General features: G+C 69.9%; 47 protein-coding genes and 1 pseudogene (1 of these 48 running past the window's edge). 27 read left to right on the top strand and 21 right to left on the bottom strand.

Features of this window, described 5'->3' with window-relative positions; genetic code table 11:
* The 3 genes from ACFYNP_RS15780 to ACFYNP_RS15770 all read left to right on the top strand — a co-directional run.
* On the top strand, nt 1-803 hold the 3' portion of the coding sequence (locus ACFYNP_RS15780; RefSeq protein WP_388409258.1) for a cytochrome P450. 544 nt of this gene lie to the left of the window's left edge; 803 of the gene's 1,347 nt are visible here — the last part of the coding sequence; its start codon lies off the left edge, out of view; its stop codon occupies nt 801-803.
* 352 nt (nt 804-1,155) lie between these two features.
* Entirely contained in the window at nt 1,156-2,424 is a 1,269-nt protein-coding gene (locus ACFYNP_RS15775; protein ID WP_388785864.1) for a tryptophan dimethylallyltransferase family protein, read from the top strand.
* Nucleotides 2,397-3,770, top strand: a complete 1,374-nt coding sequence (locus ACFYNP_RS15770) for a tryptophanase (protein WP_388409253.1) — start codon at nt 2,397-2,399, stop codon at nt 3,768-3,770. The genes ACFYNP_RS15775 and ACFYNP_RS15770 overlap by 28 nt, the downstream gene beginning before the upstream one ends.
* A 170-nt stretch (nt 3,771-3,940) precedes the next feature.
* Here ACFYNP_RS15770 and ACFYNP_RS15765 read toward each other — a convergent pair whose 3' ends face one another.
* Nucleotides 3,941-4,864 carry a glutaminase gene (locus tag ACFYNP_RS15765; RefSeq protein ID WP_388786271.1) on the bottom strand — a complete coding sequence of 308 codons (924 nt, stop codon included), beginning with the start codon at nt 4,862-4,864 and terminating at the stop codon, nt 3,941-3,943.
* A gap of 111 nt (nt 4,865-4,975) precedes the next feature.
* Nucleotides 4,976-6,433, bottom strand: a complete 1,458-nt coding sequence (gene proP, locus ACFYNP_RS15760) for a glycine betaine/L-proline transporter ProP (protein WP_376208644.1) — start codon at nt 6,431-6,433, stop codon at nt 4,976-4,978.
* A 548-nt stretch (nt 6,434-6,981) separates the two neighbouring features.
* Here proP and ACFYNP_RS15755 point away from each other — a divergent pair.
* On the top strand, nt 6,982-7,884 hold the full coding sequence (locus tag ACFYNP_RS15755; protein ID WP_388785863.1) for an aminoglycoside phosphotransferase family protein: 903 nt from the start codon (nt 6,982-6,984) through the stop codon (nt 7,882-7,884).
* A 70-nt stretch (nt 7,885-7,954) separates the two neighbouring features.
* Here the strand turns inward: ACFYNP_RS15755 and ACFYNP_RS15750 are convergent, their stop codons facing one another.
* Nucleotides 7,955-9,277, bottom strand: coding sequence for an aldehyde dehydrogenase family protein (locus tag ACFYNP_RS15750; protein ID WP_388785862.1), 1,323 nt, complete (start codon nt 9,275-9,277; stop codon nt 7,955-7,957).
* A gap of 333 nt (nt 9,278-9,610) precedes the next feature.
* On the opposite strand from ACFYNP_RS15750, the gene ACFYNP_RS15745 reads away from it, so the two are divergent.
* Nucleotides 9,611-9,874, top strand: coding sequence for a DUF5133 domain-containing protein (locus ACFYNP_RS15745; protein WP_388409246.1), 264 nt, complete (start codon nt 9,611-9,613; stop codon nt 9,872-9,874).
* Nucleotides 9,875-10,052: 178 nt separating this feature from the next.
* On the opposite strand, the gene ACFYNP_RS15740 is transcribed toward ACFYNP_RS15745, so the two are convergent.
* On the bottom strand, nt 10,053-11,072 hold the full coding sequence (locus ACFYNP_RS15740; protein WP_388786269.1) for an Lrp/AsnC family transcriptional regulator: 1,020 nt from the start codon (nt 11,070-11,072) through the stop codon (nt 10,053-10,055).
* 148 nt (nt 11,073-11,220) lie between these two features.
* Between ACFYNP_RS15740 and ACFYNP_RS15735 the strand changes: the two genes are divergently transcribed.
* Nucleotides 11,221-12,801, top strand: a complete 1,581-nt coding sequence (locus ACFYNP_RS15735) for an MFS transporter (protein ID WP_388785860.1) — start codon at nt 11,221-11,223, stop codon at nt 12,799-12,801.
* Between the two features lie 109 nt (nt 12,802-12,910).
* Here ACFYNP_RS15735 and ACFYNP_RS15730 read toward each other — a convergent pair whose 3' ends face one another.
* Nucleotides 12,911-13,225 (bottom strand): hypothetical protein, encoded by a 315-nt coding sequence (locus ACFYNP_RS15730; protein WP_388409238.1) that lies wholly within the window; start codon nt 13,223-13,225, stop codon nt 12,911-12,913.
* 141 nt (nt 13,226-13,366) lie between these two features.
* Between ACFYNP_RS15730 and ACFYNP_RS15725 the strand changes: the two genes are divergently transcribed.
* The 3 genes from ACFYNP_RS15725 (at nt 13,367) to ACFYNP_RS15715 (ending at nt 16,753) form a co-directional block, all read left to right on the top strand.
* A complete protein-coding gene (locus ACFYNP_RS15725) occupies nt 13,367-13,561 on the top strand; it encodes a CsbD family protein (protein ID WP_388409235.1) in 195 nt (64 codons plus the stop codon).
* Nucleotides 13,562-13,813: 252 nt separating this feature from the next.
* Nucleotides 13,814-14,170: a VOC family protein gene (locus ACFYNP_RS15720; protein ID WP_388409232.1), complete on the top strand. Its 357-nt coding sequence runs from the start codon at nt 13,814-13,816 to the stop codon at nt 14,168-14,170.
* Between the two features lie 198 nt (nt 14,171-14,368).
* The gene (locus ACFYNP_RS15715; RefSeq protein ID WP_388785858.1) at nt 14,369-16,753 is read left to right on the top strand and encodes an ATP-binding cassette domain-containing protein; all 2,385 of its coding nucleotides are present in this window, start codon (nt 14,369-14,371) and stop codon (nt 16,751-16,753) included.
* 141 nt (nt 16,754-16,894) lie between these two features.
* On the opposite strand, the gene ACFYNP_RS15710 is transcribed toward ACFYNP_RS15715, so the two are convergent.
* Both ACFYNP_RS15710 and ACFYNP_RS15705 read right to left on the bottom strand, forming a co-directional pair.
* Nucleotides 16,895-17,059 (bottom strand): hypothetical protein, encoded by a 165-nt coding sequence (locus ACFYNP_RS15710; RefSeq protein WP_388409227.1) that lies wholly within the window; start codon nt 17,057-17,059, stop codon nt 16,895-16,897.
* A gap of 54 nt (nt 17,060-17,113) precedes the next feature.
* Nucleotides 17,114-18,082 (bottom strand): SDR family NAD(P)-dependent oxidoreductase, encoded by a 969-nt coding sequence (locus ACFYNP_RS15705; RefSeq protein WP_388785856.1) that lies wholly within the window; start codon nt 18,080-18,082, stop codon nt 17,114-17,116.
* A 323-nt stretch (nt 18,083-18,405) separates the two neighbouring features.
* Between ACFYNP_RS15705 and ACFYNP_RS15700 the strand changes: the two genes are divergently transcribed.
* Nucleotides 18,406-19,656, top strand: coding sequence for a serine hydrolase domain-containing protein (locus ACFYNP_RS15700; protein WP_388785854.1), 1,251 nt, complete (start codon nt 18,406-18,408; stop codon nt 19,654-19,656).
* Between the two features lie 23 nt (nt 19,657-19,679).
* On the opposite strand, the gene ACFYNP_RS15695 is transcribed toward ACFYNP_RS15700, so the two are convergent.
* The 3 genes from ACFYNP_RS15695 to ACFYNP_RS15685 form a co-directional block, all read right to left on the bottom strand.
* Complete coding sequence (locus tag ACFYNP_RS15695; RefSeq protein ID WP_388785853.1) at nt 19,680-20,129, bottom strand: DUF4440 domain-containing protein; 450 nt, start codon at nt 20,127-20,129, stop codon at nt 19,680-19,682.
* 88 nt (nt 20,130-20,217) lie between these two features.
* Entirely contained in the window at nt 20,218-21,183 is a 966-nt protein-coding gene (locus tag ACFYNP_RS15690) for an SMP-30/gluconolactonase/LRE family protein (RefSeq protein WP_388785851.1), read from the bottom strand.
* A 168-nt stretch (nt 21,184-21,351) separates the two neighbouring features.
* On the bottom strand, nt 21,352-21,621 hold the full coding sequence (locus ACFYNP_RS15685) for a GlsB/YeaQ/YmgE family stress response membrane protein (protein ID WP_388785849.1): 270 nt from the start codon (nt 21,619-21,621) through the stop codon (nt 21,352-21,354).
* A 272-nt stretch (nt 21,622-21,893) separates the two neighbouring features.
* Here ACFYNP_RS15685 and ACFYNP_RS15680 point away from each other — a divergent pair, with 272 nt between their 5' ends.
* A complete protein-coding gene (locus tag ACFYNP_RS15680; RefSeq protein WP_388409211.1) occupies nt 21,894-22,409 on the top strand; it encodes a DNA starvation/stationary phase protection protein in 516 nt (171 codons plus the stop codon).
* Between the two features lie 73 nt (nt 22,410-22,482).
* On the opposite strand, the gene ACFYNP_RS15675 is transcribed toward ACFYNP_RS15680, so the two are convergent.
* Complete coding sequence (locus ACFYNP_RS15675; protein ID WP_388785848.1) at nt 22,483-23,328, bottom strand: polysaccharide lyase family 7 protein; 846 nt, start codon at nt 23,326-23,328, stop codon at nt 22,483-22,485.
* Nucleotides 23,329-23,627: 299 nt separating this feature from the next.
* On the opposite strand from ACFYNP_RS15675, the gene ACFYNP_RS15670 reads away from it, so the two are divergent.
* Nucleotides 23,628-24,311, top strand: coding sequence for a VanZ family protein (locus ACFYNP_RS15670; RefSeq protein ID WP_388785847.1), 684 nt, complete (start codon nt 23,628-23,630; stop codon nt 24,309-24,311).
* Between the two features lie 297 nt (nt 24,312-24,608).
* On the opposite strand, the gene ACFYNP_RS15665 is transcribed toward ACFYNP_RS15670, so the two are convergent.
* From ACFYNP_RS15665 to ACFYNP_RS15655, 3 genes are all read right to left on the bottom strand, one after another.
* Nucleotides 24,609-24,923, bottom strand: a complete 315-nt coding sequence (locus ACFYNP_RS15665; RefSeq protein ID WP_388409202.1) for a hypothetical protein — start codon at nt 24,921-24,923, stop codon at nt 24,609-24,611.
* Between the two features lie 71 nt (nt 24,924-24,994).
* Nucleotides 24,995-27,115 carry a SpoIIE family protein phosphatase gene (locus ACFYNP_RS15660; RefSeq protein WP_388785845.1) on the bottom strand — a complete coding sequence of 707 codons (2,121 nt, stop codon included), beginning with the start codon at nt 27,113-27,115 and terminating at the stop codon, nt 24,995-24,997.
* 158 nt (nt 27,116-27,273) lie between these two features.
* Nucleotides 27,274-27,600 carry a helix-turn-helix transcriptional regulator gene (locus tag ACFYNP_RS15655; protein WP_388785844.1) on the bottom strand — a complete coding sequence of 109 codons (327 nt, stop codon included), beginning with the start codon at nt 27,598-27,600 and terminating at the stop codon, nt 27,274-27,276.
* Nucleotides 27,601-27,898: 298 nt separating this feature from the next.
* On the opposite strand from ACFYNP_RS15655, the gene ACFYNP_RS15650 reads away from it, so the two are divergent.
* From ACFYNP_RS15650 to ACFYNP_RS15635, 4 genes are all read left to right on the top strand, one after another.
* Nucleotides 27,899-28,798 (top strand): RNA polymerase sigma-70 factor, encoded by a 900-nt coding sequence (locus tag ACFYNP_RS15650; RefSeq protein WP_388785842.1) that lies wholly within the window; start codon nt 27,899-27,901, stop codon nt 28,796-28,798.
* Nucleotides 28,786-29,250 (top strand): SRPBCC family protein, encoded by a 465-nt coding sequence (locus ACFYNP_RS15645; RefSeq protein WP_388785840.1) that lies wholly within the window; start codon nt 28,786-28,788, stop codon nt 29,248-29,250. The genes ACFYNP_RS15650 and ACFYNP_RS15645 overlap by 13 nt, the downstream gene beginning before the upstream one ends.
* A gap of 163 nt (nt 29,251-29,413) precedes the next feature.
* Entirely contained in the window at nt 29,414-30,109 is a 696-nt protein-coding gene (locus ACFYNP_RS15640) for a TetR/AcrR family transcriptional regulator (protein WP_388785839.1), read from the top strand.
* Between the two features lie 85 nt (nt 30,110-30,194).
* Entirely contained in the window at nt 30,195-31,385 is a 1,191-nt protein-coding gene (locus tag ACFYNP_RS15635; protein ID WP_388785837.1) for an FAD-dependent oxidoreductase, read from the top strand.
* A gap of 90 nt (nt 31,386-31,475) precedes the next feature.
* On the opposite strand, the gene ACFYNP_RS15630 is transcribed toward ACFYNP_RS15635, so the two are convergent.
* Entirely contained in the window at nt 31,476-33,329 is a 1,854-nt protein-coding gene (locus ACFYNP_RS15630; RefSeq protein ID WP_388785835.1) for a M1 family aminopeptidase, read from the bottom strand.
* Nucleotides 33,330-33,627: 298 nt separating this feature from the next.
* Between ACFYNP_RS15630 and ACFYNP_RS15625 the strand changes: the two genes are divergently transcribed.
* The 3 genes from ACFYNP_RS15625 (at nt 33,628) to ACFYNP_RS15615 (ending at nt 36,035) form a co-directional block, all read left to right on the top strand.
* On the top strand, nt 33,628-34,572 hold the full coding sequence (locus ACFYNP_RS15625) for an ABC transporter ATP-binding protein (protein WP_388785833.1): 945 nt from the start codon (nt 33,628-33,630) through the stop codon (nt 34,570-34,572).
* A complete protein-coding gene (locus tag ACFYNP_RS15620; protein ID WP_388409182.1) occupies nt 34,569-35,555 on the top strand; it encodes an ABC transporter permease in 987 nt (328 codons plus the stop codon). Before ACFYNP_RS15625 ends, ACFYNP_RS15620 begins: the two co-directional genes overlap by 4 nt.
* Nucleotides 35,556-35,627: 72 nt before the next feature.
* The gene (locus tag ACFYNP_RS15615; protein WP_388409179.1) at nt 35,628-36,035 is read left to right on the top strand and encodes a GntR family transcriptional regulator; all 408 of its coding nucleotides are present in this window, start codon (nt 35,628-35,630) and stop codon (nt 36,033-36,035) included.
* 31 nt (nt 36,036-36,066) lie between these two features.
* Here the strand turns inward: ACFYNP_RS15615 and ACFYNP_RS15610 are convergent, their stop codons facing one another.
* Entirely contained in the window at nt 36,067-36,810 is a 744-nt protein-coding gene (locus tag ACFYNP_RS15610) for an ANTAR domain-containing protein (RefSeq protein ID WP_388785832.1), read from the bottom strand.
* A gap of 435 nt (nt 36,811-37,245) precedes the next feature.
* On the opposite strand from ACFYNP_RS15610, the gene ACFYNP_RS15605 reads away from it, so the two are divergent.
* Nucleotides 37,246-38,109 (top strand): hypothetical protein, encoded by an 864-nt coding sequence (locus ACFYNP_RS15605; RefSeq protein ID WP_388785831.1) that lies wholly within the window; start codon nt 37,246-37,248, stop codon nt 38,107-38,109.
* Between the two features lie 362 nt (nt 38,110-38,471).
* Here ACFYNP_RS15605 and ACFYNP_RS15600 read toward each other — a convergent pair whose 3' ends face one another.
* From ACFYNP_RS15600 to ACFYNP_RS15590, 3 genes are all read right to left on the bottom strand, one after another.
* On the bottom strand, nt 38,472-38,630 hold the full coding sequence (locus tag ACFYNP_RS15600; RefSeq protein WP_388409172.1) for a hypothetical protein: 159 nt from the start codon (nt 38,628-38,630) through the stop codon (nt 38,472-38,474).
* 421 nt (nt 38,631-39,051) lie between these two features.
* Nucleotides 39,052-39,423, bottom strand: a complete 372-nt coding sequence (locus ACFYNP_RS15595) for a hypothetical protein (protein ID WP_388409171.1) — start codon at nt 39,421-39,423, stop codon at nt 39,052-39,054.
* 308 nt (nt 39,424-39,731) lie between these two features.
* Nucleotides 39,732-40,292 (bottom strand): hypothetical protein, encoded by a 561-nt coding sequence (locus tag ACFYNP_RS15590; RefSeq protein WP_388409169.1) that lies wholly within the window; start codon nt 40,290-40,292, stop codon nt 39,732-39,734.
* A 633-nt stretch (nt 40,293-40,925) separates the two neighbouring features.
* Here ACFYNP_RS15590 and ACFYNP_RS15585 point away from each other — a divergent pair.
* The 5 genes and pseudogenes from ACFYNP_RS15585 to pip all read left to right on the top strand — a co-directional run bounded on the left by ACFYNP_RS15585 (nt 40,926) and on the right by pip (nt 54,987).
* Complete coding sequence (locus tag ACFYNP_RS15585) at nt 40,926-51,779, top strand: LamG-like jellyroll fold domain-containing protein (RefSeq protein WP_388785829.1); 10,854 nt, start codon at nt 40,926-40,928, stop codon at nt 51,777-51,779.
* Nucleotides 51,780-51,848: 69 nt separating this feature from the next.
* Nucleotides 51,849-52,358, top strand: a complete 510-nt coding sequence (locus tag ACFYNP_RS15580; protein WP_388785827.1) for a DUF4265 domain-containing protein — start codon at nt 51,849-51,851, stop codon at nt 52,356-52,358.
* A gap of 381 nt (nt 52,359-52,739) precedes the next feature.
* The gene (locus ACFYNP_RS15575) at nt 52,740-53,486 is read left to right on the top strand and encodes a hypothetical protein (protein WP_388785825.1); all 747 of its coding nucleotides are present in this window, start codon (nt 52,740-52,742) and stop codon (nt 53,484-53,486) included.
* Nucleotides 53,487-53,514: 28 nt separating this feature from the next.
* Nucleotides 53,515-53,814: pseudogene (locus ACFYNP_RS15570) on the top strand (glycoside hydrolase domain-containing protein); the annotation flags it as partial.
* A 210-nt stretch (nt 53,815-54,024) separates the two neighbouring features.
* A complete protein-coding gene (gene pip / locus ACFYNP_RS15565; protein WP_388785823.1) occupies nt 54,025-54,987 on the top strand; it encodes a prolyl aminopeptidase in 963 nt (320 codons plus the stop codon).
* A gap of 268 nt (nt 54,988-55,255) precedes the next feature.
* On the opposite strand, the gene ACFYNP_RS15560 is transcribed toward pip, so the two are convergent.
* Together ACFYNP_RS15560 and ACFYNP_RS15555 are read right to left on the bottom strand one after the other, a co-directional pair.
* A complete protein-coding gene (locus ACFYNP_RS15560) occupies nt 55,256-56,416 on the bottom strand; it encodes an epoxide hydrolase family protein (RefSeq protein ID WP_388785822.1) in 1,161 nt (386 codons plus the stop codon).
* 107 nt (nt 56,417-56,523) lie between these two features.
* Nucleotides 56,524-56,730 (bottom strand): hypothetical protein, encoded by a 207-nt coding sequence (locus tag ACFYNP_RS15555; RefSeq protein ID WP_388409148.1) that lies wholly within the window; start codon nt 56,728-56,730, stop codon nt 56,524-56,526.
* Between the two features lie 191 nt (nt 56,731-56,921).
* Here ACFYNP_RS15555 and ACFYNP_RS15550 point away from each other — a divergent pair, with 191 nt between their 5' ends.
* Both ACFYNP_RS15550 and ACFYNP_RS15545 read left to right on the top strand, forming a co-directional pair.
* Nucleotides 56,922-57,275, top strand: a complete 354-nt coding sequence (locus ACFYNP_RS15550) for a hypothetical protein (protein WP_388786267.1) — start codon at nt 56,922-56,924, stop codon at nt 57,273-57,275.
* Nucleotides 57,276-57,540: 265 nt separating this feature from the next.
* On the top strand, nt 57,541-57,671 hold a 131-nt coding region (locus ACFYNP_RS15545; RefSeq protein ID WP_388786265.1), incomplete at its 3' end, for a transposase.

The raw sequence follows: 57,671 nt of genomic DNA, 5'->3' as shown, positions 1-57,671 counted from the left end.
TGCTGTTCGGCATCTCCGGCATGTTCGACGGAGTCAACGCCGAGGCGGCCAGCCAGGTCCTGCTCGGAGCGGTCGGCGAGCTGGTGGCGCTCAAGCGCGCCCAGCCGGGGGAGGACGTCACGTCCTACCTGATGCAGCATCCGGCGCAGCTGAACGACGAGGAGCTGGCGCACACGCTGGTGTTGCTCCTCGGTGCGGGCGGCGAGCCGGAGGGCAACCTGATCGGCAACGCCTTCTACACGATGCTGACCAACGAGGAGTTCGCGCGCCTGGGGCAGTTCGACAAGGCTGTGGACGACACCCTGTGGCGCAATGCGCCGATGTCCAACTATGCGCCCCACTACCCGGTGGTCGACACGGACGTGGCCGGCGACAAGGTGCGCGCCGGTGACCTGGTGCTGGTGTCCTTCGGCGCCGCCAACACGGCGCTCGCGGACCGCGGTGCCGACACCCGAGGCCACCTCGCCTGGAGCGCGGGGCCGCACGCCTGCCCGTCGAAAGAGCCGGCCAGGCTGATCGCCCTGACGGGCCTGGAGACGCTGTTCAACGCCCTGCCCGACGTTGAACTCGCCGTCCCCGCGGAGAGCCTCGCGTGGCGGCCCGGCCCCTTCAACCGGGCCCTGGCCTCCCTGCCCGTCCGGTTCAGCGCAGCCACCCCGCGCGCCGCGGCCGCACCGGAGCCGACGGCCGTGCCCCGCTACCAGGCACCCCCCGTCGCGGTCGCAACCGCTCCCGCGGCGACGCAGCCCACCGGCAGAGCGGGGCGCTGGAGCAGCTTCATGAAGTGGCTGACGGGCCAGTAGCCCAAACCCCCTGTGATGCATGTGACACAGGCAGTTGATATAGCCTGCATGAAAGATCAACTTCCTGGGTAGGACGGCGCGGAATGTCTGGAGTGACACAAGATGAAGGAGAGGCAGTGGACCTCGCAAGCATCTCCGCGCCCCCATTGGTGAGCGCCCGACCGGGCCCACAGTGCACCACCCCCAGCAGGCGGAACCCGTGCGGGGGCGGCGACCCCGACCATCCGAAGGACCGAATACCCGCTGCTCCCGGCGGCGGATCGGCCCTCGTCTCCTCCCTGGTCGGCGGAGCACGTCCCCGTACTTCCACACCGTCCGGACGCGGTACGCGCCACGACGTGCGAGGCACACGATGACCTCTCGCCCGGGCCCCGGCATACCGGCAACCGGCCCCGGTGAGACGACGCTCGGCGACCACGTACTCGGTCAACTGCGGCGCCTGGGCGCCACGGTGGGCTTGAGCGAGGCGGACACCGAGCTGTACGGGCAGGTCCTGATCAACTCCCTCGCGGGCGCCGCTGACCGGCCGCTGTCCCTGCCGCCGGCCTCGCCCGCCTTCCTCTCCGATGACCACACCCCCGTCGAGTTCTCCCTCGCCGGCGCTCCGGACGCCGCCCCGGCCCTGCGCGTGCTCGTGGAGCCAGGGTGGGCCCACAACGACATGGTCGACAGCGGCCGGGCCGGGCTTGCGGACATCCGCGCCATGGGCGCCCGCTGGGGCTTCGGCACCGACCAACTCGACGCCCTCGCCGACCTGTTCTTCCCCGCTGGAGCCCAGGGCCCCCTGGCCCTGTGGTACGCGCTCGATCTGCGCGCCGGAGGGGTCCCAGGGGTCAAGGTCTACCTGAACCCCTCCGCCTCCGGCCCGGAAAACGCGGCCCGCACCGTGCACGAGGCACTGCGGCGGCTCGGCTACGGCCAGGCCTTCGAGCAACTGCCCCCGGCGGCCGGCTATCCGTTCCTCGCTCTGGACCTGGGCGCCTGGAAGTCCCCCCGCGTCAAGGTCTACGTGAGACACCCGCGCATGTCAGCGGATGACGCCTGCGCGCTCGGCCGTACCTTAGGAGCCACGGCTGGAGCCACGACGGCCGACATCCGCTACTTCTTCCACGCGGCCGCGGGCTCCCTCGCGCCCTCCGAGCGCGGCGGAAACGACACTCCGCGACTGGTGCGGCGGCCGGCACTCACCTGCCACTCCTTCACCGGGGGCGACAGCACCCCGAGCGGCTTCACGCTCCACATTCCCGTTCGCGACTACGTGCGCGATGACGAAGAGGCCCTCGCCCGCGCCACAGCCCTGCTGACCCGGGCCCGCCTGGACCCCACCGTCCTGAACCGGAGTCTGGGGGCGCTCACCCGGCGAGCCCTCGCCGACGGCGTGGGGCTGATCGCCTACCTCGCCCTGGTGTACGAGCGCAACCGGCCGCCCCGGCTCACCGCCTATCTGAGTTCCGAGGCCTACCGCGTCCGGCCGCCGCAGGAGCAGTACCCGCGGGGCACCTGGATGCCGGCGCAACGCACCCAGAGCGTCCTGGACCCCGGGCACCAGGCCGTCGGCCACGTCAGCCCGCACACCGCACAGAAGGAAGTCACGTGGAGCCCTACCGCATCAAGGTCGTAGAACCTCTTGCCTTCACCACCCGGGAGGAGCGCGAGGCCGCGCTCAAGCGGGTCGCCTACAACCCCTTCGATCTGCGGGCCGACGAAGTCACCATCGACCTGTTGAGCGACTCCGGGACCGGTGCCATCTCCGCAGACCAGCTCGCCGCGGGAATGCGGGGCGACGAGTCCTACGCCGGCAGCCGCTCCTTCTACCGGTGGCACGAGGTCGTCTCCGAACTCACCGGCTACCCCCACATCCTGCCGGCCCACCAAGGCCGCGCGGCCGAGCGCATCCTCTTCTCCTCGCTGCTGCGGCCCGGTACGAGTGTGCTGTCCAACACGCACTTCGACACCACCCGCGCCAACGTCGAACTGACGGGCTGCACGGCGTACGACCTGCCCTGTGCCGAGGCGAAGGACCTCGACAGCGACTTTCCGTTCAAGGGCAACATCGACCTGATCGCCCTCGAACAGGCCCTGGAGAACGCGGACCGGACGCCCGTTGCGGCCGTGCTGATGACCATCACCAACAACGGTGGCGGGGGCCAGCCCGTCAGCATGGACAATCTGCACCGCACCGCCGAACTGTGCCGCCGTCACAACGTGCCGATGATCCTCGACGCGGCCCGGTTCGCGGAGAACGCCTGGCTGGTGACCCAGCGCGAACCCGGATACGCCGACCGCACTCCGCGCCAGGTCGCCGAGGAGGCCTTCCGCCTCGCCGACGGCTGCGTCATGAGCGCGAAGAAGGACGGGATCGTCCACATCGGCGGCTTCATCGGCCTGAAGGACGCCGAACTCGCCGAGCGGTGCGGGGGCCTGCTCATCGCCACCGAAGGATTCACCACCTACGGCGGTCTGTCCGGGCGTGACCTCGACATGATGGCCCGGGGCCTCCTCGAAGTGACCGAGCCGGCCTACCTCGCCGAGCGTGCCGACATAGCCGCCTATCTCGCCGCACGCATCCGCGAGGCCGGTGTCGACATCGTGGAACCCGCCGGTCTGCACGCCCTCTACGTCAACGCCGGGCGTCTCCTGCCGCACATCCCCCCGCACCAGTACCCCGGCACCGCACTGGTCTGCGAGCTCTACCTGCGCGGAGGCATCCGCTCGGCCGAGCTGGGGTCGCTGTACCTCGGTGAAGAGGACGAGCACGGCAACCCCGTCAAGACGGCGCCCTACGAACTGGTACGGCTGGCTCTTCCCCGACGGGTCTACACGCGCAGCCACTACGACCACGTCGCCGCCACCCTGGCAGACATCGCGAAGAACCCTGAGTCGGTCCGTGGCTACCGGGTCACGGGCCAGTCCCCGATCCTCCGGCACTTCAGCATCAAGCTGGAGCCCGTGAAGACCGGCGACTGATCTCAAGAGCCTGGAACAGTGCGGATCTCCATGACCTCACTGGCGCCCGCCCGGTGTTGCCCAGGCCGCCCGCTCGGCTCCTCCGGGAGCCGAGCGGAGAGCCGAGCCAGAAGCCGCCCCTGCGGAGCCAGGGCTCAACGTGCGCGCAGGGCACGATCCCTGACGGGGGGTCAGAAAATGGAAAGGCCGGTCAGGGTGGTGAAGCGGTCCAGGGCTGCCACGCCCGCCACCGAGTTGCCCCGCTCGTCGAGACCGGGGCTCCAGACGCAGAGGGTGCAGCGGCCGGGGACCACGGCGATGATGCCGCCGCCGACCCCGCTCTTGCCGGGCAGGCCCACACGATGGGCGAAGTCGCCTGCCGCGTCGTAGGTGCCGCAGGTCAGCATGACCGCGTTGATCTGCTTGGCCCGGCTGCGGGACAGCAGGGCGGAACCGTCGGCCAGTATCCCGTGCCGGGCAAGGAAGCCGGAGGCCCGAGCGAGGTCCGCGCAGGACGCCTCCAGGGCGCACTGGCGGATGTACTGGTCGAGGAGTTCGGGGACCGGCGTGGAGATGTTGCCGTACGAGGCCATGAAGTGGGCGAGCGCGGCGTTGCGGTCGCCGTGGGCGGCCTCGGAGGCGCGGACCTGCTCGTTGTAACCGAGGCGCGGGTTGCCGGACTCGGTGCGCAGGAAGGTACGCAGGGTGCCGGCCGCGTCTCCGGTCAGGGACTGGAGACGGTCGGTGACGACGAGGGCACCCGCGTTGATGAACGGGTTGCGGGGGATTCCGGCCTCGTACTCCAGCTGCACCAGGGAGTTGAAGGGGTTGCCCGAGGGCTCACGGCCCACGTGCTCCCACAGTTCCTCGCCCTCCCGCGCGAGACACAGCGCGAGAGTGAAGACCTTGGTGATGGACTGCGTGGAGAAGGGCTGCTGCCAGTCGCCGACCCCGTACACCGTGCCGTCGAGCTCGGCGACCGCCATCCCGAAGCGCTGTGGGTCGGCCGAGGCGAGGACGGGGATGTAGTCGGCCGGGCGGCCACGGCCCGGGGTGGCCGCGATCTCGGTGGCGATGCGGTCCAGGACCGACTGGAAGGACGAGGACACGCTCAGCTTGCTCCGGATTCCTGCGGCACAGCACGACTGACTCACCCTACGGCAGAGGCCGCACCCCGCCGTGCAGGCGATCAGTGGGGTGCGGCCTCTCTACGGTGTCGTACGCTGTCAGGCGCGCGAGGCGGCGACGAGTTCCGCCGCCTCCTCGGCCGTGGCGACCGAGGGCGGGGAGCCCTCCAGCGGCTTGCGGGCCGTCTCCGTCATGGCGAGCGCGGCGATCAGGCCGACGAGGCCCGCCAGCATCGTGTAGAACGCCGGCATCAGGTCGTTGCCCGTGGCCCCGATCAGACCCTGGACCACCAGCGGCGTCGTGCCGCCGAACAGGGACACCGAGATGTTGAACCCGATGGAGAGCGAGCCGTAGCGGATCGCCGTGGGGAAGAGGGCGGGCAGCGCCGAGGACATGGTGCCCATGTAGCAGACCAGCGCGAGGCCGAGGGCGAGCAGACCGGTGAACACCGCGACGGTGCTGCCCTGCTTGATGAGCAGGAAGCTGGGCACCGCGAGCACGATGAAGCCGATGGAGCCGCCGATGAGGACCGGCTTGCGGCCGACCCGGTCGGAGAGGCGGCCGACCGAATTGATGATCGCCATCAGCACGATCATCACGATCACGATGGACATCAGGCCGGTGGTCTCGTTGAAGCCCTGCGTCGAGAGGTACGTCGGCATGTACGAGAGCAGCATGTAGTCGGTGATGTTGAACGCGGCCACCAGCGCCAGGCACAACAGCATCGCGCGGCCGTTGCCGAAGAGGATGCGCTTGAGCGGCAGCTTCTCCCGCTCCCGGTCGGACGAGCCGTTCTCCTCCAGCTTCTTGAAGGCCGGCGACTCGTCGAGCTTCAGCCGGAGGTAGAGGCCGACAAGACCGAGCGGACCCGCCACCAGGAACGGGATCCGCCAGCCCCACTGCTGCATCGCGTCGTCGCTCAGGAACACGGTGAGGGCGGTCACGAGCGAGGCGGCCACGGTGTAGCCGATCAGGGTGCCGAACTCCAGGAAGGAACCCCAGAACCCGCGGCGCTTGTCCGGCGCGTACTCCGCGATGAACGTGGCCGCGCCGCCGTACTCGCCGCCGGTCGAGAAGCCCTGGACCATGCGGCACAGGATCAGCAGTACCGGCGCCCAGATGCCGATGGTGGCGTAGCTGGGGATCAGGCCGATCGACAGGGTCGCCGCGGCCATCATGATCATGGTCAGGGCGAGGATCTTCTTCCGGCCGACCCGGTCGCCGAGCGGCCCGAAGAACATGCCGCCGAGCGGCCGGACCAGGAAGGCGGCGGCGAACGTCGCAAGCGACGCGATGACCTGCATGGTGTCGCCGGCGCCGGAGAAGAAGACCTTGCCGATGACGACGGCGAGATAGGAGTAGACACCGAAGTCGAACCACTCCATGGCGTTGCCGAGGGCCGTGGCCTTGACGGCGCGCTTGACCGCGGCCTCGTCGGTCACGGTGATGTCCGAGCGGCGCAGTGCTGGGTTACGCCTGCGGTGGACCGCCCGGAACAGGGAACGGTGCCGGGTGACTGCCTCAGGCTCTGGCTGTTGATCCTCGGTGCTCAGCACGCAACGTCTCTCTCGCTCGACAACAGAAGGGTGCGCCCTACATGGAACTCCCTCCGGGCGGCGCGGTCTCACGGTGAAAGTCCTTGATCGCCGGACCAAAGCCCGCACTGAGGGCAGGACTTTGGTCCTCAACGTGACATAAGGGACCCGCGTGAGGTGAGGGAGGGGGAGGTGGGAGATCCGACGGCTCAGCCGTCGACGACGTCCTTGACGGCGTTCTCGGCGTTGCCGTGTGTCCGTGGGGCCCGATCGTCGCTCGTCATGGGCTGCCTCCACCTGCGGTTGATCATGTTTTCCGACACCAGTACGCCTGGCCGCTTCTGCGCATCTCAAACCACGGAAACGCGAAAGAGGCCTCTGACCGGCGGGTTCGCGGACCGTCACTCGTTCCGCGCGGTGCTGTGGGGCGAGCCGCGATGTCTCGAACGACCCGCTCGGGTACGGCAGTTGGGCGCGGCCGGGCGGACCGGGCTTGTGGACCGCCATCGGGTTCGGGCCGACCGTAATCGTTTGACGGCCTCGGGCGCACCGCGATGGGATGGTGCCCCATGAGCGCCGAGCAGCTTCACATCGGTCAGTACTTCCTGGACGACGACCTCGTGCGACGGCTGATCGCCGAGCAGTTCCCGCAGTGGGCCGGACTCGCGGTGGAGCGGTTCGCCTCCGGGGGCACGGTCAACGCCATGTATCGCCTGGGTGATGACATGGTCGTACGGCTGCCTCTGGTGGCGGGTGGGGCCGGGGACGTGCTGCGCGAGCGCGAGTGGCTGCCCCGCCTCGCGCCCCTGCTGCCCGTCGCCATCCCCGAGGTGCTCGGCGCGGGGGAGCCCGCGCAGGGGTACCCGGCGCCGTGGTCGGTGTACCGGTGGCGGTCCGGCGGGAATCCGGAGGCCGGTGCACTGCGGGAGCCCGTCGGGCTGGCCCGGGACCTCGCCGCGTTCGTCGCGGTGATGCGCGGCGTCACGCTGCCCGGCCCCCCAACGGCCCACCGGGGAGGGCCACTTGGCTCTCTGGACGAGGAGACCCGCAAGGCGCTCGCGCTGCTGCGTGACCTCCCGCAGGAGGACGTCGACTGCGCTGCCGCCGAGGCGGTGTGGGAGGACGGGCTGCTGGTTCGGGACCTGGACGGGCCGCCCGTATGGCTGCACGCCGACCTCATGCCGGGCAACCTGCTGGTGGACGGTGGCCGGCTCGCCGCGGTGATCGACTTCGGGTGTGCGGGCGTGGGCGATCCGGCCTGTGACCTCTTCCCCGCCTGGAACTTGCTGCCGGCCGTGGGACGCGAGGTCTTCCGTTCGGCGCTCGGCGTGGACGACGCGACGTGGCGCCGGGGCCGCGCCCGGACGCTCTCTCAGGCGCTGATCGCGCTGCCGTACTACCGCACCACGAACCCGGCGATGGCGCGGAATGCCCGCCATGTGATCCGCGAGGTCCTGGGGGAGTGCGCCTGAAGGGTCAACTGCACGCGTGGGAAAGGCAGTTGGCCCTCCAGGTGAGGTCACTCCTCAGGAGGGGGGCGGATCAGCCGAGGGGCTTGCTCAGCACGGCCTTGCGGTGGCTGAACGTCTCGATCGAGTAGCGGCCGTGGTAGTTGCCCATCCCGCTCTCGCCGACCCCGCCGAACGGCAGGTCGGAGACGGTCAGATGGGCCAGCGGCAGGCCGAAGCCGAGGCCGCCGGACGACGTCTCGGCGGCCAGCCGCTCGCGGGTGCGGTCCGACTCCGTGAAGGCGTACAGGGCGAGGGGCTTGTCGCGGTCGTTGATGAACCCGATGGCCTCGTCCAGGTCCGCCACCGTGACGACGGGCAGCACCGGACCGAAGATCTCCTCCCGCATGACCGGCGACTTGGGGTCGACGTCGGCGAGTACGGTCGGCGCGATGTACTTGGTGGCCCGGTCGGTGGCGCCACCGGTCACCGTCCGGCCGGAATCGAGCAGGGTCGCGAGCCGGTCGAAGTGCCGCTCGTTGACGATGCGGCCGAACTCGCGCGAGCTCTGCGGATCGGCGCCGAACAGCGCCTCGACCGCGCGGGCGAACTCGGGCTCCAGGGCGCGGGCGGTCTCCGGGTCGGTCAGGACGTAGTCCGGGGCGACACAGGTCTGTCCGGCGTTGAGGAACTTGCCGCGCACCAGGCGGTCCGCGACGACGGCCAGGTCGGTACCACGATCGACGAACGCCGGTGATTTGCCGCCCAGTTCGAGGGTGACCGGGGTGAGGTGTTCGGCGGCGGCCCGCATCACGATGCGGCCGACCGTGCCGTTGCCGGTGTAGAAGATGTGGTCGAAGCGCTCCGCGAGGAGGGCGGTGGTCTCGGGTACGGCACCTTCGACGACGGCGACCGCGTCGGTGTCGAGGTACCGCGGCAGCAGGCGGGCCAGCGCCGAGGAGGTGGCGGGCGCCATCTCGCTGGGCTTGACGACCACGGCGTTGCCCGAGGCCAGCGCCCCCAGCAGCGGGGTCAGGAGCAGCTGGACCGGGTAGTTCCACGGCGCGATGACGAGGACCACGCCCAGCGGGTCGTACCGCGTGTGGGCCGTCGCATCCGCGCCGAGGTGGGCCGGGACGGGGGCGGGCTCCGGGCGCAGCCAGTCGGCCAGGTGCTCCAGGGTGTGGTCGATCTCGCGGATCGTGAAGTCGATCTCGGTACGGAAGGCTTCGGTGGAGCTCTTGCCGAGGTCGGCGTGGAGGGCCTCCGCCAGGTCCGCACCATGGGTGGTGAGCATCTCGCGCAGCCGGCGCAGTTGGGTGGTGCGCCAGGAGAGGGGCTGGGTGCGGCCGGAGCGGAAGGTGGCGCGCAGCCGCGCGACGGTGTCGGCGGGCTGCTCGGGGGTGCGGTCGTTCACGATGCCTCGCTGTCAGTGCCGGCCTGACCGGTGGTGCCCGGCAGGTCGATCCGATTCGGTCGATGTATATGCCAACCATTGAGATCGCCCACTGAATTCCGCGCCCACGAAACTACTTTGCGTGACGCACCCAGCACGGCTGGGTCCTCAGGGGTGCGGAGGCGCCGTCGCGCATCGCAGCCTCCGACCATCGTGACGCAGTGTGATGCTTCGGGGTGCGGATGGTGAGGTGAGGGGTGACGATGAGAGGCGCTTCAGGGCCGAGCCGCCTGCGGATGGCGACGCGAGCGCCCGGCGGGGCGTCGACGCCGCCACGCCCCCGTCCTTCGTTCGATGCCGGAGCCCACGATGCTGCTGCCCCACTGCCATGTTGTCCACGAACTGCTGTCCCTGCTGCGCAGCAGGGAACGCCGGGTCGCCCGCGCGCCGCTGGACTCCGGCGCGCTCCAGGCGCGGGACGACGCCGCGTACACGCTGTGCGTGCTGATGGGGGAGCGTTCGATGGCCGCAGCCGTGGAAGCCGCCGAGCGCTATCTCGTACGTTGCCGGCGCGCGATGCTGCCCGCCGTCGGGGCCGCTCCCGACCGGGCGCACTGACGCGGGAGCTCCGGGTCCGGAGCATCCGGGTCGGGGGCATCCGGGTCCGGTGTGCGCGGGCCGCGCACGGATTCGGGGGGCTCGGAGCCAGGCTGCTCGGGCCTGGTGCGCCGGCTCGGCGTGACCGGGCACGGCGTACTCGAATTCGGGTGGCTCGGGCCCGGGTGGCTTGGTCGGTTCAGGCTCGGGCGGGGAGGTAGGGGCCGGGTCCCTTGAGAGTGCGGTGGATGGGCACGGTCGCCGTGTGGCGCAGGCCCGGCAGGGCGGCAACCGACTCGGTGAGGTAGCGGTAGAAGAGCTGCGCGGTCGCCACGTCGATGCTCGCGTAGAGGGTGGCCGTGCCCGTGACGGCGGCCGCGAAGGAGACCTCCGGGTGTGCCGCGATCGCCGCTCCGGCCTCCGCCAGCCGGGACGGGTCGACCTCCAGCCACAGGGCCGCCCTGAACCTCCGGTGCAGGACGCCCGGGTGGTACTCGACATCGAAGTAGAGGACCCCGGCGGTTCGGAGTTCCGTGATGCGGCGGCGCACGGTCGACACGGAGAGCCCCGTCGCGGCGGCCAGTTCCGCGGGTGCGGCCCGGCCGTCCCTGGCCAGGAGGTCGAGCAGTCGCCGGTCGCTCTCGTCGAGCGCCACCGGCGGGGTGTCGGCCGTCGCCCGCTCGGGCTGGACGGACGGGGTGAGTTGCTCGACCTGCGCCGCCGTCAGTGGCCCGCTCTTGTTGATCGTGCCGAGGTCCTGACCGAAGAAGACGTGCAGCAGACAGTGCGCCGATACGTCCACCACCTGCGGGGTGCGCGGCAGCTTCTGCAGAAGCAGCGACTCCTCGGTCCCGGGGCCCCGCGTACGTACCGAGCAGGAGATCTCGGTGCCGCCCGAACTGAGGTTCACCCAGCTGGTGTCCGGGCGCCGGGCGAGGACCTCCCCGATGGAAGCGGCGGCGTCGGGCGTGCAGCGCACCCGGACGATCCACGGGGAGTCGCCGACGCGCTGCGGGTCAGTCAGGCCGAGGACCCGGAGCTTCCCGGCGGATTGCAGTCGCGACCAACGCCGCGCGGCCGTCTGGTCGGACACCCCGAGGGCATCCGCGATCTCCCGGAACGACGCCCGCCCATTGATCTGCAAGGCATGCGCAAGGCTGAGGTCCTCCTCCGACAGTTCGCGGTCCGCACGGTTCAAGGTGTCGAGATACGTCTTCATGAAGCCCATGGTGTCGGATTCACGCATCACCTGGGCGCTGGCTCATGAAAATCGGCCCGGACGTTCAACACTCATTCCCGGGACCGGCGCCGACCGTAAGCGCCTTTCGGGTCCCGACAGCACTTTCGATTCGATCGGAGAACCTGACATGCGCAAGTGGTGGCCCCTGACGGCGGTCTGCCTCGGCGCCTTCATCCTGCTGGTGGACGTGACCATCGTGAACGTCGCACTCCCCAGCATGGCTGACGACCTCGACGCCTCCTTCTCATCGCTTCAGTGGGTGATCGACGGGTACGCGCTGGCCCTGGCCGCCCTGCTCCTGGCCTCCGGCTCCCTCGCGGACCGTTTCGGCCACCGGCGCTTCTACGTCTACGGCCTGGCCGTCTTCGCCGCGGCCTCCCTCGTCTGCGGCCTGGCGCCCGACGTGGGCGTGCTGATCGCGGCCCGCGTGGTGCAGGGCGTCGGCGGCGCGGCCATGTTCGCCACCACGCCCGCCCTTCTGCTCGGCTCGTACCAGGGCCGGGACCGGGGCACCGCCTTCGGTGTGTGGGGCGCGGCCAACGGCGCGGCCGCCGCCGCGGGACCGCTCCTCGGCGGCCTGCTCACCGAACACATCAGCTGGCCCACGATCTTCTGGGTCAACCTGCCCATCGCCGCGGTCGCCATCACCCTGACACTGCGTGTGGTGCGTCCCGACCGCCCCCGCGCCTCGTCCGGCCAGGGCGGGCCCGCCCGGATCGACATTCCCGGCGCGGCCGCCTTCACCATCGCCGCGGGCAGCCTGACGTACGGGCTCATCCGCGGTGGCGAGTCCGGCTGGACGGACGCCGTGACCCTCGCGACGTTCGCCGTCACCGTGCTCGCGCTGCTCGCCTTCGTGGTGGTCGAGCACCGCACCGCGCGGCTCGGCGGTTCCCCGATGCTGGACCTGGCGCTGCTGCGCCGCCCCTCCTTCGCTGGCCTGATGAGCGGCGCGCTGCTGCTCCAGGGCAGCGCCTTCGGGTGCCTGGTCCTGCTCTCGCTGTGGCTCCAGTCGGTCGTCGGCCTCAGCCCGGTCGGCGCGGGCCTGGCCCTGACGCCGCTGGCCGCCGCGTCCTTCGTCGTGGCCGTGTTCGCCGGGCGCCACATCCAGCGGCTCGCCCCCCGTCTGCCGATCGGCGGCGGCCTGCTGCTCGTCGCGGCGGGGATGCTGTTGCTGCGGGCGGCCATGACCGCCGACGCCGGGCGCACGTCCCTCATAGGGGGGCTGGTGGTCACCGGCATCGGCGTCGGTCTGGCCACGCCCATGCTGGTCTCGGCGGCCACCTCCACCGTGCCGCCCCAGCGGGCGGGTATGGCGGGCGGCGCCGTCAACACCTTCCGCCAGCTCGGCATGACCTTGGCCATCGCCGTACTCGGCGCGGTTTTCACCGGCCGCACGGCGGCCACCCTCGCCGGCACCGTGCCGGACGCAGACAGGGGCGCCGACGCGCTGGCCGCCGGTCAGGCACAGCGCCTGGTGGAGGCGGCTCCGGCCGGGCACCACGACGCGGCGCGGCACCTCGTCCACCAGGCCTTCGCCACCGGTCTCGACCGTGTCTTCCTGTGCTCGGCGGTGGCGGCGGCCCTCGGTGGTCTGATCGTCCTGGTACTCGTACGGCCGTCGAGCCGGGCCGCTCCTGGACCTCACGGCGGCGATACGGCACAGGCGCCGCAGCCTCGGAAGGAATCCGTCGGGTCGGGGGTCTGATCGGGAACCCGATGGGGATGTTCGGGGGCGATCGGGGGGCCGAGCCGACCGAGCCGGAGCCGCATCCCGCGGGAGGAGCGGGATGCGGCGGGTCAACAGGCCTGCTGGATCAGGGAGTTCGGGGTGCCACGAACACGATGACGGAGGCGACCTGCTCCCGCTTGGGGTGGGTCTCGGCCCCGCCGAGTCCGTAGTGGGTCTCCACCCGCTGGACGACGAGGGGGTGCCCCGTGATCCAGAGCGTGACGGCCTGGCCGACGGCGGGAATGGGCAACGGGCCCTCGAACATGGCGAGTTCGACCGCCTCGGCGCCCTCCGTCCGGTGGACGAAGGTCATGATCTGGCGGGTGCGCGCGAAGTCCTGCTCGAAGTCGACCTTGTCACGGGCGGCGAGGGTGGCGGTGATGGCGTCGGGAAGGCTCATGGCGCCATCATCCCGTGCCGTCGGCCCGGCCCGTGCCGCCGGGGGAGCGATGTGCCGGACGAGGGACACTCGCCGGGCGGTATGTGCGCATCTGTCCTAGGTTGGGTGACGTCAGTGATCCCGACCACGTAGGAGTTCGCCGTGGGCGACAGCGCCATGGACAAGATCAAGGGCAAGGCCAAGGAAGCCGCGGGCAAGGCCACCGGCAACGACCGCATGGCCGCCGAGGGCAAGACCGACCAGGCCAAGGGCAAGGCCAAGGACGCGATGCGCAACATGAAGGAGCGTGGCGAGGGAGTCAGGGACTCACTGAGCGACAAGCGCGACGACTCCTGAGCCGTCGCGGACAAGCCCCCGGCCGTTCTCGGCCGGGGGCTTCGCCGTGCGTCCGGGCCGTCCGGGAACGTACGGACCGAGGCCCCCGCGACCCCTCGCCCCGCCCCGTCCGGCGCAGCTCGCGCCAACCGATCAGGAACGGAGAAGCGCGGCCACCGGGCCGGAGCTAGCGTGATCAGCACCTCGGTTTCCCGGGTCTCGACCCGGCACCGAGTGCGAACCGGGCACCAGCCCACGACTACAGGAGTGACCATGACCACCGGCTCCGCCACCCAGGGAATCAAGACCGTGCTGCACCCCGTGACCGACCTCGCGGCGGCCAAGGCGGTCTACACCGCGCTGCTCGGCGTCACGCCGACGAGCGACGAGCCGTACTACGTCGGCTACGAGGCCGAGGGCCAGCAGATCGGCCTGGTGCCGGGCGGCGCCGACCGGGGCATGACCGGGCCGGTTGCGTACTGGCACGTGCCGGACATCGAGGCGAAGCTCGCCGAGGTGACCGCCGCCGGCGCCAAGGTCAAGGAGCCCGCGAACGACGTGGGCGGCGGCCGTCTGGTGGCCACGTTCACCGACCCCGACGGCAATGTGCTCGGGCTGATCCAGGGCTGACCGGGGGACCAACCGGTGCCGGCCGGCGGGCTCGCCCCGTCCCGGCCGGCCCCCGTCGGTACCGGGGCGGGCGAGCATTGCCGCAGCCGCCCCCACGAAGTAGAACCGTACGTACTGCTCGCAGGCGGGCAGGTCGAACAGGCGATACGGGCAGGGCCCATGAGGCGGACCGCCCGACGGATGGAGAACGCGATCAGCATGGCCAAGAGGACGGACCCGCAGCCGCCCGCGCCGCACGCTGCCGACAGCCACGACATGATCCGGGTGCACGGCGCGCGCGTGAACAATCTCAAGGACGTCAGCATCGAGATCCCCAAGCGCCGCCTCACGGTGTTCACGGGCGTCTCCGGCTCGGGCAAGAGCTCACTGGTGTTCAACACGATCGCAGCGGAGTCGCAGCGCCTGATCAACGAGACGTACAGCGCCTTCGTCCAGGGCTTCATGCCGACGCTCGGCCGCCCCGAAGTCGATGTGCTGGACGGGCTCACCACCGCGATCACCGTCGACCAGCAGCGCATGGGCGGTGACCCGCGGTCCACCGTCGGCACCGCCACCGACGTCAACGCCATGCTGCGCATCCTGTTCAGCAGGCTCGGCAAGCCGCACATCGGCTCGCCCAAGGCGTTCTCCTTCAACGTGGCCTCCATCAGCGGGGCCGGCGCGGTCACCGTGCGGCGCGGCGGGCAGGAGGTCAAGGAGCGGCGCAGCTTCAGCATCACCGGCGGCATGTGCCCGCGCTGCGAGGGCCGGGGCTCGGTCACCGACATCGACCTGACGCAGCTCTACGACGACAGCAAATCCCTCAACGAGGGCGCGTTCACCATCCCCGGCTACACCGGCGGCGGCTGGAACTCCCGCCTCTACATCGAGTCGGGCTTCTTCGACCCGGACAAGCCGATCCGCAAGTTCACCAAGAAGGAACTCCAGGACCTGCTCCACCGCGAGCCGACCCGCATGAAGATCGCGGGCATCAACATGACGTACGAGGGGCTCATCCCGCGCGTCACGAAGTCGATGCTGTCCAAGGACACCGACTCGATGCAGCCGCACATCCGGGCCTTCGTGGAGCGCGCGGTCACCTTCACCACCTGCCCCGACTGCGACGGAACCCGGCTCAACGAGGGCGCGCGCTCCTCGAAGATCAAGCGGAAGAACATCGCCGATCTGTGTGCCATGGAGATCAGGGACCTGGCCGCATGGGTCCGCACCCTGAAGGAACCCTCGGTGGCGCCGCTCCTCACCTCGCTTGTGGAGACCCTCGACTCGTTCGTGGAGATCGGCCTCGGCTACCTCTCGCTGGACCGGCCGGCCGGCACGCTGTCGGGCGGCGAGGCCCAGCGGGTCAAGATGATCCGCCACCTCGGCTCCTCGCTCACCGATGTCACCTACGTCTTCGACGAGCCCACCATCGGGTTGCACCCGCACGACATCCAGCGCATGAACGACCTGCTGCTCAGGCTGCGGGACAAGGGCAACACGGTGCTCGTCGTCGAGCACAAGCCGGAGACGATCGTGGTCGCCGATCACGTCGTCGACCTCGGGCCGGGCGCGGGAGCGGGCGGCGGCACGGTCTGCTTCGAGGGCACGGTCGCCGAGCTGCGGGCCAGTGACACCATCACCGGCCGCCACTTCGACGACCGCGCGGAGGTCAAGGACGAGGTGCGCGAGCCCACGGGCACGCTGAAGATCCGCGGCGCCAAGGCGCACAACCTCCGCGACGTCGATGTCGACATCCCGCTCGGCGTCCTCACCGTGGTCACCGGCGTCGCCGGCTCCGGCAAGAGCTCGCTCGTGCACGGCTCCATCCCCGCGGGCGAGGGCGTCGTGTCGGTCGACCAGGGCGCGATCCGGGGCTCGCGGCGCAGCAACCCGGCTACCTACACGGGTCTGCTCGATCCGATCCGCAAGGCGTTCGCCAAGGCCAACGACGTGAAGCCGGCCCTGTTCAGCGCCAACTCCGAAGGCGCCTGCCCCACTTGCAACGGCGCGGGCGTCGTCTACACGGACCTCGCGATGATGGCCGGGGTCGCCACCACGTGCGAGGAGTGCGACGGCAAGCGGTTCGAGGCATCGGTCCTCGACTACCACTTCGGAGGCCGTGACATCAGCGAGGTGCTCGCGATGTCGGTGACCGAGGCGACGGAGTTCTTCGGCTCGGGCGAGGCGGCGACACCCGCCGCGCACCGCATCCTCACCCGCCTCACCGACGTGGGCCTCGGATACCTCAGCCTCGGTCAGCCCCTCACCACACTGTCCGGCGGCGAGCGACAGCGGTTGAAGCTGGCCACACACATGGGGGAGAAGGGTGGGGTCTACGTCCTCGACGAGCCCACGGCCGGGCTGCACCTCGCCGACGTCGAGCAGCTCCTGGGGCTGCTCGACCGGCTGGTGGACTCCGGCAAGTCGGTCATCGTGGTCGAGCACCACCAGGCCGTGATGGCCCATGCGGACTGGATCATCGACCTGGGCCCCGGGGCCGGCCACGACGGCGGCCGGATCGTCTTCGAGGGCACCCCCGCCGACCTGATCGCCACCCGTCCCACCCTGACCGGAGAACACCTCGCACAGTACGTCGTCGGCTGAGGGCGCCCGGGTGTGCCGTCGGCCGAGGGGGTGCAGGCGTCAAGTGCGCCACGCTGTCAGCGCGTTGGGGAGCCGAAGGCCATCCCTTGCCGCACCCCTGCGGCCCTTGCCGTACCCCCGGGCGGCGGCCCGGGGGTAGGGTCAGGCGGCTTCCTCGTGGCGCCGCTCGACCACGAGGAACATGTCACTGTCGAGGTCCATCACCACCGTGGCCGACCGGCCGCGGCGCCGCAACTGAGCCGCGAGCTCCTCGGCCGGCCATGAGCCGCGCGGACCACCAGCGGGAAAACGCCCAAGAACCGACATGGCAGCAGCCTCCCCTTCGAACCAACGTCTGTGAGGTGCTCCTGCCCGCGATTCTCATGAGCATGCCCGTGCGGCACGACAGAAGTCCGGATCGATGTGGAGCAACTCGCAGCTCTGGTACCAGAGTTGGGATGCCACCGTCGTTTCGGTGAGGTTGCTCCAGACGGCCTCGCGATGCGGCCGGCCGCGCAGGCCGAAGACCCGCGGCCCCCACAACTCCCCACTGGCGACCCGGGGATCGAGCACGGCCCGCACCGCCGGCCACGCGCCGGCGTCCTTGCCCTGGAGGACGAGCGCCGCGGGCCCACCCCGCAGCCGCTCGCCCGGGGTCCGTGTGTGGACGGGCGGTCGCGCGGGGGTGAGGGAGTCCAACGCGCCGCCGGGGTGAACCACCACACTCCTCACCGGACTGTCCAACTCCGCGAGCCGCCGCGCCAGTTCGAGCCCTGCGTGCATCTGGGCCAGCTTCGACCTGCCGTACGTGCGCTTCGGCCGGTAGTCCCGGCGGGACTGGAGGTCGTCCAGGTCGATCCGCTCGGTCTTCGCCGCGAAACTGCCCACGGTCACGATGCGGGCCGCGGCGGCCGCCGCGAGCAGGGGGAGGAGGTGGTGGGTCAGGGCGAGGTGACCGAGGTGGTTGGTGCCGAACATCAACTCGTGGCCGTCCTTGGTCGCGAGCCGGGGCGGATCGTCCAGGGCCACACCCGCGTTGTGGACCACCGCGTCGAGATGGCTCACCCCAAGTGCCGCAACGGAGTGTTCCAGGGACGACAGGTCGGCGAGGTCGAGCCGTACATGACGTACCGACGCACCCGGAACCCTGGACCGGATCGACCCGGCGGCCGCCTCGGCCTTCGCCGGGTCGCGGCTGCCGAGAATCACCGCGGCGCCCGCTCCGGCGAGTTGCTCGGCGACGAAGTAACCGATGCCCGCGTTGCCGCCGGTGACCAGAACGCTTCGGCCCCCGGCGTGCGGCAGTCGGTGGACGTCCCACGGTTCGTTCCGGGGTGCGGTGGGGTTCATGGGGGCGCTCCTAGCCTGTGGTGCGCGACGTTCGGGGGACCTGCCCTCCGAGCCGCGGTGACACCCCGAACGTCCCAGACAGGACCGACAACTCTCCGACAACCCACCTACAGCGGCCGCGTCCCCACCCGCACGAAACGCCGGGCGCTCCCCGTTGCCCGGGCCGCGTCCCGGCCCACGGATACGATCTCGCCGCGCGGGCGGGGGCCGGCGGCGAAGGGCAGCGCGGTGAGGGACAACGCGTCGAAGGACGGCGCGCCGAAGGGCAGTGCATCGGGGGACCGTGAGGACCGCGCCAGTGATGAGGACCCGGTGATCCAGTGATGATGAGGACAAGGTTCGCCCGCTCGGCGGCCACGCTCGCCACAGCCGTGGCTCTGCTGGCCGTGAGCACGCTGGGAGCCTCCGCCGTGCAGGTGCGCGAGGAGGCCGACCCGGACGGGCTGCGCGCCGTGCTGCTTCGCGTGACGGCCGCGGGAGCGCCGGGCGCGTTCGCCGTGATCCGCGACCACGTCCACCCCGGCCTCGGCCGCTCGCTCGCCGTCGGCCGGGGAGACCTGGACGGCACGCGGATGAGGGCGGACGCGCGGTTCAGGGTCGGCAGCAACACCAAGATGTTCACGGCGGTCATCGTGCTGCGCCTCGCCGAGCGGGGCCTGCTGGACCTCGACCGGCCCCTGCTCCACTACCTGCCGCCCGGCACGCTCCCGCAGAACTGGCCGATCACCGCCCGCCAGGTCCTGGAACACCGTGCCGGAGTGTACGACCACGTCAACGACCTCCTTGAACAGCGCGGCGAGGAAACGACGGCCGTCTTCGAGGCACGCATCCGCAACACGGTCTACGCGCCCCGCGACCTGGTGGCCCGCTCGGTGCGGCACGGACCGCAGTTCGCGCCGGGCAGCGCCTACGCGTACTCGAACACCGGCTTCGTGCTCCTGGGCCTCGCCGCCGAGCACCTCACCGGCCGCCCCTACGCCGAGCTGCTGCGCGAAGGGATCGTCCGGCCGCTCGGGCTGCGCCGGACATCGTTCACGGTGCCCGCGAAGCGGATCACGGGCCGGCACATCACCGGGTACCTGACCAACGACGACCCCCGCAAGCCACTGCTGGACTCGACCGAGCAGACCGCCTCCTGGATCGGCAGCGCGGGCGCGATCGTGTCCTCGGCCGGCGACCTGGACCGGTTCCTGACCTCCCTGCTCGCCGGAAGCGCGGGAGGGCTGGTCTCCGACGACTCCTTGCGGCAGATGACACGGGCGTTGCCCACCGGCGTGACGCGGATCGGATACGGGCTCGGTCTGCGGCGGATCTCCCTCAGCTGCGGCACGGTGTTCGGCCACGGCGGAATCGTCCAGGGCTACCAGTCGCAGGCCTTCGCCACACCGGACGGCCGCCGTACTGTCGTGGTCTTCGCCAACGCCTCCAACAACGGTGCCGTCACGCAGGGTCTGATGGATGTGCTCGACCCCGCGTTCTGCGGCGGGTCCCGGCCCCGCCGCCCCGCCGCCCCGCGTCACCCACGCGCCGGCGAGGTCCCTACCGTTCCGGCCGTCGAGGACTCGCGCATCTGACCCGGCGGCGAGCCGGCGGCGGCCTACGCGTCGTCCCAGGCCATCGAGCTCATCCTCCAGCCCGCGGGCGTAAGCACGAACTGGGTCGTCTTGCGTCCCGCGCCCTCGAACCACCGCCCGTCGCGGAAGCCGGACTTGGCGTAGTCGCTGAAGCGGTGCGCGACCGAACCGTAGATCTCGGTCCGCTCGTGCACCTCCCATTCGGAGAAGTCCGTCAGGGTGCCGTCGGTGAGCATCCGCTCCCGCGGCGCGATGAACGCGTCGAGGCCGTAGACGACGGGTTGGGGGCCGGAGTTGTTGATGATCATCCCCTGGGGGAGGAAGACCTCGCGGATGGCGGCGAGGTTCGGCCGATCGCCGTCGGTATTGGTGAACGCCCCGAGAAAGGCACGCATCAACCGGTCGATCTCCGCTTTGGCCTCGGACACGGGTATGCCTTCCACGGGTACGTCTTCCACAGGTACGCCTTCCACGGGTGGGTCTCCTTGCTCGCACCGCCCTCACACGGTTGTCCGCTGTCCGCGCACGAGCCGTGGAGGGATTGTCCAGTGCGCGGTGCGGCTAGCGTCCGGTGGGGTCGGCTCCCGCCGGAACCTCGTAGATGGTGCCGTCCACGCCGGACCGGTAGAGCCTGCCGGCGGCGAATCCGCGGTCGCCGTGTCCGTAGGTGATCTGGGTGGACAGGTACATCCCGGACTGCACGGCGCACAGCGATCCGCCCTCCGCGCGCCAGATCTGGCCCGCCGTGTGCGTGGCGATCAGGGGGCGCCCCCGGCTGTCCAGGGTGAGGCCGTCGGGGAGTCCGAGGGTGTCGGCGGGGCCGGTGGTGATCCAGCGTTGCGGGCGCGCGGGATCGTCGGCGGGGATGCGGTACAGAGCCGGGGCGACGGTGGTCTGGACGACGTAGACCTGGGTGCCGTCGGGGGAGACGGCGATGCCGTTGGGCATCAGGACGTGGGCCCAGGCGGCGTCGACCTGGCCGTCGGGTGTCACACGGCCGATGTTCCGGCCGCCCACGGTCGTGGTGTACACGGTGCCGTCGGGGGCGAGGGCCACGCCGTCGATGCCGCCGAGCCCCGAGGCGTAGGTGCTGACCCTGCCGGAGTCGGGGTCCACCTGAAGGAGCTTCGAGACCGGGAGGATGTCACCGGTGAGCGAGTGGCCGAGGTCGTTGCCGGTGCCCACGAGGAGCTGACCGTCCGGACGCACGACGACGCCGCCATTGGCACCGATGTTTCCGGTGAGGGGGACGGGGTCGCTGCCGGGGGAGTCGATGCGGTAGACCCGGCCACTGAAATACGCCGTCACGAACATCCGGCCCCGCTGGTCGACAGCGATCGACTCGGCCCAGTCGGGCACGTGCGCCACCTGGACCGGTGATGCCGTCGCAGCTGACTGACATGCGGGCGCGGCGTGGGCGGTGGCCGGGGTGAGCAGGGCCGCGGCGGTGGCCAGTGCGGCCGCGGCGAACAGGGATCTGCGGCGAGAGCCTCGTATCGCGGAGCGGAGCGTGGTTGTCGGCCTCATCAATTCCCTTCCCCGCCTGGGCTGTTGGGCAACACTGCGACTCCGGGATCTTCCGGTTCCGTAGATTGTGCGTCAACAGGAGGCAGGGCATGGGGAGTTCGGCCTACTTACCGGTCCTCGACCGGTGTGTGCGTCGTCACTGCCGACCGTACCGCTGTCCGCCGGGGCTCAGCTGCGGCTGCGGTTGCCGATGATGAGGCGGTAGAGGATCAGCACGATGATCGAGCCGACGATGGCGGCGATCCAGGTGGAGAGGTGGAAGAAGCCGTTGATGGAGTGGACGTGGAAGATGACCTTCCCGAGCCACCCGCCGAGGAGGCCGCCCACGATGCCGATGAGCATGGTGATCACGCAGCCGCCCGGGTCCCTGCCCGGCATGAGTGCCTTGGCGATGGCGCCCGCGATCAGGCCGATCAGGATCCAGGCGATGATGCTCATGGTGTGGTCCGTCCCAACGTCGATGTGACCGCACCCTGATGGGTCCGGTGCTGGTGGTGAGCTGTGCCGAGTGGCCGAGGGCCTTGTGAGGAAGAGTGCCCAGGCCGGGAACCGCTATGCCATCCGCATCGGCCATTGGAGGTGCGCGGGGCTCCGGAGAGCGGGTGCGCGGGACGCCGGGTCCGCCCGGGTTTGCCGTGCCCTTTGCGAGGAACGCGGTCTACCGAGATCGACGATCCCGTCGGTCGACGCGATCGTCGAAGGGAGAAGCGATGTCTGGTGCGAAGGGGTCCGGCGTAAAGGGGTCCGGTGTGAAGGGGGCCGGCGTGCAGGGTTCTTTGTCCGACGCGGATCTGAAGGTGGTCGGGCCGGCCCTCAAGGGGGCGGTCGTCGACCTCGTGGACCTGTCCCTTGTGGCCAAACAGGTGCACTGGAACGTGATCGGCCCGCGCTTCCGCTCCGTTCACCTTCAGCTGGACGACGTGGTGGCCACGGCCCGCCAGCACTCCGACACCGTGGCCGAACGTGCCTCGGCGCTCGGCGTGAACCCCGACGGACGGGCGGCCACGCTGGCCGGGGCCAGTGCGATCGGTACGGTGCCGGACGGCTGGATCAAGGACTCGGAGGCCGTACAGGTACTGGTCACCGCCCTCGGCAGGATCATCGGGCGGATGCGCGAGAGGATCACCGAAACGGCCGAGCCGGACCCGGTGAGCCAGGACCTGCTCATCACCCTGACGGGCGAGCTGGAGAAGCACGCCTGGATGTTCCAGGCGGAGAACAGCTAGCCGAGGGCCCTCGCGCTCCGGCGCGGCCTCGGCTCATTGCCGCATGCATTCACATGGCTGGACGGCCACACGCTCAGCTGTGCGAGACCTCAAGGCCGTAGAAGGCGACGCGCGCGCCCTTCGTGGTGCTGCTGGAGGACGACTGGTTGTACGAGCCGGCCTTGAAGTACTGCCGGTAGCCGTTGAAGGAGGACGGGATCGCGTAGTGGGTCGTGCTGCCGTTGACCGTCAGGTCGACGGTGTGGCCTCCCGAGACGCCGATCGTGTAGCTCCAGGTCTTGCCGATCGCCACATGTCCCACCGCGTGCGTCGTCTGGCCGCCCGCAGGCGAATCCTCGGTGCCGAGGACGATGTCGCCGTTGGCCCGGTAGTACAGCTCCACCAGCGGCTTGGTGGATGAGCCTCCGGTGCCGAGGTGGATCTGCCCCACGCAGACATTGGACGTCACCGACAGCACGCGCAGCGTCGCGTTCAGCCGATGGGACCCCGCGAGCGACCAGTTCGCGGGGCTGCCGTCGCGGTTCATCTCGCGCAGCTCCGAGCGGGCGTAGTTGGAGTTCGGCGTGGTCACGCCCTTCTCCGGAGCCCAGAACGTCATCGCACCGTCGCGGGTGTCCGTGTAGAAGTACGAGTCCTGGAACCCGCCCGCGCCCTGGAGGCGGGACGAGGGGATCGTGGTCGGCGAACCGGGGGAGCCCACCGGCTCCTGGAGCTCCCACACCGAGAGGTCGAAGTTGCCTCCGGGGGCGACCGACGTGCTCGCGGCCGGACCGAACGCGCGGGCGTCCCCGCTTCTCGGCGGCGCCGCAACGCTGCTGTTGCTGTGGGTGGTTGAGGACGCGGGCATCGCGAAGGTCAGGCTGCTGACGGCGGCGAGGGCGGCGGTGGTGAGGGGGAGGAGCAGAGGGCGTGTGCGCATGGGGGACCCTTTCGTGGGGTGGGGGCTTGCCTGGTGCCTGCTTCCGGCTGCTCGTGTGCGGGTCTCCGTTCGGTGACGCGTCCCGCAGCCCGCGTTCGGTATGTTGAACGACATGCCTGGATGTGAACGGGGAAACCGTAGGACCCTGACGTGGGCCCGTCAAGAGATCTGCGTCAAGAGACCTCCGGTCCGTCGTTACATGAACTCAGCCGCGCGGGGCGCGTGTTGAGGAAGGGGTGCCACCGACCGCGGCCGGGGCCGAGTGCGTGTGCCCCTGCGCAGCGGGTACTGGGGATGGCATGGCATCAGAACCACGGCTTCAACGCCGTACTTGGCCGGCGGTGGCGGCCCGTGTCGTCGTGCTGATCGTCGGATTCGTCTGCATGGTGGCCTTCGCGGTGGTGCTGGCCAAGGCCACCCTGGTTCCCTCGCCGGCGTCCGTCCGCTTCACGCACACCAATGTGCATCCCGGCGATTCCATCCGCGCCTACCTCGCGCAGCCCGACTGGAAGGACGCGGTGAAGCAGGTCGGCGGCAATGTGGTGCTCGGCATGCCGTTCGGCGTCCTGCTGCCCGTGCTGTTCCCCAGGACGCGCGGGATCGTGCGGGTGGTCCTCATGACGGCCTTCGTGATGCTCACCGTCGAGACGGCTCAGGGTCTGCTCGTCACGGGCCGCGCCTTCGACATCGACGACGTCATCCTCAACTCGACCGGTGCCTTTGCCGGTTACCTGCTGCTCGGCCGTCGTCTCGGCCGCGCCCTGCACCCGCGTCGGCAGCACTGGTGGCAGCGTCGTCCGGCCGATGCGGGGATTCCCGCGGACCGGCCGGCCGAAGCGACGGATGCCGCATCCCCCTACGCCCCTTCCGCTGGTGACCACCCTTCTCGCGATGACTCGTCTCCTGGCGCCTCGGACGTACCGGCCACCTCGAAGCCGCGTCTGCCCGCCATCCTGCGGGCGGTACGGAAGCCGGTCCGGTGAGCCCGTCGGGGAACGGGACGAGCCGCACCGGCCCCTTGGGTGAGGGCTGAGCGAAGGAGAAGGGCCGGTCCTTGAGCAGCGGCCCCGCGTGAACGCTGACGCCTCGCGGTCGTCACCGGCGCCTCGCGGTCACCGGGGCCTCGTGGTCGATGGCTCCGCGTGAACCGTGAACGACGGACGCCCGGGTGTCGCCCGCCTCCCTCAACTCCCTTGTCGATGCATGGAGTTGGCGGAGGCCGGCCGCACCCGGGCGTCCGTCGTCGTCCGGTTCTCGCTGTCGGTGTTCGCGCTGCTCGGCTATTCGGTGATCCCCGTAATGGTGGCGTCGCCCAGCGGTGCCTGGTCCTCCGAGTAGCCCGCCGTCCGCAGCGCGGCGGACACCGTCTGACGGGCCTGCTGCTCCGCGGTCTTGGTGTCGTCGGCCTCCACCTCAAGGCGGATGCTGAACGCCGAGGACCCGCTGTAGAAGCTGAGCATCTCAAGATGCTCCGCCTCGCCCAGCTGCGTACCGCGCGGATCGGCGGGGCGCAGGGCGTTCTCCAGGGTCTTGATGGTCGCCTCGGTGCGCTCCGCGAGGAGGGTGCCGGGGATCGTTACGACATAGGTGGTCATAGAGCTACCGGGTGCCCCGTGGGCCCGCTTCGTACACCCCGCGCTGCGGCGAACGGGGTGCCCGGGCGCGATTACCGGCCGTCCGCGGGGGTTGCCCGGGCGCCGTCGGCGGGACGGCGGGACGGGGTGACCTGGGCGATCAGGAGGGCGATGTCGTCGTGACGCTGTGGCGGGGGCAGCGCGGCCAGGAGCCGGTCGCAGGTCGCCTCCAGGGGCAGCCGATGGTGGGTCAGGGAGTCGAGCAGGGCGCGCAGCCGGTCGTCGATCGGCTGGTCCCGGGTCTCCACGAGCCCGTCCGTGTACAGCACGAGCCGATCGCCGGGCGCGCAGTCGACCGTGGTCGCCCGGAAGGGAACGCCGCCCACGCCGAGCGGAGCCCCGGTGGGGAGTTGGAGGAAGCGCGGAGCGCGGCCCGGGCGGTCCCAGATGGGCGGCAGATGCCCCGCCAGCGCGATGCGGCAGGTCGTTCGGTGCGGGTCGTAGACGGCGTACACACAGGTCGCCGTGGTCTCGTCCAGCTCGGCGGTGATGCGGTCGAGGTGGCGCAGTACGTCGGCGGGGTCGAGGTCGAGCCCGGCGAGCGTGCGGGTCGCGGTGCGCAACTGGCCCATCGTCGCTGCCGCGTTGATGCCGTGGCCCATCACATCGCCCACGACGAGGGCGGTCTTGTCGCCGGCGACCGGGATGGCGTCGAACCAGTCGCCGCCGGCCTCGCCGATCGCCGCGGCCGGCTGATAGCGGTAGGCGACGTCGAGACCGGTGGGCTGGGGCGGCTGACGCGGGAGAAGGTGCTGCTGGAGGGCGAGGGCGGCGTGGCGCTGCTGCTGGAACCAGCGGGCGTTGTCGATGCAGACGGCTGCCCGGGTGGCGAGTTCGAGGGCCAGGACGGCGTCGTCGTGCGTGAAGGGCTGCGGGTTCCTGGCCCGTTTGAGGTCGAGCGCGCCGAGCACCTCGCCGCGCGCGATCAGCGGGACCGCCAGATAGGAGTGCAGGCCCGCGCGCGCCAGCAGGGCGGCTGCCGCGTCGTCGCGGGCGATGTTCGCCAGGTCGCCGGGTTCGACATGACTGATCAGGACCGGTCGCGCGGTCGTCACACAGCGGGTGACCAGACGCTCCGCGTTGTACTTGGCGATGTTGCCCGGGGTGTCGGCCGCCTGGAGGGCGTCGGTGGGATAGGCGGCCGCGACGGCCAGGGCTCTGATCGCGACGGGTCCGGCCGAGGGGTCCTCGACGGCGCCGCGGCCGTCCAGGACGGAGTCGAGGAGGTCGACGGCCGCGATGTCGGCCAGGTCGGTCACGACGAGGTCCGCCAGCTCGTGGGCGGTGCGGTTCAGGTCGAGCGTGGTGCCGATGCGCACCGAGGCGCGGGCGATCAGATCGAGGCGCCGTCGTGCCTCGGCGGCCTCGTTCGCCGCGTGGTACTGCTCGCTGACGTCCACGATGGAGGTCGCGACGCCGAGGATCCGCCCGGCCGGATCCTCCAGGCGGTAGTACGACACGTTCCAGGCATGCTCGGTGAGATCGCCAGGTGTGCGGCCGATCGCCGTCTGGTCCAGGAGCGGCACCCCGGTCTCCAGAACCCTGCGCATCGTGGCCTCGATGTGCTCGTGGTCCAGGAACGGCAGGGCGTCGCGCACCGTGCGTCCGATGTGCTCGTCGGGGGAGACGCCGTTGATGCGGGCCAGCGTCGGGTTGACGAGCACGTAACGCAGGTCCGTGTCGAGGACGGCGAGGCCGATGGGGGACTGCGACACGAGCCGCACCGACAGTGCGAGGTCACGTTCCACGGCCCGCAGCGTGGGCTCGTCGGTGGCGATTCCCAGCGCGTACAGGCCGCCGTGCTCGTCCTGGAGCCGCATGTTGCGGAACTCGACCATCCGCGTGCGGCCGTCCTTGTGCCGGACGGGGAAGACGCCGGCCCAGGTGTCGCCCCCGCTCATCACCCGGGCGAACAGGTCGAGGACCAGCGGCCGGTGCTCCTCGGCGACCAGGAGCTTGGCGGCGGAGTGACCGAGGGCGTCCTGCGCGTCCCAGCCGAACAGCTCGTGGGCCTGCGGGCTCCACAGGGTGATCCGCCCGGCCTCGTCGAGGACGATGGCGGCGACACCCAGCACGTCGAGGAGGCCGCCCGGCTCGGAGGCCGCGACCCGCACGCGGCTGAGCCGCTCCCCGAACACCTCGGATGCGTTCATCGTCGGCCCTTCGTCAGCCCGTCCGGTGCCTCACTCCTGTCCCGGCGCCTTCACCATCTTCTCCCCGCTCGGCGTGATCGGCAGACCAGACGTCGCAAGAGATGCAGGTGGGCACGGTGAGTGACCTGGGTGGGCGGAGCCCGGCCGGTGCCCTGCGATCAGCGGTTCGGCTGCTTCCCGCGCTGCTCGTCGTGCTGGGCGAGGACGCCGAGGAGGGTGGCGACCGTCAGCCCCGCCTCGGCCGGGTGCCGCAGCGGGGTGCCCGCTTCGATCCGGTACGTGTTGGAGCGCCCGTTCCGGGTGTGCGACAGATAGCCGGCCTCCTCCAGGTCCACGATGATCCGCTGCACGGCGCGCTCGGTGAGTCTGCAGTGCGCGGCGATGTCGCGTATACGCGTCCGGGGGTCGTCGGCGATCGCCGCCAGCACGCGGGCGTGATTGGTGAGAAAGGTCCAGCCGGCGTGTGGTTCAGGTACGGCACCCATGCACTCAGGGTAGGTCGTGACATTCGTGCAAACAATCAGGGGAAATTGCTTTCACGTAACCCACGTCGTGCATGTTCTCCCCGCCCGCATCCCCAGCACACCGCCGTGGATCCGCGCTGTGAAGCACATCACACCAGCAGCCTGTCACGCTTCGCCCGGCCGAGGTGTCTCGATGGGCACGCGGGGACCGACGGGGCCGCGTGGATCTCGGAAAGGGCTGGATGGGATGTCGGAGAATCGGGGCGGGCGCGAGGAGGGGGCCTTGGAACGGGAGGTGCCCGTGGGCAGGGAGCCGGTCGTGACACAGGACGCCTTCACCGAGCACCGCGCGCTGCTGTTCACCATCGCCTACGAGATGCTGGGCAGCGCAGCCGATGCCGAGGACGTGCTTCAGGAGAGCTATCTGCGCTGGAGTGCGGTCGACGCGGCGCGGGTCGGTCATCCGCGTGCCTATCTGGTGCGGGTCGTGACCCGCCAGGCCCTCAACCATCTGCGTTCGGTCCGGGCCCGGCGCGAGGAGTACGTCGGCACCTGGCTGCCCGAGCCCATCCGCACCGGCCCGGCGGTGAGCGAGGACGTGGTCCTGGCCGAGTCGGTGTCGATGGCCCTGATGCTCGTCCTGGAGACGCTGAACCCCACCGAGCGCGCGGTCTTCGTGCTGCACGACGTGTTCGGCTACACCCATGGCGAGATCGCCGCCTCCGTGGGCAGAACAGAAGTGACGGTCCGTCAAATCGCCCACCGGGCGCGGCGGCACGTCCAGGCGCGGCGCCGCCGGTTCGAGCCCGACTCCTCGGCCACCCGTGAGATCGTCCAGCGCTTCCTGCTCGCGACGTCGGCGGGCGACATCCAGTCCCTGATGGATCTGATGGCGCCCGATGTCGTCCAGATCTCCGACGGCGGCGGAAAGGTGTCCGCCGCGCGCCACCCGATCACCGGCAGTGCCGAGGTCGCCCGGTTCGTCCTCGGCGTGGCCCGCACCAGCATCACCGAGGCGACCGAGATCCAGGCCGCCCCCTACAACGGCATGCCCGCGGCACGGTTCCTGAACGGCGGCGAACTCGACTGGCTGGTCGCCTTCGAGATCCACGACGGACGGATCACCGGCCTCTACGCCATGCGCAACCCGGACAAGCTGCACCGTGCGGACACGGTGCGCCCACTCGACCGAGGAGATCACCGGCTGTGGAAACCATGACTTCCGAGCGCGTCATCGCCGCTCCCATCGACGACGTCTTCGCCTGGCTCACGACCACCACGAACTACACCCGCTCGCCGCTGGTGCTGCGCTGCCGGCTGGCCCGCGGGGGCGAGTCGGCCCCGTACGGCGTGGGCGCGGTACGCAGCCACCTCTGGATGATCGGCTGGCTCAGGGAGCGCATCACCCGTTACGAGGCGCCGTACACCACGGAGTACGTCGTGGAGCGGAGCGTCCCGCCGTCCCGGCACGAGTTCGGCAGCATGACGTTCAGCGAGGTCGACGGCGGAACCCTGGTGCGCTGGACGACCCGCGCCGAGATGACGCTGCCGCTCCTCGGCCCGGTGCTGACCCGCGTCCTGGTACGACCGATGATCACCCGGTCCTTCGACAGCATCCTCGCCGCGGCCGACGCGGCGCTCGCTCGCCGGCCGCGACTGAAGGTCCAGTGACCTCCTGAATTCCTGACCTGCCCCCGGCCTGCCTGACCTGACCTGACCGGCCTGACCTGCCTGCCCGGCCCTCCTGTCGTGCTCTTGAGCGCATGACCTACTGAGTCCGGGCGAACATGTTCGGCAGGAACTTGTTCGTAACGAACATGTTCGTTACGCTCGAATGGTGACCCCGCAGCCCCCCACCTCCCGCAGCCGCCGCGAGCGGCCCGCCAAACCCGCGCTCACTCATGAGGGCATCGTCGCGACTGCCGTGCGCCTGATGGAGTCCGAGGGCTTGCAGCGCGTCACCATGCGGCGCCTGGCCCAGGAGCTCGACACCGGGCCCGCCTCGCTGTACGTGTACGTGGCCAACACCGCCGAGCTGCACGCCGCCGTCCTGGAGGCGCTGCTCGGAGCGGTGGACCTGACCCCGGTCGGCGCGGACGGCGACTGGCGGGAGCGGCTGCTGGGGGTGCTCGGCTCGTACGTCGAGGTGCTGTTCGCGAACCCCGGCCTGGCCCGCTCCGCGCTGGTCGCGCGGCCCACCGGCCCCCACTACCTGGCACTGGTGGAGGGCATCCTCGCGCTCCTCCACGAAGGGGGAGTGCCGGACGCCCAGGCCGCCTGGGGAGTCGATGTGCTGCTCCAGGTCGCCACGGCGACCGCCGCCGAGCAGTCGACGCGCGCGCGGTCCCGCACGGCCGACGACGAGCACGACGCGCTCACGGCGGTCCTGCGCGAGGCTTCCGCCGACACCTACCCACGCATCGCGGCCCTCGGTGGCGACCTCGTCTCCGGTACGCCAGAGCAGCGCTTCGCCTGGATCTTCCGCGCGGTGATCAACGGTACGAAGACCACGCCGCGCGACACCCCGTGAGAGTGCCAAGGCCCCGGCCCGAGCGGCCGCGCTCTCCGTCCCAAGCAAGGAAATACCGCTCCACGCAAGGAAATGAGGACCCGCCATGAACCCGCCGACGGACCCCACCGCGAACCCCGCCACGCCCACCGGCATCCCGCACCACCCCGTCGCGATCGTCGGCGGCGGCCTCGGCGGCCTCACGCTCGCCCGGGTCCTCCAGGTGAACGGCATCGAGGCCGCTGTCTTCGACCTCGACGTGTCCCCGGACGCCCGAACCCAGGGCGGCATGCTCGACATCCACGAGGAAACGGGTCAAGAGGCGCTGCGCGAAGCCCAGTTGCACGACGCGTTCCTCGCCAAGGTGCACCCGGGCGGACAGTCGATGCGCATCCTCGACAAGCAAGCGCGTGTACTGCGCGCGGAGGCCGACGACGGCACCGGCGGCCGACCGGAGATCGACCGCGGTGATCTGCGCGGGCTGCTCCTCGATTCGCTGCCGCCGGGCACGGTGCGCTGGGGGGCCAAGGTCACCGGTGCCCGCCCGACCGGCGGGGGAGTGCACGAGGTGACACTCGCCGACGGCAGCGTGTTCACCACCAGCCTCCTGGTCGGTGCCGACGGCGCCTGGTCCCGGGTGCGGCCGCTGCTGTCCGCCGCGACCCCCGCGTACACCGGGATCTCCTTCGTCGAACTCGACCTCTTGGACGCCGAGGCCCGCCACCCCGAGGCCGCCCGGCTGATGGGCGGCGGCATGTTCTTCGCCCTCGGCGACGGCAAGGGGTTCCTGGGCCACCGGGAGACCGACGGCAGCCTGCACGTCTACCTCGCGCTGCGCACCGCCGAGGAGTGGCTGTCCACCATCGACTTCACCGACACGGCCGCCGCCAAGACGGCGCTCCTGGCCCACTTCGTCGACTGGGCGCCCGCACTGCGGCAGTTGGTCATCGACGCCGACGGCCCGCTGACGGGCCGGCCGATCCACGCCCTGCCCATCGTCCACCGCTGGGAGCGGGTGCCGGGCGTGACCCTGCTCGGCGACGCGGCCCACCTGATGTCGCCGTTCGCGGGCGAGGGTGCCAACCTCGCCATGAAGGACGGCTCCGACCTCGGACTCGCCCTGGCCCGGTACGCCACGGACACCGAGGCGGCCCTCACGGCGTACGAGGAGGCACTCTTTCCGGGCAGTGCGGCGACGGCTCAGGAGTCCGCCGACGGTCTTGAGACCATCTTCGACCCCCGTGCGCCCCAGCCGTTGCTCGACATGTTCGCCGCCTTCGACACGGAGCGGGCCTGAAGCCGGCCGACGCCCTGTGGCGCGGTTCGCCGCGCGGGACATGTGGGGGACCACTGTCCCGCGCGGCGAACCGGCGGGGCGGGCGGGAGGTCAGCCGTCGATGCGGTGCTGCGTCCAGAACGAGGTCAGGTCCGTGGACGTGGCCGCCTGGGCGGCCGCCTTGAACTCGGCCGTGGTCGAGACGCCGTACCAGTGCGAAGTGGCGTAGTCCTTGAGCAACTTGGCCATCGCGCTGTCACCGATGAGCCGGCGCAGATCGTGCAGGGCGCACTTGCCGTAGCCGTAGACGACGGTGGAGTAGCGGGAGGAATGGGCATCCCAGTACGCCATCGAGTTGGTGATCTTCTCGCTCGACGAGGCCCACGAGACGCTGTTCCAGCAGTTGGTGCCCGTCTGGTTCAGGGCGAGGTCGGTGGAGTAGTCGGCGAACGCCTCGTCCAGCCAGGGGCTGTTGTACTCGTCGTCGCCGACGATGCCGTACCACCACTGGTGTCCGATCTCGTGCGTGAGCGCCGTGGTGGAGACCAGGTCGAGCACGAACCCCGGGTATTCCATGCCGCCGAACCAGTAGTTGTTGTCGATCACCGCATCGAGCTCACCGTACGGGTAGGCCCCGAAGCGGGCCGCGTGCGTGTCCACGGCTGACTTGGCGGTGGCCAGCATCGACTGGGCGCTGGAGGAGCTGATGCCCGAGACCGAGTAGATGTTGATGGCGGTGCCGGCCGGTGAGGTGCCGGAGATCTTGCTGAACGGACCGGCCGCCCAGGCGAAGTCGCGGACCTTGGACGCGGTCGCCGTGGTGATCGTGCGGCCACTGGATCCGGGGGTGTCCACCGAGGTGCCGGTGGCCGGGACCAGCAGACCGGTGGGGTGGTCGAGGGTCACCTTGAAGTCGGCGGCCAACGAGTAGAACGACTCCCCGTTGTTGGTGTACGGGTCCAGGTGCCAGCCCGCGGCGTCGCGGATCGCCAGGACGGGCAGGGCGTTGCCGATGTTGTTGAACGCCCCGTCGGCGCCGAAGCGGTCCGCGCCGTCGGGCACGGTGATGCCCAGGTCGAAGCCGATGGTCGCGCTCTGGCCCTGGGACAGCGGCGCCGGAAGGTCGATCTTGAGGGCCGTGCAGTCGACGGAGAGGGCGCCCGCGGTGCCGCCGGTGACGTTGCCGACCGTGATCGGCATGGCCGAGCAGGTGCCGTGGTAGTTGTCCCACAGCCGCAGGTACACCTCGTTGAGCGCGGTGGCGGAGGCGTTGGTGAAGGTCGCGCTCTCGTGTCCGGTCCAGCCGTTGCCGCTCGCGTTGCTGGTCAGGTTCACGGTGTAGGCGGGCGCGGCCGGGGTGCGGGTGGAGTCCGGGGGCGGAGTGGTGCCACCGGCGGTGTTCAGGGCGACGTCGTCGAGGACGAAGCTCGTCTTGAGGCTGGAGTCCTCGGTGCCGGTGAAGGCGAGGGTCACGGTCTGCCCCGCGAACCCGGACACGTCGACCGACTTCTGTACGTAGCCGCTGTTCTTGTCGAGGTTGGAGTACGTCGCGAGCGTCGTGCTGCCGATCTTCGCCGTCAGCTTGTCGTACGCGGTCGATGTCGTGGTCTCGGCCGTGTCTATGTGCAGCCAGTAGGTGAGGGTGGCGGTGCTGCATCCCGAGGGGATGGTCACGCTCTGGGAGAGGGTGTCGGTGTGTGTGCTGCCCACACCGTTCAGCCAGGCGAAGTGGGTGCCGCCGTGGGCGGTCTCGCCGGAGCGATTGGTGATCACGCTCGTCGATGACTGGGTCCAGGGCGAAGTGCCGCTCTCGAAGTCGCCGTTGGCGACCACCTGGGCCGGGGTGCAGGCAGCGGGCGCGGCGGGTGCCGCGGCCGACGCCGGCACGGCGGGAAGCGAGACGGCTGCCAGCGCGGCGGCGGCGCAGGCGGCCGCCGCGAGGGACTTGTGGGGGGTGGATCTCACACGGAACTCCTTTGAGGCGGCCGGGATTCCGGCCTGCTCGGTGGCCGCCCGATCGGCTTGGGTGCGCCGGAGGACGGCCGCGGACTGTGTGCGGCACGTGCACGATCACTGAGGTGGGACTGGGCGCGTGTCGTCCTGGGGTCAGGGCGACAGCCGGAGGGAAGCTTCGCAGGTCTGACCAGACCATGCCAAGAGACACGGCGGAGCATCCGGTGAGGGACGGCGGCGATTGACAGGCTCGCGTCGACCAGACCATGATTCCACTAGTTGACTAGTGGAATCGGTCGGAAGGGGGAGCATGAGCGGCACGGCCACTTCGGGTGGGGGTGACAGCCGGTGGGCCCTGGAGGCGCACGGTCTGGGCAAGAGGTACCGTCGGGGGTGGGCGCTGCGCGAGGAGACCTTCCGGATCCCGGCCGGCCGCGTCTGCGGCCTCGTCGGCCCCAACGGGGCAGGAAAAAGCACCCTGTTGGGAATCGCCGCCCGGCTCGTCGAGCCGACACGGGGAGAACTGCGCGTCTTCGGGCACCCGGTCACCCATCCGGCGGTGCTGCCCCGGTGCGCCTATCTCGGCCAGGACAAGCCCCTGTTCAAACGCTTCACCGTGGCCGAGACGCTGCGCATGGGGCAGGAGCTCAACCCGGGATGGGACCGGGCGGCGGCCGAACGGATCGTGCGTGAGGGGCAGTTGGCGCCGAACGCCAGGATCGGGACCCTGTCCGGCGGCCAGCGGACCCGGGTCGCCTTCGCGCTCGCCTTCGGCAAGCGCCCCGACCTCCTGCTCCTGGACGAGCCGATGTCCGACCTCGACCCACTGGCCCGGGACGAGATCGGCTCCCTGCTCATGTCCGAGGTCGCCGAACGCGGCACCACCGTCCTGATGTCGTCCCACGTGCTCTCCGAGCTGGAGCACATGTGCGACTTCCTGCTCGTGATCGCCGACGGCCGGGTCCGCATGGCCGGTGACGCCGACGAGCTGGTCCCCATGCACACCCTGGTCACCGGAGTTACCGCGGACGGTCGCCTGCCGGAGTCCCTGGGCGCCCACACGGTCATCGATGTCCGCACCGCGGGGCGGCAGTTCACCGCCCTGGTCCGCCACGACATACCGCTCGACCCCACCTGGCAGCTCGCCGAACCCGGCCTTGAGGAGGTGCTGCTCGGCTATCTGCGCCACCCCGAAGCCCCCGCGCTGCTCTCGCCGACCGCCGCCCCCGCCCTTCGAGAGGAGCGCGTGGCATGAGCGTCCTCGCCCGCACCCCCGCACACCAGGAAGCCTCCTTCGACGGGCGCCGCCGGATACGCGGACTCGCCTGGCTGATGGTGCGTCAGCACCGTGCCGTCCTGATCGCCTGTACCGCGGCGACCCTCATCGGCGCACTCTGGATCATCCACGAGCGCGGCACCATGCTGGACACGTTGCACAACGCCGGCTGGCCCGCGAAGTCCACCAACACCCCTGACACGGAGATGGTCTACGGCCTCAGCGACTCCTTCAGCAAGGTCGCGGGGTACCTCGCCTACCTGCCCCTGGTGTTCGGTGTGTTCATCGGCGCACCGCTCCTCTCCTCCGACCACGAACAGGGCACCGCACGTCTCGCCGCCACCCAGTCGGTGTCCCGACTGCGCTGGCTGCTCTGGAAGTTGGGCTTCGCGCTCGGCCTCGTCGTGGTCACCACCGGCGTCCTGGGCGCACTGTTCGGCTGGTGGTGGCGGGCCGCCCGCCCGGTGGTCGCCAGCAACTGGCTCGACGGCACGGTCTTCAACAACACCCTGCCCGTCCTGATGGCGCTCGTCCTGTTCACCACCACCCTCGGCATCGCCATCGGCGCACTGGCGAGGCGCGCGGTCACCGCGATGGCCCTCACCTTCTTCGCCTCGGCGGCGTTCCTCCTGGTGTGCGACCACTTCAGGACGCGGCTCGCCACCCCGCGCCGCGTCGCCTTCCCGATCGACGGCGCACACCCGGCGGTGCTGAACGGCGCGGTCCAGGTCGACCAGTGGGTCGGCACCGCCTCCGGCAAGGTCTATGGCTGGGGTACGTGTGTGAACGACGCGGCGCCCGAGGCCTGCCGGGCCAAGCTGGGGATCGTCAACTCGGTCTGGGACTACTTCGGTTACGACCAGATGGCCACCCTGCAGTGGACCGCGGCCGGTCTCCTGCTGGGCGGGAGCGCCCTCCTGGTGACGCTGGTGGTGTGGCGCACCCTTCGCCAGGCGCTGTAGCAGTACGCGGGTCCTTACGTCAGTCCTCACACCAGCCCGTATGGTCAAGACGCAGGGAAGGAGGCGGGTGCGATGGTCGTGTTCCGCATAGAGCGACGCAGCGGAGTGCCCGCGTATCTCCAGATCGTCCACCAGGTCGAGCAGGCGCTGCGGATGGGCGCGCTGGAGGAGGGCGACCGGCTGCCCACCGCGGCACAGGTGGCCGCGGATACGAAGGTCAACCCCAACACCACGCTCAAGGCGTACCGCGAGCTGGAGCGGTCCGGACTGGTCGAGGTGCGCCAGGGCGCAGGCACCTTCATCACCCGGTCGCTGGCCGCCCCCGACAGCGAGCCGGACTCCCCGCTGCGGGCCAGGCTCGCCGAGTGGATGCGGGACGCGGTTTCCGTGGGCCTGACCGAGCAGGAGGTCACCACCCTCTTCGACACGGTCCGCTCCCACGCGTACGCCGCCGCGCTCACCCCGGCACCCTCGGCGTGAGCCGCACTTTCGCCGTCGCCCTGTCCGGAGACTAGGCCTGGGGCTGGGCTTGGGCTTGGGCGTTGGCGGAGGTGCCGTGGGCCTCGGCGACGGCCGCGGAGAGTTGTTTCCGTACGGATGCGGGCAGCGGCGTGCCCCCGGCGGAGTCGACCACCTGCTCGGCCACACTGCGCAGCTTGGTGTTGGTGTGCTGGGACGTGGAGACGAGGACCTTCCAGGCGTCGTCCTGGCTGAGGCCGAAGGCGGCCATGAGGATGCCGCGGGCCAGGTCGATGGTGCCCCGGCTTCGCATGGCCCGTCGCAACTGGTCGAGTTCGAGGCGTAGATCCGCGTCGTGGTCCCTTTGGTGGTCCGTGCCGCGGTCCGTTGCGTCCGGGCCCTGGGAGGGGATCTCGTCGTGGTCCGGGGCGGAGCCGTCCTGGACGGGCTCGCGCGGGCCGAGCCCCTCCCGCTTGATGATCAGCAGGAGGTCGACGCCGGAGCAGACACAGAACTCGGCGCCGTCGAGATCCAGTTGACAGTGCGACGTCGAGTCGTCGGACGCGGCCGATCCGGGGCGCGGGGCGTGCGGGAACTGGTGGTCCAGGGTGAGATCCAGCTCGCCGCACACGCCGACGACCGCCCGGTCGCCGTCGGGCCGACTGAAGACCGTGAGCCCGGACAGCCGGTGCGTGCCGGTGAATCCGGCCAGCCTGGGGCACACGCCGGCTTGCCCGGCCCCGTTCTGGTCACAGCGCGGCATGGCCATCTCCCCCTGCGCACTACGGCAGTTCATGCACGCCCAGATTCGCGCGCGGACGCGACACACGTCAAGTGATACATGAAGCCGAGTTCGGGTGTCCCCGGCCGCGCAACAACCGAACCGATTCGGGCCTGCGCTTCGTCCCGCGGGTGGAGTGGTCACCGCCTGGACCCGTTTGGACCCTCCTGGACCGGCGTGGACCGGCGTGGACCCGCGTGGACACGCCTGGACCCGCCTCCCCGTGGACGCAGAGGGGGGGGGACAGGTTGATGTCGGATGGCGCCGGACAGCGCCGGGCCGCCGCAGCCGCGCTCGCCGCGGCTTGTTCTCGCGGGTGACGCTGGCCGGTTGCGAGCTGGTCGTGGGCCTCCCGCGCCGGGAGGATTCTCCTCTGCCGGGTGGGGATACGGAGAGGGGTGGGAGTAGATGCGCATACGACGAAGGGGTACTCCGGACAGGGGTGTCGGGGTGATCGGACGGGGTCTGGTCGCAGCGGCCATCGCCTGCGCGGGAGTCGCGGCAGCGCCGGCGGCGGCCCAGGCGGCACCCGCCGGAACCACGGCCTCCGCGGTCTCCGCGGCCATGGCCGCCACCGCCGCCACGGCATCCGCGTGCAGTACGGACACGGGCGCCAAAGGACTGGCGAGCTCACCGGTCTCCGACAGTCTCGTCTCGGTGGGCCGCACGGACGGCCGGATCGCCCAGTTCCAGCTCTTCTACGACTCGACGGCGACCAGGGGCCTGCCCTTCGTCTGGCATCGCGAACAGCTCACGCCGGGTGGTGCGTACGGCGCCTGGCAGCGCGTGAGTGCGGCCACCGTGGGCCCGAAGAGCTACTACATCACCGCGATGGAGAACTCGGCCGGAGCCATCGAGTTGCTGTTCTCCACCTACGGAACGTTCTGCCACTCCGTCGAGAACGGCAGCGCCGGAGGCTGGAGCGAGCCCGATGCGTTCGGCCTCGCCCCGACTCCGTACCACGGCGGAGTCATCCTGTTCAAGGAGCGGGACGGCAGCATCGACGCCTTCGCCTCCGGCTCAAGGAACGGCAGCACGATGGAGCTGCGGCACCAGCAGAACGCGGCGTCCGGCTGGGGCCCCGTCCAGTCGACCGGCACGGTCCCCGGGCAGGACGTCGGCCTGAGCCAGCCCAGCACGGTGGAGCAACTGCCGGACGGCAGGCTGCACTTGACGGCCCGCGAATGGAACCGCGACCGCACCTGGGAGATCTACCAGACGTCGCCCGGTGGCGGCTGGGGCCCTTGGCAGCTGGTCTCCCCGACAGCGGGCACGACACTGTCCTCGCTCGCTGCCACCACGGCCCGCAGTTGAACGTGGACCGCACCACCGGTCGGCGGACGGTGATGTCGTCACGTTCATGACCTCGGGCAGCCTGACCAAGGACTACCCAGGGCCTCTGTAGGACGGTGATTCCGGAACCTCGTTGAGCACGAGCCGCCCGCTGCGGGGGCGTGCCTCGACTGTCGTTGTCATGCGGCGAGGTTCGAGCGGGGAATCACGCCCTGTTCAGCGCAACCCGCTCTGGTCGCCTGCCCGGCCGGTTCACCAGGAGCCCCGGCGGGCCATCGTCTCCGGCTGCGCGCTGAAACCCGCGTCGCGGGTCCGCAACAGGTGGCGGCGCGGCCATCTTGGCGGGGGTCGATCTGTCGGACGTTCGTGCCGGTCCGGCAGCGTTAGAACTTCCCGGAAATCGCGGCAGCCCCGACCCCGCCGACGGCGATCAACAGGATGAACGTGCAGGCGTGCCACAGGAGTATCCGGTCGGACTCCGGCCCCGGAGCGCTCTGTTCGCGGCGGCCCATCCCACCCCACTCGGCTGGGTGCTCGGCCATGAACCTGCGGCGGACACGGCCGAGGCGACTCATCCAGAACACGAGATTCCCACAGAGTGCTGCCACGACAAGGGCCCACCATGCGACCAGCATGCGAGGCAGCCTAACGGAGCGCCGCTGCCGAGGGGAGGGTCAGCCGTCACCGGAGCTGCCATCCGCGCCTGCCCACCGAACGCTCGCTCCTCGACCCCAACTGGGCCAGCGAAGAGTGGACTTGGTCGAGCACCAAGACGATCGGGACCGCCGCTGGGACCGGACGCCGACACCGACTCCGACACCGACACCGACTCCGACCTTGACACCGGCCTAGACACGTCCGCGTCGGCCCTGCCCTTGGCAGTGGCCTACAGTGGCCCGACTTCCCTGAGGCGGCTCCTCCTTCCCTGGGGCTGCTCGTCACGAACGAGCGGCCCCGCCGGGCTCACGGCAGGTAGAGCACGACCGAGTTGATCGGTGTGAAGTAGGCCCACCATCCGTTCTGCGGTGCCATGTCGCCATGGCAGTAGCCGGTCCCGTTGTAGCCGTCGCACAGCTTGGCGTGGGCGCCGCCGTACTGGTTGTTGAGGATCCAGTGCCAATTGTTCTGGCCGCTCAGGTTGTGAGCGCCGTAGCTCCAGAAAATCTGGCTGGGTGACTGGGCAGGGTCCTGGCCCTCGGGGTACAGACAGACCGCCCCGTCCGGACAGTTGGCCCACGGGGCGGCGGCCTGTGCCTGGGCCGGGCCGATCGCCATCACGACCGCCGTTGCCGCCCCCAGTGCCACCACCAGCGCTTTGCGGATTCTCCCTGTCATGAGTTCCACCCACCCTTCTGGTCGTATCTCTGTGGATATGACACCAGTCGGCAGCCTCTCGGAGGGGGGCGACGCACACCAGAGCGGAACCGGCCATACAAGGCACGGGATCTCAGCGGCGGTGTGGACGCAGGGTCCGCCGTCGTGACCGCAGCCCGGCCCGTTGCGACCCACAGAAACCTTGGGTTCCGCCCCCGCAGTCAGGACACTTTCCGCCTGCGATTGCCTGCCCGCGCCCACGCGGATTCGCCCTGCCCAGGCCCACGCGGATTCACAGCGTCCGCTGCGCCTGCACGGCCCTCCACGGGCTATTCGTGCAGTGCGCTCTCGACGGCTGAGGCCACTCGGCTGCGTACGTTGCTGTCCTTGCCGGTGCTTCCCGCGGGGGAGAGGGCTTTCACGTTCTGCCCGGACGGGGTCCGGCTGGGCGGTGTGTCCGTACCGTCTTCCACGACGAGGAAGTGTGTCTTGGGGAATTTGTCGCTGTTGAGGGCTACCGCGCCTTCGGGTGCCGCGCCCACTGTCAGAACGACGGTGCATCTGCGGGCTGCCAAGGTGGCAAGGTATGGCGCGGCGTTACCCGCGCTCTGCTCTCCCGCGACGGCGAGGTAGCTCACCTTGGCGTGGGTCTTCGCCGAGGCATCCTGCAAGCCGCCCCACACTTGACGGGCCGCCGCCTCCGCGATCCCGCTCTCCGGGGTGAGGAGGCAGGCTTGCTGCTCGGTGTATACGCGCGCTCGTGCGGGCGGGATGCGGGTATCGGCGGAGCCACCAGAAGTCACCAGGGCAATGACGGCGACCGCCGCGGCTGTCAGTCCCGCCGCACCGCCCAGCACCCAGCGCCGGTGCGCACCGGTCCATGCCTTCACGGCAATCCTCCCAAGAGCCCGGCGGGCCATCACGGACCGGCCCGCATATCGAGCGCGCAGCATACGTGTATCCGGCCGACCCCTCTCGGGGCACCCCCGCAGCTCAGACATGCCGGCATCAGTCGCGGCTCGTCGTGCCTCGTATCCGCCGTCGATTCGAACTAGAGGTGAGTCGACCGGCTCCCGCCCACCAGTCGTTCGGGTCTACGGACGAGGCAGCCCCATGGCGAAGAGCCGCTGGTCGGACAGTCACCTGGTCCGCCACGTGCGGAGTTGGCTGTCGGTCCGGATCGATGCCTGGCCGCCCGCACGGTCTGGCGCGGTCAGGTTCAACCCACATCCGCCAGCGACGAGGTATTGGTGTGACCTTGAGTTCGCAAAGATCTGGATGGGCCAAAACGGAAGCAACCAGACGATCTGTGAGGGATTCTCACGGGCTAGTAAATACGAGGCCTGGAGCAGCTATTGAGGGGTTTCCAAGTCGTAAGCGGAACCCGCACACTCTGTGAGTTTTGTGTGCCCATCTTGTCTGGAGTCTGTGCCGTGCGCGCTCGCCCCTTCCGCCGCCATCCCCGGTGGAATGCTCTACGTCGTCGGTGGCTGCGTGCCACCGCGATGGTGGCGTTCGTCGCCATGGCTCTGGTTCTGACGACGGAACAGGCCTCCGCCGACGGCGCCACGCTGCCCGCACTCTCCATGCCCCACTTGTCCTGGTCGGCCCTCGCCGACTGGTTCCAGGACCCGACGTGGGGGCACATACCCCGCCAGCAGGGCGGCACCGCGGCCGGGCTGAGCCACCGCGCCAGCGCCGCGTCCACCCGCGCCGGCAAGGGCGCGGGGCGGCCTCCGGGCAAGGGCAGGGGCGAACTCGACGCCTACCATCCGTACGTGAAGGCCTCGAAGTCGGGCCCGAGCACGGCGATCGGCGGCTTCTCCGCGAAGACCAGCAAGCGAAACGCCGCCAAGTCCACTGCCACCGCGAGCGTCTTCGACAACGCGGACGGCACGACGACTCGCCAGATCGCCCAGAAGCCCGTCAACTACCGTGACGCCGAAGGCAACTGGCAGCCCATTGACACCCGGGTCACCACCGGCGGTGACGGACGTCTGCATGAGAGTGCCAACTCGCTCGGCATCGACCTCGCGCCCCGCAGCACCGACCCCGCCGTCGTCTCCGTCAGCACCGACAGCAACCACGCCCTGTCGTTCGGACTCCAGGGCGCGACCGCGGTGGCGGGCAAGGCCGACGGTTCCAAGGTCACCTACGGCGGCATCCTGCCTGCCACCGACCTGACGGTCCAGCCGACCACCACCGGTGTCAAGGAAGCCGTCGTCCTGCAGTCGGCGCAGGCCGCCAACTCCTGGACCTTCCCGCTCACTCTCAAGGGCCTGACCGCCGTTCAGAACAAGGACGGCGCCATCGAGCTGCGGGACACGAGCGGCAGGATCGCCGAGCGGATCCCGGCCGCCTACGCCTACGACTCCAAGGTCGACCCGCGCTCCGGCGACCCCGCCACCACCTACGCGGTGAAGTACCAGCTGACCGGTGACACGGGCCACGAGGCCCTCAAGGTCACCCTGGACGCGGTCTGGCTCCACGACCGGGCCCGTGTCTTCCCCGTCACCGTCGACCCGCCCGTCATCACCGACGGCTGGACCACCACGTACGCCGAGTCGGGCGCCACCGGCGACCACTCCTTCGAGCAAACGGTAAAGATCGGCTCGTACGACTCCGGCCCACACTCCGCGGCCGCTTACGTCAACCACTGGTACAGCGGCTGGGACGGCTCCAAGGTCACCGTGACCGCGGCCGATCTGAAGCTCTTCGACACGTGGGCCTCCACCTGCACTCCGGAGCGTCTCGACGTCGCCCAGGTCACCAAGGCCTGGACACCGACCGGTGTCACCAGCTACCCCGGCCCGTCGTACGGCGCGTCCATCGGCAACGTCACGCCGTCCGTGCCCAACGCGTGCGCTAATACCGCCGCCAACCACAGCGTGGGCGACTGGGTGGACGTGCCGCTGACCACCGCGTCCATCCAGGGCTGGATGAACGGCACCACCCCCGACTACGGGCTCGCTGTCTACGCGGCCACCAACGACTCGCTGCACTGGAAGCAGTTCGGCTCGTTCAACGACGGCATCCTGACCCCGCGCATCTCGGTGACGTACACCGGCACGACACCTCCGCAGGTCTACCAGCAGTACCCCAACAACAATGCCACCGCGTACACCACCACGCCTGAGCTCACCGCGTGGTCCGGCGGCGCGGACTCGTCCGCCAACACCACCACCAAGTACCAGTTCCAGGTCTACGACAACACCAACACCAAGATCGTCGACTCGGGACTGCTCACCACCGGCGACTACGTTGTCCCGGCGGGCAAGCTCAAGTGGGGTCAGAGCTACAACTGGACCGTGCAGTCCTACGACGCCGGGCTGTACTCCGGCGCCACCTGGTACTCGCTGAACATCCAGGTACCACAGCCACTGGTGACCTCCGGGCTCTCACAGAACAGCAGCGAGCACGGCTTCGACCCGGCCATCGGCAACTACACCACCGAGGACACCGACGCCACCATCTCCACCGTCGGCCCCTCGCTGGACGTCACCCGCGACTACAACTCCCGCGACCCGCGCTGGACCGGCGCGTTCGGCGCCGGCTGGTCCGCGATCCTCGACTCCCGCGCCACCGAGCAGTACAACCCCGCGGGCGCCGTGGTCTCCGCCGTCGTCAGCTACCCGGACGGCTCCCAGGTCGGCTACGGAAAGAACGGCGACGGCACCTTCTCGCCGCCCGCCGGCCGCTTCGCCACCTTCAAGTCGGTCACCGGCGGCTACACCCTGACCGACAAGAACGACACCACCTACACCTTCACCCAGGCCCTGGGCTCCGGCGGCTACGGCATCACCGCGGTCACCGACGCCAACGGCCGCTCCCTCAACCTGAGTTGGAGTGGCGGCCACATCACCAGGATGTCCTCGGCCGTCTCCGGACGCTCGCTCAACCTGACCTGGGCCACGCCGTCAGGGGCCGGCGCCGCTCACGTGGCCACCGTCGTCACCGACCTCGCCGACCCGGCCGCCCCCACCAGTGCCCAGACGTGGACCTATGGCTACAACGGAGACCAGCTCACCTCGGTGTGCGCACCGCTGACCACCACGCAGTGCACCACCTACGGCTACACCTCGGGTTCGCAGTACCAGAACGCCTCGCTCGACCTCGGCCCCCACGCCCTGTGGCCGATGGGGGAGGCCTCCGGGACCACAGCCCAGGACGCGGTCATCGCGAACCAGGGCACCAACAACGCCACGTACAGCGGCGTGACACTCGGCGGGCCCGGCCCGATGGCCGGAGGCACCGGCACTTCCGCCGCCTTCAATGGCACCAGCTCCTACGCGACGCTCCCGTTCGACATGGGCAACAACACCGACTCGGGTGCGCTGTCCCTCTGGTTCAAGACCTCCGCAGGCCCCGGCGTCCTGTACTCCTACGCCTCCCAGCCCGTCACCGCCGGCAACTCGCCCGGCGCGTACACACCGACGGTCTACGTCGGCACCGACGGCAAGTTGAAGGCTGAATTCTGGAACAGCGCGGGCATCGCCCCGATCAGCACCGGCGGAGCGGTCACCGACGGCAAGTGGCACCACGTGGTGCTGTCGGCAGCGGGAAACACCCAGTCGCTGTACCTTGACAGCGCCAAGGTCGGCTCCCTGTCGGGCACCGTCTCCATCCAGCCCGGTGTCGCGTTCGGCAAGAACCAGCAGTACAACACGCTCGGTTCGGGGTTCCTCGGGGGCAACTGGCCCGATGAGCCGCACCAGAGCAGCAGCGACAAGACCGGTTACGCCACCTACTTCAACGGCTCCATGGCGGACGCCGCCTGGTACGACCGGCCGCTGGTCGCCGCCGATGTCGCGGCCCTCTACCAGTACGGCACGCATGCGGCGAACCTGCTGTCCTCCATCACCCGGCCGTCCGGCAAGGCCCACTCGGCCATGACATACGACCCGGCGACCACCACACTCACCCAGCTCACCGATGAGAACGGGGGCACCTGGAAGCTGGGCTCGCCCACCGTCTCCGGCTCCAGCCAGACCTACCGGGGCGCGGTCCTGGGTGGCGCACCCGCCACCTACTACCGGCTGGGCGAGGCGGCCGGCGCCTCCACCGCACTGGACGAGACGCGGGGCGGCACCGGCACGTACAACGCCGTGACGCTCGGTGCGGCGGGCCCCTTCAGCGACCAGAAGGCCGCGAACTTCAACGGCACCGGCTCGTACGTCAAGGTGCCGGACATCCAGAGCGGGGACACCTCCGCATCGGCCGAACTGTGGTTCAACACCACCCACGGCACCGCGATCCTGATGAACGCGCAGAACGCGGCCATCGGCGCCGCACCGACCAGCATGGCGCCCCAGCTGTGGATCGGCAGCGACAACAAGCTGTACGGCGGTTTCTACACCACTTCCGGCTCTGTACAGATGGGCACCGCGGGCACGGTGACCGACGGCAAGTGGCACCATGTCCTGCTCTCCGCCTCGCCGACCAGCCAGACCCTCTACCTGGACGGTGTCCAGGCCGCCACCAAGACCGGCACCGCAGCGCTCGCCTCCGGCAGCCGCACTACCGACTACCTCGGCGCCGGCACCACCGGCGTCGGCTGGACCGGCCTGCCCAACGGCACCGTCGCCTACTACAACGGCACACTCGCCGAGGCCGCCTCCTACCGCACCGCGCTCACCGCGCAGGACGCCGCCGCGCACTTCCAGGCCGGCCTCAGTTCCACCGGGCTGCTGCCGGTCGAGACGGTCAAGGTCACGTCACCGGCCAACGCCGTCAGCACGTACACCTACGACGTCAGCCACAGCAACCGGCAACTCACTCACACCGACGGCCTGGGCAACACCACCTCGTTCGGCTACGACACCGGCGGCTTCGAGCACAGCGTCACCGACCCCAACGGCGCCATGACCGTCACCGGACATGACGTGCGCGGCAACGTGGTCTCCGCGGCGACCTGCCAGGACCAGGCGGCCAATGTCTGTTCCACCGAGTACTTCACCTACTTCCCCGACGACACAACTGCTCAGCTCACCACCGCCGACCCGCGCAACGACCTGGTCCTCACCCACCGCGATGGCCGTTCCGCATCAGCCACCGACCCGACGTACCTGACCTCGTACACCTACGACGCCTCCGGCGACGAGACCGCCGTCACCGGGCCGCCGGTGGCCGGCTTCCCGTCCGGCCGCACCGCCACCAACACCTTCAGCGACGGCACCGCCGCGTTCCCCGCGGCCGACTCCGGCAATGTGCCCAAGGGCCTCCCGGTGCGGACGACCACGCCCGGTGGCGCGGTCAGCTCCGTGGCGTACCTGCACACCGGCGACATCGCCGCCGGCACGGACGCGGCCGGTCTGGTCTCGACGTACGGTTACGACGGTCTGGGCCGGGTCACGTCCAAGAAGGTGGTGTCCGACACCTTCCCCAACGGACTCACGACGTCGTACGTGTACGACAAGGCCGGGCAGATCGTCGAGGAGGACGACCCGCAACTCACCGACCGGGTCACCGGCGCCACCCACGCGGCCGCCACCACCACCGTCTTCGACATCGACGGCAACATCACCTCACAGACCGTCAAGGACACCAGCGGCGGCGACTCCTCGCGCACCGAGACCCAGACCTACGACGCGTACGACCACGTAGCCACCAAGACCGACGCCAACGCGAACGCCGGCGGTGCCAACGGCGGCACCGACACGTACACGTACGACACGTCCGGCAACAAAATCCAGGAAGTGTCGAAGTCGGGCACCACCACCGCCTACGCCTACGACGACAACGGCCACCTGCTGACCCAGTCACTGATGTACACCGGCGACCCGGTCAACCCGAGGACCGCGACCGCGCTCGTGGAGTCCTCCCGCGCCTACGACCCCGCAGGTCGCCTCGCGTCGGTCACCGACTCCATGGGGTCGACGACCTCGTACACCTACACCGACAACGGCCTCCTGGCGAAAGCGACCAAGAAGAGCGCCGACGGCACCTCCTCCACGGTGCTGCAATCGATGACGTACGACGCGGCCGGCAACCGCCTCTCGCAGACCACCGGCAACGGCCAGACCGTCACCAACTACACGGTTGACGCTGCCTCCAGAGCCATCAGCACCGCCGTCGACCCCACCGGCGTCAACCGGGTCACCTCCGTCTCCTACACGCCCGACGACAAGGTCGCCACCAGCAACCAGCACGACTCCTCGGGCTGGGACCGCACCACGTCGGCCACCTATGACACGGCCGGCAACCAGCTCAGCAAGACCCTGTACGGGGACTCCTCCGGGCACCCCTCCGGCTGGTGGAAACTCGACCAGAGCACGGGTACCACCGTCACCGACTCCTCCGGTACCGGCTACACCGCCGCCGCCACCGGAGCGACGTGGGGCAACGGGGCCGCGACCTTCAATGCCACCAACGGGCAGCAGATCGCCACCAACGGCCCCGTGCTCGACACCAGCGCCTCCTACACCGTCTCGGCGTGGGTCAACATGGCCTCGCTGCCCACCCACAACACGACGATCGTCGCCCAGAGCGGCACGAACGCCAGCGCCTTCTACCTCCAGTACAACTACACGCACGCCGGCGCACCGCTGTGGGCCATGCTGCAAACCAACACCGACACCGCCTCGCCGAGTTTCCCGGCCGCCTACTCGACAGCCGCGCCGACCGCCAACACCTGGACCCACCTGGTCGGCGTCTACAACGTGGCCACCGGCACCAGCCAGCTGTACGTCAACGGCACCCTGTCCGGAACCGGCAGCAACACCACGCCGTGGAAGGCCGCCGGACCACTGATCATCGGGGCCGGCAAGTACGCGGGCGCAGTCACCGACGCCCTGCCCGGCTCCGTCTCCAACGTCCAGGTCTACCCGCGGACGTTGACCGGCTCCGAGGTCAACTCGCTCTACAGTAATGGCCGTTCGGGCGGCACGGTGGGCTCCTCCAGCCAGCAGACCACCTCCTACACCTACGACAAGCGCGGCCTGCCCACGTCGATGACCGACGCCAACGGCCAGACCACGAGCTACTCCTACGACGAGGCCGGCAACCTCGCGGTCACCACCGCACCCGCCGTCCAGGTCGAGACGTCCGGCGGCGCCCCCATCACTCAGCGCCCGGTCACCACCAGCGGCTTCAACACCTTCGGCGAGGCCGTTGAAGAAGTCGACCCCAACGGCAACCAGACCACCACGGTCTACGACGCCAACGGCAACAAGGTCTCCCAGACCCTGCCGCCCTACACCCCGGCCGGCTCCTCGACCCCGGTCGCGGCCACGTCGACCTGGACGTACGACAGCGACGGCAACCAACTGTCGACGACCACCCCTGGCGGCCTGACCACCGGATACCTGTACGACCAGCTCGGTGACGTCGCCCAGATCACCGAGCCGGACGGCACGACGCTCCACTCCACCTACGACACCAACGGCGAGAAGCTGTCCTCGACGGACGGCACCGGCGCGGTCCGACAGGCCACCTACGACTACCTGGGGCGCCAGCTCACCACCACCACCCTGGAGCGGTCCCCCTCCACCCGCACCCTGACCACCACCAACTCCTACGCCATCACCACCGGCAATCCCTACGGCGCCAACCTGGCGGCGACCACCACCCCCGGCGGTGTCACCACCAGCTACGGATACAACCGGGCGGGCGAACTGGCCTCCGTCATCGACGCCTCGGGCAACACCACGTCGTACACCTACGACTTCATGGGCAACCGGCAGAAGACGATCCTGGCGGACAACACTTCGACCCAGACCGACTACGACGCATCCGGAAACCCGACGGTCCAGACCCAATACGACGCCACCGGCGCCCAGTTGAAGCAGGAACGCCAGGTATACGACGGCGTGGGCAACGTCATCGCCGCCACCGACGCGGCCGGTCACACCACCCACTACATCTACGACGCGGCGGGCACCGTCACCCAGGAGACCCAGCCGGTCACCGACACCACCTCGATCACCACGTCCTTCGGCTACGACGCGGCCGGACAGCGCACCCGCTTCACCGACGGACGCGGCAACTCCTGGCTCTACACCTACACCTCGCGCGGCCAGCAGGAGACCGTCCGCCAGCCCTCCACCAGCCAGTACTCCTCGGCGGCCGACTCCACCACCACCCATGTGTACGACGCCGACGGGCAGCTCACCGCCACCACCCAGCCGGGCGGAGCCGCCACCGCCATGACCTACGACAAGGTCGGCAACCTCCTGACCATGTCCGGCACGGGCGCCGACGCCGCGACCGCCACCCGCAGCTTCACCTACGACCACAACGGCCAGATGCTGACCGCCGACACCGCGGAGGCGGGAACGGCCGGCGCCAAGGACCACCAGGCCGCCACCCATGAGTCTTTCTCCTACGACGACCGGGGCGACCTGCTCTCCGCCTCCGGCGCGGCCGGTTCCTCCACCTTCACCTACGACAACGACGCCGCTCCGCTGACCCGCAGCGACGCGGCAGGCACCACGTCCTACGGCTACGACCCGGCGGGCCGCCTGTCCACCCTCAACGACGCCGCGACCGGCACAGCACTGACCTACACCTACGGAAAGCTGAACGAAGTCGCCTCCGTCAAGTACGGGGCCGGGGGCCAACTGCGCACCTATACCTACAACAGCGCCCACGACCTGACCGGCGACACACTCATGCAGGGCGCGACAACCCTTGCCTCGATCACCTACGGGTACGACAAGAACGGCAACGTCACCTCGAAGAGCACCAGCGGCGTGACGGGGGCCTCCAGCAACACCTACACCTACGACCAGGCCGACCGCCTCACCTCGTGGACCAACGGCTCGGCAACGGTCGCCTACGCGTACGACGCCTCGGGCAACCGCACCCAGGTCGGAGCCGATGTCTACACCTATGACGCCCGTGACCAGCTCACCTCCGACGGAACACACACCTATGCCTACTCGGCACGCGGCACCCTGAGCTCCGACACCTCGTCGGCCAACGGCCAGGTGACCTACTCCGCGGACGCGTTCGGCAACCAGATCACCGCCGGTGCCCACTCCTACACGCTGGACGCGATCGGCCGGAACATCACCGACGCCGAATCGGTCGGCCACACCTCCCGCACCTTCCAGTACTCCGGCGCGGGCAACACCATCTCCTCGGACGGCGAGTTCACCTACAGCTACGACCCGACGGGCTCACTGGTCGGCATCAACAGCGGCACCACGACCGCTTCGGGCGTCCTGGCCATGACCGACTCGCACAACGACGTGGTAGGCACGTTCACGGCCGGCGCCTCCTCCCTGGCCGGATCCAGCACGTATGACCCCATGGGCAAGGTCACAGCGGGCGCCGGCATGATCGGGCACCTGGGCTTCCAATCCGGCTGGACCGAGGCGGATACCGGAAAGGTCGGCACCGCCTCACGCTGGTACAACCCGTCGACCGGCACCTTCCTCAACAAGGACTCGGTGTCGCTGAACCCGATGCCCAACTCGGCGGCGGCCAACCCGTTCGCCTACGTCAACGACAACCCGCTGGCAGGCACCGACCCCTCCGGCCACTGCTGGATCTGCGACGTCTGGCACGACACCACCTCAAGCGTCTCCAACGCCTGGGACTCGGCCACGTCCTACGCCTCCAGCAGCTGGAACTCCTTCAGCTCCTGGGCCTCGGAGTCCTACAACACCTACGTGGCGCCGGTCGTTCACCACGTCGTGCAGGCGGCGAAGCACGTCGCCCGGCGTGTAGTTCATCGCGTCCGCGACGCCTACCGCGCCACCGTTCGCTACAGCCGGCGGGTCTACCACTACGCCGCCCGGCACGTACGCCGCTACTACAGGGCAGCGGTGCATGCCGTGCACTCCGCCTATCACGCGGTCAAACGGATGGCGAAACGCGTGGTCCACGCAGTGAAGAAGGCCGCACACGCCGTGGCGCACGCGACCAGAACGGCATACCACGCGACGGTGAAGGCAGTGAAGACCGCAGCCACCTATGTCAAGCACCATGCCGCCGCGATCACTTCGTTCGTGGTGTCCACGGCGGTGTTCATGGGCTGTGAGGCGGTGACGGTAGGCGTCGGCACGGTCGGCTGCGCAGCAGCTGCGGGCGCCGCCGGCTCACTGGTCGACCAGGGCTTCAAGTGCGCCGAACACGGCGGCTCCAGTTGCAGTGTCGGAGCATTCGCCGGCTCGGCGGTAGAGGGCGCGGTCTCGGGTGCGGTCGGTGGCGCCCTCGGCTCCCTCGGCGGCAAACTCCTGAGCAAGTTCGCCCCCAAGGCCATGGAGGCCGTGGGCGGTCTGTTCGGCAAGGGAGCGAGCGAAGCGGAGGGAACCGCGGCGACGGACGCGACGGAATCAGCGTCCTCGCGGGCCCAGTCCGAGGAAGCCGGCTCCAGCAGCGAGGGCGGCGGCTGCCGCACGGGCGCGCCCCACAGCTTCACCGGCAGCACAAAGGTCCTCATGTCTGACGGCACCGCGAAGGCCATCGACCAGGTCAAGGTCGGCGACACGGTGGCCAACGCCGTGCCGGGCGTGACGGGTACGCAGGCACACAAGGTGACGGCGGTCATCGTGACGAAGACGGACCACGACTTCGTCGACGTCGCGGTGAAGGCACGGACCACGGTCTCGGCCTCGGCCAAGGCCCTGGGAAGAAAGGCGACCCGCAAGGCAGCGCTGGGCCTGGCCGCCGCGGCGGCGCTGTTCGCGACGGCGGTCCCGGCCCAAGCGGTGGAGCGGCCGGCCGTCACATCGGCCACGACTGCGGCGTCGGTTGCGGCTCTGGCCCCGCGGTCGGCGCCGGCGTCGGAGGTGACCGCGAAGGGCGACCACCTCACGACCACCTTCCACCACCCGTTCTATGACGAGACCCAGGCGGCGTTCGTCGAAGCGAAGGACCTCCACGAGGGCGACGTCCTCCAGACCCCGACCGGCTCCGCCGAGGTCATGGGCGTGCGGCTGTTCCACGCGAACACCACTACGTACGACCTGACCGTCGGGGGTCTGCATACGTACTACGTATTCGCCGGTACCACGCCTGTCCTCGTGCACAACATCAACGCGCCGCTTTCGGGTGTTTGCGGAGTAAATGGGGAGCCGGTGTACGGGATTCCGTCCGGTTCAAGCGGAGGTCCCGGCGCATACAAGAGCATTCCCAAGTCGCTACTCAAGGGTTACAACATTGGCAAGCAAGCTGACCCCGCGTTGCCAACGCCGATGTGCTCCTATTGCCGAACCAATCCCGCCCAAGCCATAGACCACGTGGAGCCTCGTATCAATGGCGGAGACCTGACCGATCCGAACACCACGCCAGCATGTACATTCTGTAATAGCTCCAAGCAGAGCAGAACCGCCCCGCTGAACCCGCCGCCGAACTACGTCGGCCAATGGCCGCCTTCATGGTGGCCCGCGAACATGCAAGGAACGGTGGCGAACCCGAGGAGCTATCCTTAAGGAGTCGTGTGGCCCGCCGCATCTGTGGCGGGCTGCACCTTTCGTTGGAGTCGAGAAGCGGAGTTCCAGATGGCCAATCCGGTAGATGGGGTTTCCTACATTACTCACGACACGCCGGTCTGGAGGCCGACGAGCAGCTACATGGCCGTGGTCGACCTCGCCCCATTTGGGTTCGAGAATGAGCAAGAGCAAGTCTGGCTCCGACCCTTGGCCGGTGACGAGTTCGAGATTTGCTGCATTCCATTTCGAGCTTATGGCATTTCGCTGGGTGATAGGGTAGGGCTGCGCGACGGGCGATTCGTCGCCAGCATCCTATCGCGCTCAGGAAGGCGTGTGTTTCGTGTTTTCTTCACGGATCCTCGCCCTCCTGTCGGGTACAAAGATGCGCGTCATTCCCTGCGCTCCGCCATCTCATCCGGGGACTTCCTTGCCGAATGGAGCGGGGATCGTCATGTAGCAATCGACATTCCAGAATCGACTGATCCAACGCAACTGTTCGCCGCGGTCGAGGGGGAGATCAGGAATGAATCTGCCTATTGGGAATGGGGTGACTCGGAGCCGTTTAGTGCGGGTGGTTGATGGCGCCCTGGGCAGAGTGGGATGCTCCCGACTTATGCCCAGCCAAAGGCCTGGTCTATTCCGCGGACGCGTCTGGCGCGCATCAGGTCAACGATCATCGAGCCATCGACCGGGCGAGGCCCGGCAGTGCATTCGGACCTCACCCGCGTGCTGATCACGACAATCCGCATATCTCGCCGATGGGCCAAGACCCTATGCCCCGACTACCGGTACCTTGCTGCGAGCGTGTGACCTTCCGCATAGCCAATCCCCACGCCAAATTGTTCTGCTCGCCCTGCGGCGTCATACTCCTTGATCTTGGCGGCCATCACCTCGTTTCGTCGAGCTGATCGGGCGACGCACGACGTTCACCATTGAGCTACAGCACCACGAAGGACTCCCATGCGTCTCGTACTCAGATCTGCCGCTCTCCTCACTGTCGCGGCCCTCCCGCTTGCCCTGACCGCCTGTTCCTCGGGCGGTTCGGCTTCCGGGGGTGCTGCGAAGTCGGCTGGTGACGCGCCCGCCATCCCTAGCGCCTCCGCGACCCCCGAGGACCCCAACGCGGGTCTCGCGACCGGTGCGCGGCTGAAGACCGCCCTCGCGCCCGCGTCATTCTTCGGCCCCGGCTATGCGCTGGACGCGTCGGCGACCCGTGACTCGGGATCCACGTACCAGGAGCCGAGCAGCGCCCCGGCCTCCTCGGGCAAGCCGGACTGCGCCAAGTTGGCGGGTACCAGCTGGATAGCGATCACCGGCGACACCGGGGTCTCGTTCGCGCAGAACGACTACGCGAACAAGAACACGTCCGCCGAGATGGCCCAGGAGGTCGACGTGTTCAGGGGAACGGCCGCCTCGACGGTCCTCAAGCACCTGAAGAAGGCGGTCGCCGCCTGCCCGGCCTTCGAGGACGGGGACACGAAAACGAAGGCCAAGGTCAAGGGCGCGGCCACGCCCGGTCTTGGCGACGAGGCGTACACCATCACTGTCACGGACCCGGCCTGGCAGAACGGCTCGACGTTGATCGCGGTGCGGCGCGGCACGGCCGTGGTGACGGTGCTGTCGACGGCCGGCCATGACAACGGCGCCGCGACGGCGAAGAAGCTGGCGGCGCGGGTGACGACCGCGGCAGCCAAAGTGAAGGGATAGACGAGAAGCGAGCTCGTGGGGAATTTGCCGCGCCTTCACCAAGACCCTGCGCGCCAAGACGTACCGGGCCGGTTACTACGGGTTCAGTACCTCAAGTGCCCATGCCGTCGCCACCGCTGCTGACCGGACGGACCTGCCGGGCAACCTCTGGTAGGCGAAGTGGGACAACGTCAACACGACGACGAGTGACTGGCCCTGGTCGAGCGAGCTCTACACGGACCACAGCCGTGGCCGCCAGTTCATGGTCAACAGCAAGGAATCCCGCGGCGGTTACACCATCACCGTCGACCGCGACGCCTGGGACGGCCCGGTAGCCGTCGTCGGCTGAGCGGGCTTCGACGCGGCCTTCGACTGATCCAGCGCTACATCACGTAGCCACTGCGCCAGTTGAAGGCCGTTGGCACGTCCCCTGGTGCGACCTGCATGGGCCGCGGTGATCCCAGCCCCGCAGCGGGCCTGCTCCTCTTCTCGGCGCGGGCCACCGCCGACGGAGTCGCTCCCGGCGTCTGGGAGCCGACGGGCTGCCATGCTGACCCGCATGACCTATCCCGAGACAGCCCCGTACGAACACGGCATGCTCGAAACGGGTGACGGCGATCGCATCTACTGGGAAGTCTGCGGAAACCCCGACGGGAAACCCGCAGTTGTGGTGCACGGTGGACCAGGCTCCGGCGCGGGGCCTTCCTGGCGCCGCTCCTTCGACCCGGCGCGCTACCGGGTCGTCCTCTTCGACCAGCGCGGCTGCGGACGTTCCAAGCCGTCCGCCGGTGAAGTGGAGACCGGCCTCGCCGCCAACACCACTCACCACCTGATCACGGACATGGAGCAGCTGCGGAAGCATCTCGGCATCGTCAACTGGCTCGTGTTCGGCGGCTCTTGGGGTGCGACGCTCGGCATGGCGTACGCGCAGGCACACCCGGACCGAGTCGCCGAGCTCGTCCTCTTCTCGGTCACGACGGCCAGCCGTGCCGAAGTGGACTGGATCACCGAGGGCGTCCGGGTGTACTTCCCCGAGGCCTGGGCCGCCTTTCGCGAGGCGGCTCGCCCCCGCGCCGGCGAGCGCCTGGTCGATGCGTACGCCAGGCTGCTCGCTGACCCCGATCCGGCGGTACGCGAGGAAGCCGCCCGCGCCTGGTGCCGCTGGGAGGACACCCACGTCCGCGCGCCCGGAACGCCCCTTGTCGAGGACTTCGGTGATGCGGAGTATGCCGACCCCGTCTTCCGCATGGCCTTCGCCCGTATCGTCACCCACTGCTGGCGCCACGCTGCGTGGCTCAAGGACGGGCAACTGCGCGATGGTGTAAGCAAGTTGGCCGGGATTCCAGGAGTGCTCATCACCGGCGGACAGGATCTCAGCTCGCCGCCCGATCCGGCGCGGGCGCTCGCCGCTGGGTGGCCGGGCTGCGAGCTGGTGGTGATCGAGGGCGCCGGGCACGGCCTCGGCCACCTTGGTGTGGGGGAGGCGGCCCAGGCCGCGCTCGACCGGTTCGCCCGTGACTGAGCGGCGCCCCCTCCGCTGCGAAATACGGCAACCAGCCGGTCGCTACGAAGTGGCCGTGCTGGTCACAGCGATCAATGAGTGGCTTGACCAGCACGATCGCCGTATCGCTACTGAGCGACAGAGGGCGCCCGGGCGTGGCTGCCTGGCCGCCGATACCGGGCGGCCGAGACAGTCACCGGTCATACGCTCATGCGCATCCGGCTGTACGCCCCCGACCACTGGCCCCACCCCCTCGGGTGCGGACCGTCCTCGTCGGCGGCAGGAGTCGTCAGCGGTAGAGACGGAAGAACGCTCGCAGTTCCTCCGCGTACAGTTCGGGCTCCTCGAACGGGGCGAAGTGGCCGCCGCGTTCCGGCTCCGTCGCGTAGGTGACGTTCGCCGTGCGCTCCAGCCAGGCCCGAGGCGGCCGCACCACGTCGCCCTGGAAGATCGAGAAGCCCGACGGGACCTCGACCCGGCGGGTCAACTGGGTCGGAGGGATGGCCGCGTTGGCGCTGTACATGCGCATCGAGGAGCCGATGGTCTCCGTCAGCCAGTAGAGCGTGATGTTCGTGAGGATCTCGTCCTTCGTGAAACTCCGCTCGATGTCCCCCTCGCAGCCGCTCCACGCCCGCAGCTTCTCGACGATCCACGCGGCGAGCCCGGCCGGCGAGTCGGTCAGGGCGAAGGCGGCGGTCTGCGGCTTCGTCCGGTGCATGGCTCCATAGGCGCCTTCGCTCGCACCCCACGCCGCGACGCTGTCCAGCCAAGCACGTTCCTCCGGCGCCAGATCGGTCCGATCGCCGAGGAAGACCGGAACGCCCGCGTCGGTGCGGTGCACCGCCACGACCCGGTCGGGATGGTCGAGCGCGAGGTAGCGGCTGACGTGGCTGCCGACATCGCCTCCCGACGCCCCGAAGCGCTCGTAGCCCAGTACGCCCATGAGCTCGGCCCACAGGCCGGCGACGGCGATGGAGTCCAGGGGCGCCCCGGTGGGCCGGTCGGAGTACCCGTAGCCCGGCATGTCGGGCACGACCACGTCGAACGCGTCGGCGGGATCACCGCCGTGGGCGCCGGGATCGGTCAGGAGCGGGATGACCTTCGAGTAGCGCCAGAACGAGTCCGGCCAGCCGTGGCTGAGGAGCAGCGGCAGCACCGGTCCGGCCGGGGCCACCGCCCGGGCGTGCACGAAGTGGATCCCGAGACCGCCGAGCGGGACGCGGAAATGGGGAAGCCGCCCGAGCGCGGCCTCCTGTTGGGACCAGTCGAACCCGTCGGCCCAGTAGGCGACGAGTTCGCGGAGGTAGCCGAGATCGGTCCCGAGCGCCCATCCCGCGTCCTCCGGGGCGTCGGGCCACCTCGTCGCACGCAGCCGGGTACGGAGGTCGTCGAGTGCCGCGGCGGCGGTGTGCGGGATGAACGGCTCGGGGCGCGGTCGGGAGTCTGACATGGGACGCACCCTACCGAGGAAGCCGGCGAGCACCCAGGAGCTACGGAGGCCGGCCGGGACCGGCGGCAGAACGGGGACGGGCCGATGCCACCATGACTGACGCCACGTCAGGGATGGCTGCCCAGCTGCTGGTTGTTGCCGCTCAGCACATGTTGTTCGGCCAGGACCTGGCACAGCCCCACATGCACACCGGTCCCGGCGCAGTTGTCGTCGGCGTTCGGCGCGGTGGGGAGAGCGTCGGAGGTGCCGACGAACGCCAGGGAGGCGAGAGCGGCGACGGCCGCCGTGGTGAGCACGGTACGTGTCAGAAGCATGCGCTGCCCAACGACCGGCTCCGTCAGGCGACACTCCCCATCCACCGGCCCACCGGAGCAAGTCCCCGGGGGTATCGCGAACCGGGCGGCCCGCGGGTGAGCAGGGCTGCTCGTTGCGACCCCGTGAGACGGGACATAGGGTCGGCCGTATGTCACTCCACGCCCGTATGCGCCAAGCCCTGCCGGAAGCCATGCGTGCTCGCGACAAGGTCGCGGTACGTGCCCTGCGGGCCACACTCGCCGCGCTGGACAACGCGGAAGCCGTGCCGGTCGGCGCGACCGAACCACGTGGCCTGTCGCTGGAGGAGTCGCCGGTGGGTGCCGGAGCCACCGAGGCGGCACGACGTGAACTGAGCGAGGCGGAGATGGCGGACATCGTGCGGTCCGAGATCGCCGAACGGCTGTCTGCCGTGCGGCAGTTGAGCTCCCCAGCACACCAGGACCGGGCGGCCGGGCTCCGCGCCGAGGTCACCGTGCTGCGCCGGTTCCTCGATGACGCGGCCGGGGCGACGCCCGAGCCGGCCCCCGGGACCCCGTCGGCGTGAGGCGGCCGAGGCGGCGCTCTTCGCCCGGGCGGTAGGGGAATCCGGGCTGCGCTCGCCGCATGCGCCGACCGGCGCTCCCCCCTGCCTCCGACGCGACCGATGCGCCGAAGCGGCGGTGGCCTTCCTCGCCCTTCGCGATATGCCTCCTGCGGTTTTCCGCAGGAGGAGTGGACGGTTGACCGCATGGGCCGGCAGGACTTCAACTCCTAGGCGCTGTTTCTCGGATCTCCTGACGTGGGTGGGGTGTTGGGGTCAGGCTTGCGGTATGGGTCGTGGGGATCTGACGAACGCGGAATGGGAGCGGCTGGTGTCGTTCCTGCCTTCTGGTGGTGCTCGTGGGGGCCGGTGGAGTGATCACCGGCGGGTCATCAACGGGGTGCTCTACCGGGTCCGGAC

It is taken from the genome of Streptomyces sp. NPDC006691, from assembly GCF_042869955.1.
GTDB lineage: Bacteria > Actinomycetota > Actinomycetes > Streptomycetales > Streptomycetaceae > Streptomyces.
Note: the sequence above shows the minus strand (reverse complement) of the source record. Positions and strands in the feature narration are given on the sequence as shown.

Coding starts and splice junctions, on each gene's coding strand:
- ACFYNP_RS15775 (WP_388785864.1), top strand. CDS start 1,156: ATGACCTCTCGCCCGGGCCCCGGCATACCGGCAACCGGCCCCGGTGAG.
- ACFYNP_RS15755 (WP_388785863.1), top strand. CDS start 6,982: ATGAGCGCCGAGCAGCTTCACATCGGTCAGTACTTCCTGGACGACGAC.
- ACFYNP_RS15745 (WP_388409246.1), top strand. CDS start 9,611: ATGCCGGAGCCCACGATGCTGCTGCCCCACTGCCATGTTGTCCACGAA.
- ACFYNP_RS15740 (WP_388786269.1), bottom strand. CDS start 11,072: ATGAAGACGTATCTCGACACCTTGAACCGTGCGGACCGCGAACTGTCG.
- ACFYNP_RS15735 (WP_388785860.1), top strand. CDS start 11,221: ATGCGCAAGTGGTGGCCCCTGACGGCGGTCTGCCTCGGCGCCTTCATC.
- ACFYNP_RS15730 (WP_388409238.1), bottom strand. CDS start 13,225: ATGAGCCTTCCCGACGCCATCACCGCCACCCTCGCCGCCCGTGACAAG.
- ACFYNP_RS15720 (WP_388409232.1), top strand. CDS start 13,814: ATGACCACCGGCTCCGCCACCCAGGGAATCAAGACCGTGCTGCACCCC.
- ACFYNP_RS15715 (WP_388785858.1), top strand. CDS start 14,369: ATGGCCAAGAGGACGGACCCGCAGCCGCCCGCGCCGCACGCTGCCGAC.
- ACFYNP_RS15710 (WP_388409227.1), bottom strand. CDS start 17,059: ATGTCGGTTCTTGGGCGTTTTCCCGCTGGTGGTCCGCGCGGCTCATGG.
- ACFYNP_RS15705 (WP_388785856.1), bottom strand. CDS start 18,082: ATGAACCCCACCGCACCCCGGAACGAACCGTGGGACGTCCACCGACTG.
- ACFYNP_RS15700 (WP_388785854.1), top strand. CDS start 18,406: ATGATGAGGACAAGGTTCGCCCGCTCGGCGGCCACGCTCGCCACAGCC.
- ACFYNP_RS15690 (WP_388785851.1), bottom strand. CDS start 21,183: ATGAGGCCGACAACCACGCTCCGCTCCGCGATACGAGGCTCTCGCCGC.
- ACFYNP_RS15685 (WP_388785849.1), bottom strand. CDS start 21,621: ATGAGCATCATCGCCTGGATCCTGATCGGCCTGATCGCGGGCGCCATC.
- ACFYNP_RS15680 (WP_388409211.1), top strand. CDS start 21,894: ATGTCTGGTGCGAAGGGGTCCGGCGTAAAGGGGTCCGGTGTGAAGGGG.
- ACFYNP_RS15675 (WP_388785848.1), bottom strand. CDS start 23,328: ATGCGCACACGCCCTCTGCTCCTCCCCCTCACCACCGCCGCCCTCGCC.
- ACFYNP_RS15670 (WP_388785847.1), top strand. CDS start 23,628: ATGGCATCAGAACCACGGCTTCAACGCCGTACTTGGCCGGCGGTGGCG.
- ACFYNP_RS15665 (WP_388409202.1), bottom strand. CDS start 24,923: ATGACCACCTATGTCGTAACGATCCCCGGCACCCTCCTCGCGGAGCGC.
- ACFYNP_RS15660 (WP_388785845.1), bottom strand. CDS start 27,115: ATGAACGCATCCGAGGTGTTCGGGGAGCGGCTCAGCCGCGTGCGGGTC.
- ACFYNP_RS15655 (WP_388785844.1), bottom strand. CDS start 27,600: ATGGGTGCCGTACCTGAACCACACGCCGGCTGGACCTTTCTCACCAAT.
- ACFYNP_RS15640 (WP_388785839.1), top strand. CDS start 29,414: ATGGTGACCCCGCAGCCCCCCACCTCCCGCAGCCGCCGCGAGCGGCCC.
- ACFYNP_RS15635 (WP_388785837.1), top strand. CDS start 30,195: ATGAACCCGCCGACGGACCCCACCGCGAACCCCGCCACGCCCACCGGC.
- ACFYNP_RS15625 (WP_388785833.1), top strand. CDS start 33,628: ATGAGCGGCACGGCCACTTCGGGTGGGGGTGACAGCCGGTGGGCCCTG.
- ACFYNP_RS15620 (WP_388409182.1), top strand. CDS start 34,569: ATGAGCGTCCTCGCCCGCACCCCCGCACACCAGGAAGCCTCCTTCGAC.
- ACFYNP_RS15615 (WP_388409179.1), top strand. CDS start 35,628: ATGGTCGTGTTCCGCATAGAGCGACGCAGCGGAGTGCCCGCGTATCTC.
- ACFYNP_RS15610 (WP_388785832.1), bottom strand. CDS start 36,810: ATGAACTGCCGTAGTGCGCAGGGGGAGATGGCCATGCCGCGCTGTGAC.
- ACFYNP_RS15600 (WP_388409172.1), bottom strand. CDS start 38,630: ATGGCCGAGCACCCAGCCGAGTGGGGTGGGATGGGCCGCCGCGAACAG.
- ACFYNP_RS15595 (WP_388409171.1), bottom strand. CDS start 39,423: ATGACAGGGAGAATCCGCAAAGCGCTGGTGGTGGCACTGGGGGCGGCA.
- ACFYNP_RS15585 (WP_388785829.1), top strand. CDS start 40,926: ATGGCTCTGGTTCTGACGACGGAACAGGCCTCCGCCGACGGCGCCACG.
- ACFYNP_RS15580 (WP_388785827.1), top strand. CDS start 51,849: ATGGCCAATCCGGTAGATGGGGTTTCCTACATTACTCACGACACGCCG.
- ACFYNP_RS15575 (WP_388785825.1), top strand. CDS start 52,740: ATGCGTCTCGTACTCAGATCTGCCGCTCTCCTCACTGTCGCGGCCCTC.
- pip (WP_388785823.1), top strand. CDS start 54,025: ATGACCTATCCCGAGACAGCCCCGTACGAACACGGCATGCTCGAAACG.
- ACFYNP_RS15560 (WP_388785822.1), bottom strand. CDS start 56,416: ATGTCAGACTCCCGACCGCGCCCCGAGCCGTTCATCCCGCACACCGCC.
- ACFYNP_RS15555 (WP_388409148.1), bottom strand. CDS start 56,730: ATGCTTCTGACACGTACCGTGCTCACCACGGCGGCCGTCGCCGCTCTC.
- ACFYNP_RS15550 (WP_388786267.1), top strand. CDS start 56,922: ATGCGTGCTCGCGACAAGGTCGCGGTACGTGCCCTGCGGGCCACACTC.